Origin of the sequence: Methylobacterium organophilum (assembly GCF_022533465.1) — a bacterium.
Taxonomy (GTDB): Bacteria; Pseudomonadota; Alphaproteobacteria; order Rhizobiales; family Beijerinckiaceae; genus Methylobacterium; species Methylobacterium organophilum.
In genome coordinates this window covers 4713821-4769392 of record NZ_CP092848.1, presented here as the reverse complement: position 1 = coordinate 4769392, position 55572 = coordinate 4713821, and the positions used below count along the sequence as shown (strand labels likewise).

General features: G+C 70.7%; 54 protein-coding genes and 2 pseudogenes (2 of these 56 only partly in view). 27 read left to right on the top strand and 29 right to left on the bottom strand.

The annotated features are described in order from the left end of the window. The 5 genes from MMB17_RS22555 to MMB17_RS22535 all read right to left on the bottom strand — a co-directional run. Window positions 1–1015: the 5' portion of an ATP-binding protein gene (locus MMB17_RS22555; RefSeq protein WP_238313539.1), read on the bottom strand. It extends 521 nt beyond the left edge of the window; only the first 1015 of its 1536 coding nucleotides appear in the window; its start codon is at window positions 1013–1015; its stop codon lies off the left edge, out of view. A gap of 135 nt (window positions 1016–1150) precedes the next feature. Continuing rightward, on the bottom strand, window positions 1151–1516 hold the full coding sequence (locus tag MMB17_RS22550; RefSeq protein ID WP_238313541.1) for a VanZ family protein: 366 nt from the start codon (window positions 1514–1516) through the stop codon (window positions 1151–1153). A gap of 105 nt (window positions 1517–1621) precedes the next feature. Continuing rightward, window positions 1622–1960: a DUF3325 domain-containing protein gene (locus MMB17_RS22545; protein ID WP_238313543.1), complete on the bottom strand. Its 339-nt coding sequence runs from the start codon at window positions 1958–1960 to the stop codon at window positions 1622–1624. Between the two features lie 24 nt (window positions 1961–1984). After that, window positions 1985–3535: a PepSY-associated TM helix domain-containing protein gene (locus tag MMB17_RS22540; protein ID WP_241100343.1), complete on the bottom strand. Its 1551-nt coding sequence runs from the start codon at window positions 3533–3535 to the stop codon at window positions 1985–1987. 25 nt (window positions 3536–3560) lie between these two features. Continuing rightward, window positions 3561–3866, bottom strand: coding sequence for an iron transporter (locus MMB17_RS22535; RefSeq protein ID WP_241100342.1), 306 nt, complete (start codon window positions 3864–3866; stop codon window positions 3561–3563). Window positions 3867–4476: 610 nt separating this feature from the next. On the opposite strand from MMB17_RS22535, the gene MMB17_RS22530 reads away from it, so the two are divergent. Then, window positions 4477–4677: a hypothetical protein gene (locus MMB17_RS22530; protein WP_238313548.1), complete on the top strand. Its 201-nt coding sequence runs from the start codon at window positions 4477–4479 to the stop codon at window positions 4675–4677. 65 nt (window positions 4678–4742) lie between these two features. On the opposite strand, the gene MMB17_RS22525 is transcribed toward MMB17_RS22530, so the two are convergent. From MMB17_RS22525 to MMB17_RS22495, 8 genes are read right to left on the bottom strand one after another with little or no spacing between them, the layout of a single operon-like run. After that, window positions 4743–6524: a complex I subunit 5 family protein gene (locus MMB17_RS22525; protein ID WP_241100341.1), complete on the bottom strand. Its 1782-nt coding sequence runs from the start codon at window positions 6522–6524 to the stop codon at window positions 4743–4745. Next, window positions 6521–6931: a sodium:proton antiporter gene (locus tag MMB17_RS22520; protein ID WP_241100340.1), complete on the bottom strand. Its 411-nt coding sequence runs from the start codon at window positions 6929–6931 to the stop codon at window positions 6521–6523. Before MMB17_RS22520 ends, MMB17_RS22525 begins: the two co-directional genes overlap by 4 nt. A gap of 1 nt (window position 6932) precedes the next feature. Continuing rightward, entirely contained in the window at window positions 6933–7541 is a 609-nt protein-coding gene (locus MMB17_RS22515; protein ID WP_241100339.1) for an MnhB domain-containing protein, read from the bottom strand. A gap of 41 nt (window positions 7542–7582) precedes the next feature. Then, window positions 7583–7705: a hypothetical protein gene (locus MMB17_RS25305; protein ID WP_276518050.1), complete on the bottom strand. Its 123-nt coding sequence runs from the start codon at window positions 7703–7705 to the stop codon at window positions 7583–7585. Further along, window positions 7702–7962, bottom strand: coding sequence for a Na(+)/H(+) antiporter subunit B (locus tag MMB17_RS22510; protein WP_241100338.1), 261 nt, complete (start codon window positions 7960–7962; stop codon window positions 7702–7704). Before MMB17_RS22510 ends, MMB17_RS25305 begins: the two co-directional genes overlap by 4 nt. Next, window positions 7959–8255 carry a monovalent cation/H(+) antiporter subunit G gene (locus MMB17_RS22505; protein ID WP_241100337.1) on the bottom strand — a complete coding sequence of 99 codons (297 nt, stop codon included), beginning with the start codon at window positions 8253–8255 and terminating at the stop codon, window positions 7959–7961. The genes MMB17_RS22510 and MMB17_RS22505 overlap by 4 nt, the downstream gene beginning before the upstream one ends. Then, entirely contained in the window at window positions 8252–8509 is a 258-nt protein-coding gene (locus tag MMB17_RS22500) for a hypothetical protein (RefSeq protein WP_241100336.1), read from the bottom strand. The genes MMB17_RS22505 and MMB17_RS22500 overlap by 4 nt, the downstream gene beginning before the upstream one ends. Then, a complete protein-coding gene (locus MMB17_RS22495; protein ID WP_241100335.1) occupies window positions 8506–8982 on the bottom strand; it encodes a Na+/H+ antiporter subunit E in 477 nt (158 codons plus the stop codon). The genes MMB17_RS22500 and MMB17_RS22495 overlap by 4 nt, the downstream gene beginning before the upstream one ends. A gap of 268 nt (window positions 8983–9250) precedes the next feature. Here MMB17_RS22495 and MMB17_RS22490 point away from each other — a divergent pair, with 268 nt between their 5' ends. Next, window positions 9251–9520: a hypothetical protein gene (locus MMB17_RS22490; protein WP_238313563.1), complete on the top strand. Its 270-nt coding sequence runs from the start codon at window positions 9251–9253 to the stop codon at window positions 9518–9520. 52 nt (window positions 9521–9572) lie between these two features. Here the strand turns inward: MMB17_RS22490 and MMB17_RS22485 are convergent, their stop codons facing one another. Continuing rightward, entirely contained in the window at window positions 9573–9941 is a 369-nt protein-coding gene (locus MMB17_RS22485) for a hypothetical protein (protein ID WP_241100334.1), read from the bottom strand. 556 nt (window positions 9942–10497) lie between these two features. Between MMB17_RS22485 and MMB17_RS22480 the strand changes: the two genes are divergently transcribed. Beyond that, window positions 10498–12120, top strand: coding sequence for a porin (locus tag MMB17_RS22480; RefSeq protein WP_241100333.1), 1623 nt, complete (start codon window positions 10498–10500; stop codon window positions 12118–12120). Window positions 12121–12141: 21 nt separating this feature from the next. On the opposite strand, the gene MMB17_RS22475 is transcribed toward MMB17_RS22480, so the two are convergent. Beyond that, on the bottom strand, window positions 12142–14007 hold the full coding sequence (locus MMB17_RS22475) for an ABC-F family ATP-binding cassette domain-containing protein (RefSeq protein WP_241100332.1): 1866 nt from the start codon (window positions 14005–14007) through the stop codon (window positions 12142–12144). A gap of 229 nt (window positions 14008–14236) precedes the next feature. Here MMB17_RS22475 and MMB17_RS22470 point away from each other — a divergent pair, with 229 nt between their 5' ends. The 4 genes from MMB17_RS22470 (at window position 14237) to MMB17_RS22455 (ending at window position 17806) form a co-directional block, all read left to right on the top strand. Then, complete coding sequence (locus MMB17_RS22470; protein WP_238313571.1) at window positions 14237–14929, top strand: Crp/Fnr family transcriptional regulator; 693 nt, start codon at window positions 14237–14239, stop codon at window positions 14927–14929. 89 nt (window positions 14930–15018) lie between these two features. Next, window positions 15019–16104 (top strand): ABC transporter ATP-binding protein, encoded by a 1086-nt coding sequence (locus tag MMB17_RS22465; protein ID WP_241100331.1) that lies wholly within the window; start codon window positions 15019–15021, stop codon window positions 16102–16104. Further along, window positions 16101–17027, top strand: coding sequence for an ABC transporter permease subunit (locus MMB17_RS22460; RefSeq protein ID WP_241100330.1), 927 nt, complete (start codon window positions 16101–16103; stop codon window positions 17025–17027). The genes MMB17_RS22465 and MMB17_RS22460 overlap by 4 nt, the downstream gene beginning before the upstream one ends. Next, on the top strand, window positions 17024–17806 hold the full coding sequence (locus MMB17_RS22455; protein ID WP_241100329.1) for an ABC transporter permease subunit: 783 nt from the start codon (window positions 17024–17026) through the stop codon (window positions 17804–17806). Before MMB17_RS22460 ends, MMB17_RS22455 begins: the two co-directional genes overlap by 4 nt. 77 nt (window positions 17807–17883) lie before the next feature. Here the strand turns inward: MMB17_RS22455 and MMB17_RS22450 are convergent, their stop codons facing one another. Further along, a complete protein-coding gene (locus tag MMB17_RS22450; RefSeq protein WP_241100328.1) occupies window positions 17884–18228 on the bottom strand; it encodes a hypothetical protein in 345 nt (114 codons plus the stop codon). A gap of 516 nt (window positions 18229–18744) precedes the next feature. Between MMB17_RS22450 and MMB17_RS22445 the strand changes: the two genes are divergently transcribed. Further along, entirely contained in the window at window positions 18745–19116 is a 372-nt protein-coding gene (locus tag MMB17_RS22445) for a hypothetical protein (RefSeq protein ID WP_238313577.1), read from the top strand. A gap of 48 nt (window positions 19117–19164) precedes the next feature. Here MMB17_RS22445 and MMB17_RS22440 read toward each other — a convergent pair whose 3' ends face one another. The 4 genes from MMB17_RS22440 to MMB17_RS22425 all read right to left on the bottom strand — a co-directional run bounded on the left by MMB17_RS22440 (window position 19165) and on the right by MMB17_RS22425 (window position 23494). Further along, complete coding sequence (locus MMB17_RS22440) at window positions 19165–21408, bottom strand: xanthine dehydrogenase family protein molybdopterin-binding subunit (RefSeq protein WP_241100327.1); 2244 nt, start codon at window positions 21406–21408, stop codon at window positions 19165–19167. Continuing rightward, window positions 21401–22459 carry an FAD binding domain-containing protein gene (locus MMB17_RS22435; RefSeq protein WP_241100326.1) on the bottom strand — a complete coding sequence of 353 codons (1059 nt, stop codon included), beginning with the start codon at window positions 22457–22459 and terminating at the stop codon, window positions 21401–21403. Before MMB17_RS22435 ends, MMB17_RS22440 begins: the two co-directional genes overlap by 8 nt. Continuing rightward, window positions 22456–22941, bottom strand: coding sequence for a (2Fe-2S)-binding protein (locus MMB17_RS22430; RefSeq protein WP_241100325.1), 486 nt, complete (start codon window positions 22939–22941; stop codon window positions 22456–22458). The genes MMB17_RS22435 and MMB17_RS22430 overlap by 4 nt, the downstream gene beginning before the upstream one ends. Before the next feature lie 160 nt (window positions 22942–23101). Continuing rightward, complete coding sequence (locus MMB17_RS22425) at window positions 23102–23494, bottom strand: c-type cytochrome (protein WP_241100324.1); 393 nt, start codon at window positions 23492–23494, stop codon at window positions 23102–23104. Between the two features lie 451 nt (window positions 23495–23945). Here MMB17_RS22425 and MMB17_RS22420 point away from each other — a divergent pair, with 451 nt between their 5' ends. The 3 genes from MMB17_RS22420 (at window position 23946) to MMB17_RS22410 (ending at window position 29003) form a co-directional block, all read left to right on the top strand. Next, window positions 23946–25118, top strand: coding sequence for an efflux RND transporter periplasmic adaptor subunit (locus MMB17_RS22420; RefSeq protein WP_241100323.1), 1173 nt, complete (start codon window positions 23946–23948; stop codon window positions 25116–25118). 15 nt (window positions 25119–25133) lie between these two features. Further along, complete coding sequence (locus tag MMB17_RS22415; RefSeq protein ID WP_241100322.1) at window positions 25134–28256, top strand: efflux RND transporter permease subunit; 3123 nt, start codon at window positions 25134–25136, stop codon at window positions 28254–28256. A gap of 261 nt (window positions 28257–28517) precedes the next feature. After that, window positions 28518–29003: a Ros/MucR family transcriptional regulator gene (locus MMB17_RS22410; RefSeq protein ID WP_238313591.1), complete on the top strand. Its 486-nt coding sequence runs from the start codon at window positions 28518–28520 to the stop codon at window positions 29001–29003. Window positions 29004–29341: 338 nt separating this feature from the next. Here MMB17_RS22410 and MMB17_RS22405 read toward each other — a convergent pair whose 3' ends face one another. After that, window positions 29342–30691 (bottom strand): MFS transporter, encoded by a 1350-nt coding sequence (locus MMB17_RS22405; RefSeq protein WP_238313593.1) that lies wholly within the window; start codon window positions 30689–30691, stop codon window positions 29342–29344. Window positions 30692–31020: 329 nt separating this feature from the next. Between MMB17_RS22405 and cyoA the strand changes: the two genes are divergently transcribed. From cyoA to MMB17_RS22345, 12 genes are all read left to right on the top strand, one after another. Further along, entirely contained in the window at window positions 31021–32193 is a 1173-nt protein-coding gene (cyoA, locus tag MMB17_RS22400) for a ubiquinol oxidase subunit II (RefSeq protein WP_238313595.1), read from the top strand. Between the two features lie 51 nt (window positions 32194–32244). Then, the gene (cyoB, locus tag MMB17_RS22395) at window positions 32245–34236 is read left to right on the top strand and encodes a cytochrome o ubiquinol oxidase subunit I (protein ID WP_238313597.1); all 1992 of its coding nucleotides are present in this window, start codon (window positions 32245–32247) and stop codon (window positions 34234–34236) included. Between the two features lie 4 nt (window positions 34237–34240). Then, complete coding sequence (gene cyoC, locus MMB17_RS22390) at window positions 34241–34870, top strand: cytochrome o ubiquinol oxidase subunit III (protein ID WP_241100321.1); 630 nt, start codon at window positions 34241–34243, stop codon at window positions 34868–34870. After that, window positions 34867–35316, top strand: coding sequence for a cytochrome o ubiquinol oxidase subunit IV (gene cyoD / locus MMB17_RS22385; RefSeq protein WP_238313601.1), 450 nt, complete (start codon window positions 34867–34869; stop codon window positions 35314–35316). The genes cyoC and cyoD overlap by 4 nt, the downstream gene beginning before the upstream one ends. Before the next feature lie 14 nt (window positions 35317–35330). Continuing rightward, window positions 35331–36074, top strand: a complete 744-nt coding sequence (locus MMB17_RS22380; protein WP_276518049.1) for an SURF1 family protein — start codon at window positions 35331–35333, stop codon at window positions 36072–36074. 296 nt (window positions 36075–36370) lie between these two features. Continuing rightward, on the top strand, window positions 36371–37543 hold the full coding sequence (locus MMB17_RS22375) for a zinc-dependent alcohol dehydrogenase (protein ID WP_238313603.1): 1173 nt from the start codon (window positions 36371–36373) through the stop codon (window positions 37541–37543). 32 nt (window positions 37544–37575) lie between these two features. After that, window positions 37576–38154 (top strand): cyclase dehydrase, encoded by a 579-nt coding sequence (locus MMB17_RS22370; RefSeq protein ID WP_241100320.1) that lies wholly within the window; start codon window positions 37576–37578, stop codon window positions 38152–38154. Between the two features lie 116 nt (window positions 38155–38270). Further along, complete coding sequence (gene rlmN / locus MMB17_RS22365) at window positions 38271–39560, top strand: dual-specificity RNA methyltransferase RlmN (protein ID WP_241100319.1); 1290 nt, start codon at window positions 38271–38273, stop codon at window positions 39558–39560. Window positions 39561–39575: 15 nt separating this feature from the next. Next, on the top strand, window positions 39576–40073 hold the full coding sequence (locus MMB17_RS22360) for a hypothetical protein (protein ID WP_241100318.1): 498 nt from the start codon (window positions 39576–39578) through the stop codon (window positions 40071–40073). A 411-nt stretch (window positions 40074–40484) separates the two neighbouring features. Then, on the top strand, window positions 40485–41351 hold the full coding sequence (locus MMB17_RS22355; protein WP_238313612.1) for a transporter: 867 nt from the start codon (window positions 40485–40487) through the stop codon (window positions 41349–41351). A gap of 89 nt (window positions 41352–41440) precedes the next feature. After that, window positions 41441–43198, top strand: coding sequence for a gamma-glutamyltransferase (ggt, locus tag MMB17_RS22350; RefSeq protein ID WP_238313614.1), 1758 nt, complete (start codon window positions 41441–41443; stop codon window positions 43196–43198). A 112-nt stretch (window positions 43199–43310) separates the two neighbouring features. Then, window positions 43311–44231 (top strand): LysR family transcriptional regulator, encoded by a 921-nt coding sequence (locus MMB17_RS22345; RefSeq protein ID WP_238313616.1) that lies wholly within the window; start codon window positions 43311–43313, stop codon window positions 44229–44231. Window positions 44232–44241: 10 nt separating this feature from the next. Here the strand turns inward: MMB17_RS22345 and MMB17_RS22340 are convergent, their stop codons facing one another. The 4 genes and pseudogenes from MMB17_RS22340 to MMB17_RS22325 all read right to left on the bottom strand — a co-directional run. Further along, window positions 44242–44835 carry a flavin reductase gene (locus MMB17_RS22340; protein WP_241100317.1) on the bottom strand — a complete coding sequence of 198 codons (594 nt, stop codon included), beginning with the start codon at window positions 44833–44835 and terminating at the stop codon, window positions 44242–44244. Between the two features lie 23 nt (window positions 44836–44858). Next, window positions 44859–45629, bottom strand: coding sequence for a pyrimidine utilization protein D (gene rutD / locus MMB17_RS22335; protein ID WP_241100316.1), 771 nt, complete (start codon window positions 45627–45629; stop codon window positions 44859–44861). Next, on the bottom strand, window positions 45629–46021 hold the full coding sequence (rutC, locus tag MMB17_RS22330; RefSeq protein ID WP_241100315.1) for a pyrimidine utilization protein C: 393 nt from the start codon (window positions 46019–46021) through the stop codon (window positions 45629–45631). The genes rutD and rutC overlap by 1 nt, the downstream gene beginning before the upstream one ends. A 42-nt stretch (window positions 46022–46063) precedes the next feature. Beyond that, window positions 46064–46264: pseudogene (locus tag MMB17_RS22325) on the bottom strand (isochorismatase family protein); the annotation flags it as partial. A gap of 91 nt (window positions 46265–46355) precedes the next feature. Between MMB17_RS22325 and MMB17_RS22320 the strand changes: the two are divergent. After that, entirely contained in the window at window positions 46356–47384 is a 1029-nt protein-coding gene (locus tag MMB17_RS22320; protein ID WP_009867220.1) for an IS110-like element ISMmg2 family transposase, read from the top strand. Between the two features lie 258 nt (window positions 47385–47642). Here the strand turns inward: MMB17_RS22320 and MMB17_RS22315 are convergent. The 4 genes and pseudogenes from MMB17_RS22315 to MMB17_RS22300 all read right to left on the bottom strand — a co-directional run. After that, window positions 47643–48182, bottom strand: a pseudogene (locus MMB17_RS22315) (isochorismatase family protein); the annotation flags it as partial. Next, the gene (gene rutA / locus MMB17_RS22310; protein ID WP_238313659.1) at window positions 48182–49306 is read right to left on the bottom strand and encodes a pyrimidine utilization protein A; all 1125 of its coding nucleotides are present in this window, start codon (window positions 49304–49306) and stop codon (window positions 48182–48184) included. The gene rutA and the pseudogene MMB17_RS22315, both read right to left, overlap by 1 nt. A 482-nt stretch (window positions 49307–49788) precedes the next feature. Beyond that, complete coding sequence (rutR, locus tag MMB17_RS22305) at window positions 49789–50421, bottom strand: HTH-type transcriptional regulator RutR (protein WP_241100314.1); 633 nt, start codon at window positions 50419–50421, stop codon at window positions 49789–49791. Window positions 50422–50497: 76 nt separating this feature from the next. Further along, the gene (locus MMB17_RS22300) at window positions 50498–52135 is read right to left on the bottom strand and encodes an HAL/PAL/TAL family ammonia-lyase (RefSeq protein WP_238313628.1); all 1638 of its coding nucleotides are present in this window, start codon (window positions 52133–52135) and stop codon (window positions 50498–50500) included. A 141-nt stretch (window positions 52136–52276) separates the two neighbouring features. Between MMB17_RS22300 and MMB17_RS22295 the strand changes: the two genes are divergently transcribed. The 3 genes from MMB17_RS22295 to ureC form a co-directional block, all read left to right on the top strand. Beyond that, a complete protein-coding gene (locus tag MMB17_RS22295) occupies window positions 52277–53173 on the top strand; it encodes an urease accessory protein UreD (protein ID WP_238313630.1) in 897 nt (298 codons plus the stop codon). 107 nt (window positions 53174–53280) lie between these two features. Then, window positions 53281–53901, top strand: a complete 621-nt coding sequence (locus MMB17_RS22290) for an urease subunit gamma (RefSeq protein ID WP_238313632.1) — start codon at window positions 53281–53283, stop codon at window positions 53899–53901. A 1-nt stretch (window position 53902) separates the two neighbouring features. Further along, on the top strand, window positions 53903–55572 hold the 5' portion of the coding sequence (ureC, locus tag MMB17_RS22285) for an urease subunit alpha (protein ID WP_241100313.1). The gene runs 58 nt beyond the window's last position; the window shows 1670 of its 1728 coding nt (coding positions 1–1670); its start codon is at window positions 53903–53905; the stop codon falls past the right edge of the window.

The following is a 55572-nucleotide window of genomic DNA, read 5'->3' as shown; positions in this document are numbered from 1 at the left end:
CGTCGAGGCCGGCGCGCTCCGCCTCCGGGTCGCGGGGCGTCTCGGCCACCGGCTCCGGGCGATGGGCGGCGAGCTCGCGCAGGAGATCGGCGGTGCTGGTGCGGGGTGCCGGCGCCGGGCGCGGAGCCGGGCTCCAGGCGGGCGGGGCCGGCTCGTCGGGGGAGCGGGTGAGGATGAGGGCGCGCAGATCCGCCTCGGAGGCCTGCGGCAGGGGGATGAGCTTGGCCGGCGCCGAGCGGGCGGCGGTGGCGACCGGGCCGATGCGCAGCGCCAGCGGGCGGCGGGCGAGGGCCGGGCCGAGGGCCACGAACTCGCCCCGGGCGAGGTCGCGGAAGCGCTCGGCCCCGCGCCGGTCGAGGCCGAGCAGCTCGGCGGCGCGCTGCATGTCGATGTCGAGGAAGGTGCGGCCCATCAGGAAGTTGGTGGCTTCCGCCGCCACGTTCTTGGCGAGCTTGGCGAGGCGCTGCGTCGCCACGATGCCGGCGAGCCCCCGCTTGCGGCCGCGGCACATCAGGTTGGTCATCGCCCCGAGGGAGGCCTTGCGCGCCTCGTCGGAGACGTCGCCCGCCGCGGCGGGGGCGAAGATCTGCGCCTCGTCGACGATGACGAGGGCCGGGTACCAATGCGCCCGCTCCGCCTCGAACAGCCCGCCGAGGAAGGCGGCGGCGGCGCGCATCTGCGCCTCCATGTCGAGGGCCTCCAGGTTGAGCACCACCGAGACCCGATGCGCCCGCACCCGAGCGGCGATGGCCTGGAGCGCGGCCTCGCCGTGGGTGCCCTCGACCACGACATGGCCATGCGCCTCGGAGAGCGAGACGAAATCGCCCTCCGGGTCGACGATGACCTGCTGCACCGCCCCGGCGCTCTGCTCCAGCAGGCGGCGCAGGAGATGCGACTTGCCCGAACCCGAATTGCCCTGGACGAGGAGACGGGTCGCGAGAAGCTCTTCGAGGTCGAGCAGGGCGGGGCCGCCGCCCGGCCCCAGCGCAGTGCCCATCTCGATGGCGACGCTCATCCTGTCTCCGTTCGCCTCAGAATCCGAACGGGCCTTCTAGCACGCTCAGACCCGGCCCGCGGCGCGGACACCGCGCCGATCCACACGTCTTCTCGCGGGCGATGGGTCGCGGGCGGCAGGCGGAACCGGAGCGGGTCAGGCCCGCGGCGGCGCGTCCGGCCGCACGGTGCGCTGATAGAGCACGAAGAGCAGGCGGGCCGAGAGGCAGCCGAGGATCGCCGCCACCGCCTTCACGTCGAAATCGCTGAAACGCCCGTGGCGGGAATGGACGAGCAGCTGACCCGCCTCGAGGAGCCCGGCCAGCATCACGCAGGCCGCGAGCGCCCAGAGCCAGTGCCGGGGATAGGCCAGCGCCAGGGTAAAGCCGAGCAGGGCATAGGCCAGCGCGCGCTCGAGCATGGCGGATTCGAACAGCTCCGGGCGTAGGCCGATCGGCGAGAGCGTGGCGAAGGCCAGGGCCGCGATCAGGAACCAGGCGGCGAGGCGAACGAGGGCGAGCATGGGGAGTCCTCGCCCGGGACGGAGGGATCGGTCAAGGCACAGGCGCGTGCGGCCCATTGCTGACCACCGATGCCCTAAGATTTCGTCAGCCGCGGGCCGCCGCTCTCAGGCCAGGATCGCGACGATCAGCGCCAGGGGGAGGGCGGCGAGCGCCGCCGGGCGGATCAGCCGGGGACGATAGGAGGCGAGCGCCACCACCAGGAGCGCGGCGCCGGTGAGGGCGCCGAGCCATTGCACGGGTCCGAAATTCCAGCCCTCCCGCAGCACCGCCACGGCGAAGGAGGCGGCGATGCCGGCCCAGCCCGCGAGGCGCAGCACCCGCACCCGGCCCGGCGAGGGCCGGCCGGCCAGGGCCTCGGCATGGTGGCGGTTCATGCTGAGGCACAGAGCGGCGAGCGCCGCGAAGCTGAGGCCGAGATTGAGGAGCAGGACGGAGGGCGTCACGGGCACGTCACCGGTTCGAGGCCGTCAGGCCCGTTCGAGTTGGGCGAGGCCCGCCGCCGGCGTCGGCCGCGGGCGCGGGGTCGTGGCCCGGGCCGCGACGACCTTGCGGCTGGCGAAGGCGAGCAGCGCGCCAACGCCGAGGAGCGCCGCGTCGAACCCCAGGGACGGGCTGCCCGAGACGCCGAGCGTCAGCAGGTCGACCACGGGCAGGGCGGCGAACAGGGCGGCCCCGGCCGCGAACAGGGCACGCCAGGCCGCCCGCTGCGGCATCAGAAGGCCGAGCCCGGCGGCGAGGCACCAGGCCGCGAAGAAGGCGCGCACCTCCCCGTCGCCGCGCCCGGAAAGGTCGAGGGGCAGCAGGCGGTTCGCCAGAAGATAGGCGGCGATGCCGATCGGCAGGCCGGCGATCACGCCGAGATTGAGCGCGCCGACCAGGCGCAGACCGAAGAAAGGGCGCTCCCCGGGCCGGGGCGCCCGGGCGACGCACCAGAGCACGAGCCCCGTCGCCACCGTGGCCACGCCCATCAGGCCGCACAGGAAGAACAGCACCCGCAGGGCCGGCCCGGCGAAATGGGCTTCGTGCAGGCCGACCATCACCGCGTAGGTCTTCACCGCGGGCTTGGCCTCCGCGAACAGGGTCTCGATCACCGCACCGCTCGCGCCGTCGAAGACGACCTGCGGGTGCTGGTGGGCGAGGCCATGCGGCTCCTCGAACACGGCCGAGACCGTGGCCGAGGCATCGGCGGGGGCGCTGACGATCAGCATTTCCAGGGGCTGGCGGGTCATGCCCGCGGCCCGCTCGACCATGGGCCCCACCGGCGCGAGCGTCCCGGGCCGGTTCGCGTAGGGGCGCGGCGCCGCCATCTGCCCGGCCTCCGCATAGAAGCGCAGCTCGTCGCCCTTGTAGGCCGCCATCAGCCCGAAGGGCATGTAGATCGGCGCCAGGGTGACGAGGCCGGTATAGATCACGAGCAAGTGGTAGGGCAGGGCCAGCACGCCGGTGACGTTGTGCGCGTCGAGCCAACCGCGCTGGGCCGACTTGCCCCGCCGGAAGGTGAAGAAATCCGCGAAGAGGCGGCGATGCGTGACGATGCCCGAGAGCAGGGCCACCAGCATGACCAGCGCGCACAGGCCCACGAGATAGCGCCCGAGCAGGGGCGGCATGTGCAGCTCGTAGTGGAAGCGGTAGAGGAAGTCGCCGCCGAGCGTCTCGCGGACCTTGGGCTCGCCGCCGGTCGCGGGATCGATGCGGGCATGGCCGAACGGGGCGTCCGGCGCCGTCATCCAGTAGAGGTCGAGGACCGGATCCTCGGGCTTGGGGAAGTTCACGTACCAGGCGATGGCGGCGGGCGCCTTCTCCTTCAGATGGGCGAAGCCCGTCTCCGCGGCCCGGGCGAGCTCGGCCGGACTCGCCGGCACGGCCTGGTCCCGGGCCTCCGGCCGCATCCAGTCGGAGATCTCGGCCCGGTAATAGCTCGCCGTGCCGGTGACGAAGACGCAGAAGAACACCCAGCCGACGACGAGGCCGGCCCAGCTGTGCAGCCAGGCCATGGACTGGCGCAGACCGTTCCTCATCGCTCCCTCCCCATGACCGCCGTTCCTATCCCGCCTGACCGACGCCCGTGGAGAGGGCGAGCCAGAGGGCGGCGCCGAGCCCGAGGAGCGGCAGGCCGAGCCCGATGGTGGCCGCCTTCAGGGAGCGGGCGGAGAAGACGTAGAGAACGGCCAGCGCCATGACGGCAAAGCTCGCCAGGGTGGAGGCGGTCACGGCCTCGGCCCGGTCGAGGGGAAGGGTCAGGGAGAGCAGGGCCGTCAGCAGCGCAGCGAGCCCGTAGCCGCCGAGAGCCGCGAGCGCGATTCGCCCGGCGACGGCGGCACGATCGGCCAGGCTGAGGGACCGACTCACGCAACGCGCTCCTCAATTTCTGCGTGACGCCGCAGGGAGACCCGGCGCTCCGGGACGAGACCCGCAGCGCGACCGGTCCCGCGACGGGAACGGGGTTCGCGGATAGCAGCCCGGGCCAGCGCGAAGCAACGCGAATGTTATGGAACCGTTCTAATCAAGCGGTTGAGGCAGAAGGGGTTTTCCCGAGCCCGGGAAAGGATGCGCCCGTCCTCCTCCGGGACGAATGCGCATCGGCGGACCGGACGGGCCCGTTCGAGCCACCCGATCCGCCGAAGGCGACGTCGCCCTGCTGGGGGGCTGCAGGCGTGCCGCGCTCGCCGTTTTAGGTTGCAATTGATGCTGCTTTGTTTCGGAGCCGCGCCCGCGAGAGCCCGGAAGCGGGACAAAGCGGCCGCCGCCGCCGATTCACCGCCGTCCCATCCGATCGTCGAGTCGGAGCCCGCTCCCATGCCGCCCGGCAGACGCAGCTCGGGAACTGCGTCTTCTGTGCCATGGTTGACGATTCCTGTGCGCAAGCGACCCGGGATTCGCATCCGCATTCCCCATCTGGGGGATGAACCCCGATGCTACCTCATGTTGATCTTTGCTCGCTGTGGTGGGGAACACGTCCATGCGAAGCTCAACGACTCTTCCTGGCTGGGTCATGCGCCAGCTCAATCGTCGGGCCGGCCGGTACAATGACGACAAGATCGTCCGCTGGATCAGCCTGAATCCCGGACGTGACCGGGCGGACCTGCAGGGCGAGCTGCAGGAGGGCGGCTCCGACAACGTGGTGGATTTCAACAGCCGCCGTCTCCTCGCCGCCTCCTGAAGCGGCCACCCTCAAGAAACTTGACGTTGATTCAAGCCGTCCCGTCGGGGCGGCTTCTTCGTGTTTCAGGCCAGCATCAGCCGGGCGGCGATCAGGGCGAGGCCGAGGGCGAGCCAGGTCACGTAATCGCCGACGAGCCCGCTATGGGCCGCCTCCAGGATCCGGTTGGGCAGGGAGGCGGTGCGCCGCAACCCGCCGGTGAGCCCCGCCGGCAGATGGGCGCGGGACAGGTCGTAGCCCGCCACCACCAGGGCGAGCACCACGGAGAGCCAGGGCAGCCACGGCGCGGCCTCGGCCGCGGTGACGGTCGCGCCGCCCGCATGGGCGAAGGCGGGCACCGCATCCCGCGCCAGGCGCTCCACCGGCCCGGCGGGCACGGCGAGCGCGACGGCGAGCAGGAAAAGGCAGGGGCTCAGCATCAGCCACAGCGGCCGGTCGGCCTTCTCGCGCTCCGCCTCGCTCGGCGCCCGTTCCTCGTCGCCGGCCACCGCCCCCCAGCCGAGGAAGATCCGGCCGGCGGCACGCAGCACCGCGGCGCCGGTCAGGCCGCAGCCGACGAGGCTCGCGGCGAGGGCGACACCATGCCCGTCCCGGGCGAGCGCGCCCTGCAGCAGGTGGGTGCCGTGATCGAGCAGGCCGAGGGGGAGCCCCGCCAGCAGCAAGCCGCCCAGCGCCATCGCCGCGCCGGTGGGCCCGAGGCCGCGGCCGAGCCCGCGCAGGCCGATCTCGTCGATGCTGGCGCGGGTGGCGAGCAGGATGCCCGCGACCATGAACAGGGCGCCCTTCACCAGCCCGTGGCCGACGAGATAGACGAGGAAGCCGCCGAGCCCGGCCTGGGACAGGGCGCCGATGCCGAGCATCATGATGCCGGCATGGCTGATGGTGGAGAAGGCGAGCAGGCGCTTCAGGTGACGCTGCTTGAAGGCCATCACCCCGCCGAGCAGGGCGGTGACGCCACCGAGCCAGACCATGGCCTCGGAGACCGTACCGGCGATCCGGTCCGAGGCCGAGAACACGACCCAGACGAGCTTGGCGAGGCCGAACAGCCCCAGGGAGACCATCGCCCCCGAAAAGATCACCGAGACCGGGCTCGGGGCGACGGCATGGGCATCGGCCAGCCAGAACTGGAAGGGCACCATCGCTGCCTTGATCATCAGGGCGGTGGCGATCAGGCAGAAGGCCGCCGCGACCAGCGCGTCGCGGGGATGGGCGGCCACCGCCATGCGCAGCCCCTCGAAATCGAGGGTGCCGGCCCGGGCATAGATCAGACCGATGCCGCCGAGCATCAGGAAGCCGGCGAGGCTGTTGGTGACGGTGAAGTTGAGCGCCCCCGACAGGGCGGAGCTCTCCAGCCGGTAGGCGGTGAGCGCGAAGGCCGCCACCGACATCACCTCGAACCAGACGAACAGGTTGAACAGGTCGCGGGTGAAGCAGAAGCCCGTCATCGCCGCCAGGAACAGCAGCATCAGCACCTGGAAATGCCCGTGCACCTCGGCGAAGTAGCCCCAGGCGAAGACGAAGGCCGCCGCGTAGAGCAGGCCGATGAAGGCCGCGATCCAGGCGCTCGCCGCATCGACCTGGAAGCCGATGCCCACGGCCTGCCCCGCCCGGGGCGCCCAGCCGCCGAACCAGTAGACCAGCGGCCCCGCTTCCGCCGCCCGCAGGGCGATGAGCCCGGACAGGCCGCTGCAGAGGAGCGCCGTCAGGGTGGCGAGGATGTCGGGCAGAGGGCCCCGCATCCGGCCGGACAGGGCGAGGGTGAGGGCGCCGACGAGGAGCGGCAGGGCGACCGGCAGGGGCGGCAGCGCGGAGGAGGGCAGCCAGGCGAGGGAATCGGCCGGGCTCATGCGCGCCCGTCCTTCCCGTCCGCGGATCTCCCGGCGGGCGCGCCGGGACCCTGCGGATGCATCGGCCGCAGCGCCTCCGGGTCGAGGGTCCCGCGCCGCTTGTGGATCTGGATCGCCAGCACGAGGAGCAGCGCGCTCACCGTGGCGCCGACGACGATGTCGGTGAGCACCAGCGCCTGGACCACGGGATCGACGGCGGGGGTGCCGGGCGGGTGGTCGTAGAAGATCGGCGCCACCGCATCGAAGCGGTAGCCGACCGCGAGCAGCAGCACGTAGGTCGCCGACTGGCAGACGGAGAGGCAGCCGACGAGGTGGATGGCGTTGCGGCTCGTGGCGATGCCGTAGAGGCCGATGGCGAAGAGCCAGCCGGCCACCGCATAGGGCAGGGCACCGAGGAAGGCGCCCATGTCAGGCCTCCTCCGAGGAAGCGTCGTCGTCCTCCGGCGCCCGCGTCTCCTCCATGAATTCGAGGAAGAGCTGGGTGAAGCCGCCGAAGACGGCCAGCGCCACGGCAAGGTTGGCCACGAGGATCAGGCCGCCGGAGAACAGGTCCTTGAAGCTGCCCAGCGGCAGGGTGTTCTCGAGGAAGGCGGCGCCGAGCAGCATCGGCCCGAGGCCGCACAGGGTGAAGAGCAGGGCGCCCCCGCCCTCCAGGGCATCGAGCCACTCGGCGTGGATCGCCGCGCGCCAGCCGGCATAGCCCTCGCCGAGATAGAAGAGCAGGGTGCCCGAGGCGAGGATGACGCCGCCCTGGAAGCCGCCGCCGGGCGTCACCGTGGCATGGAGCACGACGTAGAGGCCGAACACCACGGTGGGCGGCCCGAACAGGCGGCAGAGCAGGGTCACGGCCTCCGCCCGCGGCACCACCGGCCGGCCGGGCAGGCGGATGGCGCGGTCGGTCGCCTTCTTGCCCCGGGAGCCGCGCAGCAGCAGCACGGTGCCGGCGATGGCCGCGAGCAGCATGAACTCCTCGCCGAGGGTGTCGAGGCCACGGATGTCGAAATTGATCGCGCTCACCAGGTTGGCGACGTGGCGCTCCTTCGGCCCGATCTCGTTGATCAGCGCGCCATAGGGCGGCAGTCGGTGCCGAAGCCCGGCATCGCCCCCAGAACCGCGACGAGCCCCGGCAGCAGCAGGAGGGCGGCGAGCCCGAGCAGGGCGAGGCGCAGCGGGCGGCTCACGCGTCGGGCTCGCCGCGTTTCGATTGCGCCGTGCGCACGGAGCTGAGCGCCACCAGGAAGAGGAGGGGGACGGCAAGCGTGCCCACGGCCAGCTCCGACAGGGCGACATCCGGCGCCTGCAGAGCGAGGAAGAGCAGGGTGAGCACGAAGCCGTTGATCATCAGGGCGAAGACTTGGCGGCGCGGCTCGCGCATCAGGACCACGCCGGTGCCCGATGCGGCGGCGGGGAGGAGCAGCAGGGCGAGGAGCAGGCTCACGCGTCCCGGCCCTCCCGGATGAGCAGGGCCCGGCCGGTGGCATGGGACAGGGCCGCCCCCGCCAGGACGAGGAGCAGCATCATCGCCAGCACCTTGAAGGAGCGCGGGGAGGGGCCGTCCGCACAGAAGGCGGCGAGGCTGATGCAGGCCCCGGCGACGGCGTTGGAGAACGAGACGGCGTGCAGGATGTCGAGGCCCGAGCGCAGGCGCAGGGCCGCCAGGGCGCCGAGCCACAGGCTCAGCACCGCGCCGGCGAGCGACAGGACCACGAGAAGATCGGCGAGGCCGCTCACAGCCAGCGCTCCAGGAACACGGCGGTGAGCAAAGAGGCGGGCAGGCTGAGCACGACCAGGGTGAGGGCGAGGTCGATCGAGGAGGGCTGGTCGATCGCGAAGGTGAGGAGGATCAGAACCACCACCGTCATGGTGGAGGCGAGCTGGGCCGCCGCGAAGCGCCGGGCGATGTTGCCGCGACAGGCCGCGAGCCCCGACACGGCGAGGGCCGGGACCAGGGCGCAGGCGGAAACGAGGAAGGGCGTCGCGCTCATCGCGCCGCGGCCCCCGGGGGCAGGACATGGACGAGGATGCGGCCGCGCTCGGCCTCGAGGCGCAGCACGAAGGCGTCCGGCGTGATCGAGGTGGCGAGCACCGAGACCGCGCGGCGGCCGGCCTCCTCCGCCGAATCCCCCCTCAAGGGACAGCCGATGATCTCGCCCTCGGTGGCCGCCCGCACCGTGCCGATCGGGCCGCCCCGCCACACGCCGCGGGCGAGGCGCAGGCCGACGCGCAGGCTCTCCTTCGGCAACCGGGCGAGGGAGCCGGCGAGCGGCCGCAGGGCATCGGGGCGGACCTTCAGCGCGTCCTGCCCACAGAGGGCGAGCCAGCGCAGGGAGATCGTGCCGAGGGCGCCACAGATCGCGGCGGCGAGGGCCTCGGTGGCACTGAAGCTGCCGACGAGGCCGAGATAGAGCAGGCTCAGCCCGAGCCAGGCGAGGGCGCCCGAGAGAAGGGTGCGGCCCATCGGCCAGGCTCCGCCGTTCCGTCGATCGAGCAAGCGCAACGGAAGGTCGCGGCCAAGGGTTCCGCGCTCTCAAGGTTCCGCGCTCTCAGGGTTCCGGCGCGAGGACCGCCTCCGCATGCGTGGGCGGATCTCATGAGATCGTCCGCGGAAAGGTTTCGGAAGCGGGGTCTTCCCCCGGCAACCCCCTTGGCAGCGCCGACCGGCAGGTTCATGCTGCCACAAAAAAGACACCGTCGAAAAACGTGCGTCGTCGACCGGAGTTTACGCCATGCTCATCGCCAATCGCCTCGTCAAATCCGCCTGGATCGCCGTCGAAGTCGGGCGGGAGCGCTGCGAGCGGGTGCTGGTGGTCGAGGCCTATATCGCGGTCAGCCCGCTGGAGAAGGATTTCGACGCGGAGCGCTACGAGAAGGTCGTGGAGGACGTGCGCCGCGTGCTCGCCGAGAACCCGGCAATCGACCGCGCCTCGATCCTGAGCATGCACCGCGACAACAACTGCACCGCCCTGTTCCGGACCAAGCAGGCGAGCGCCGCCTGATTCCGCGCCGCCTCTTCCCCGCCCCTCACGACCGCGCGGTCGCGGGGCGTCCTCACTCCTGAGGGGCTTCGGCCGGATCGAAGTCCTGGCCGTGATAGGGCTCGTCGACGACCCGCGCCGCCCTGGGCGTGATGCCGGCGCGGCGCTGGTGCCGCGGCTCCCCAGAACTTCCGCAGCCCTGGCAGACGGAGCCCGCCGCACGCCGGCCGCGCTCCGCGATCACGCGATCGAGATCCGCCTGACGCTCGGCGTAGTTCTGCTGCTCCCGCAGGGCCTGTTCCGTCGCCCGCCCGATCATGGCCGCGGTAGCCGCCGCCGACGACGCGGCGCCGGGAAGCGCCCCGGTCGCCTCCTGCGCCGACGCCACCGGCGCGGCGCCGAGCAGGGCGACCAGTCCCAGCCCCCTCAACAAGCCCCGCATGGTTGTCTCCTGCACTGGCATCGCAACCCAGCATAGACGCTCTCGCCCGGTCTGTCCGGTGCGCGGCATCGGAGCAAAGGGGGGAGCCTTCGCCCCTTGTCGGAAACGGTCCGGGCTGGCAAGGGCCCCTAAGACTTCATCGGATAATGACAATTGTATGACAGTGTGTTTTTCTCGAATTGTTGCGGATTAAAATCGAATATCTGATATTTAGCCTGCTAAGTCACTGTATTGCTCGATAAATCTACAAGAAAACACTCAAAATAACTTTCAACGACATCCCGCCAATGCTATCGGCACCGCATGTTCATGCATCGGCGGGTGGGATCTGCTGCGCGGTGGAGGGGCCCGAACTTGCGTTCGGCCATCGTGCGGCGATCCGGATCGCCTGCATCGCCTCGGGCGGTGCGGATGCGGGACAGCGGCCGGTGAGGTCGCGACCGGACAGGCGCGGAACGGGCTCCGTGCGCTCTCAAGCAATGACGGCGCGCTCCGGCCCGGCCTGACGCGGCGCACGCGGTCGGCCGGCCCAGCGAACCCTTGGGGACCTGAAACGATGAAACTGCGTGTCTTGGCGGCCAAGCTGGGATTGACCGCGTTCGCCTTCATGCCGGATGCGGCCGAAGCCCAGACGGTGGCGGAGCTGCAACGCCAGATCGACGAGCTCCGGGCGATCATCAAGCAGCAATCGGCGGAGCGGGACCGGAAGGGCGGCAACGGCCACCGGGGCGGCCATCCTGTCGGCCGCCACGATGCGGGCACGCATCCCGCGGCGAGCCGGCCGGTCGAATCCGCCGTGATCCGGTCCTCGACCAATGGCGCCCCGACGGCCTCGATCACCGGGCGTTCGGATGCGGGCACCTATCCGGCGGCGGGCCGCCCGGTGCAATCGGCCGTGGCCTTGCCGGCCGCGGGCGGCCTGCCGCCGCACACCCTGGTGATCGACGATCCCGGCACCTGGTGGGACGCGCTGGTGCCGCCGATGCCGCAGATCCTCGCCGACGACCCCGCGCACGCGTCGCGGCCCAAGACCTGGTTCGAGCGGATCTCGATCCGCGGCTACACGCAGTTGCGCGTCAACGAGTTCCTCTCCGGCGACGACACCGCGCCCAACGGCTTCTCGCGGCTGCGCTCCGTCCATGACGGCGGCATCACCGACCAGGGCACCTTCACCTTCCGCCGGGTGCGCCTGATCATCCAGGGCAACATCCACGAGCGGGTCTTCCTCTACATCCAGCCGGATTTCGCGGTGAGCGTGAACAACCAGGCCGGCTCGGAGCAGCGCCTGCATTTCGGGCAGCTGCGCGACGCCTTCGCCGACGTGTTCCTGGACGACGAGCACCGGACCAAGCTGCGCTTCGGCCAGCAGAAGGTGCCCTATGGCTGGGAGAACCTGCAATCCTCGCAGAACCGCCTGACGCTGGACCGCAGCGACGCGATCAACAGCGGCATCCCGGGCGAGCGCGACATCGGCATTACCGCCTATTACACGCCCTGGCACGTGCAGCGGATCTGGGACCGCCTCGCCAAGGACGGGCAGAAGCTGTTCGGCAATTACGGCGCCTTCGGCATCGGCGTCTATAACGGCCAGACCATCAACCGCGTCGAGCGCAACAACGACGTGATGGTGGCCGGCATGGCGACCTGGCCGATCGAGCTCGACCGGCTCGGCGAGGCCTTCCGGGGGCAGGTGCTCGAACTCGGCGCCTCGGCCTATCGCAACGCGTTCCAGCCCGAGATCCGCAGCGGCGGCGTGAGCCCGGTCGCCTTCCGGGACGAGCGCGTGGGCGTGCACGCGATCCTCTATCCCCAGCCCTTCGGCCTCCAGGCGGAGTGGAACTGGGGCCGCGGCCCGGAATACGACCCCGTCACCCGGGCCATCGAGACCAAGCCCCTGGAGGGCGGCTACGTCCAGGCCATGTACCGGGTCGACCATTCCCTGGTCGGTCCCTTCATGCCCTATGCCCGCTGGCAGACCTATCGCGGCGGCTGGAAGGTGGGCACCAACGCCCCCCGGCTCGAGACCGACGAGATCGAATTCGGCATCGAGTTCCAGCCGATCAAGGCGGTCGAGGTCACCCTGGCCTATGCCCACATGAATCACCGCGAAGCCGACGAACGCCGCCTCGGCCGCGCCGAGGGCGACCTGTTCCGGGCCCAGCTCCAGATCAACTACTGAGGCGATGCCCGGCCGGCCCGGTCAGGCCGCCTCGATCTCCGTGCTCACCTCCAGCCACTCCTCCTCGGCGCGGGCGAGGGCGTCGGCGGCCTCCGCGCGCATGCGGGCGAGGTCGCCGGCCTTGGCGGCGTCCTTGAGGAAGGCGGTCCCGTCGGCGAGCGCGGCGTCGATCTTGGCCATGGCGTCGGAGAGCTTGGCCATCCGCGCCTCGATCGCTTCGAGGCGCTTCTTGAGGGGCGCCAGAGCCGCCCGGCGCTCCACGGCGGAGCGGCGGGCCTCCGCCTTCTGGCCGCCGGTCGATTCGGCGGCGCCCGCCTCCGCCCGCTCCGGGCCGGCGAGCACTAGGCGGCGGTAATCGTCCATGTCGCCGTCGAAGGCCTTCACCGAGCCGTTGCGCACGAGCCAGAGCCGGTCGGCGCAGGCCTCGATCAGGAAGCGGTCGTGGGAGACCAGGATGACGGCGCCCTCGTAGTCGTTGATCGCCTCGACCAGCGCCTGCCGGCTCTCGATGTCGAGGTGGTTGGTCGGCTCGTCGAGGATGAGCAGGTGCGGGCCGGAAAAGGCGGCGAGACCCATCAGCAGCCGCGCCTTCTCGCCACCCGAGAGCTGGGAGACCGGCGTGTCGGCCTTGGCGGCGGGGAAGCCCAGGCGGGCGGCGGCGGAGCGCACCTTCGCCTCCGGCGCATCGGGCATGAGGTCGCGGACATGGGCGACGGCGCTCTCGGCCGGGCGCAGCTCGTCGAGCTGGTGCTGGGCGAAATAGGCGACCTCCATCTTGGAGGAGCGCTTCAACTCGCCCGAGAGGGGGGCGAGGCGCCCGCCGATCAGCTTGCAGAAGGTCGACTTGCCGTTGCCGTTGGCGCCGAGCAGCGCCACCCGGTCGTCGGGGGCCAGCGAGAGGTTGAGGCCCGAGAGCACGACGCGCTCGCCGTAGCCGGCCTGGACGCGCTCCATGGCGACGATGGGCGGCGAGAGCGGCTTTTCCGGGCTCGGCAGGTGGATCACCGGCACGTCGTCCTCGAGGAGGGCCGCGATCGGCTCCATCTTGGCGAGGCGCTTCATGCGCGACTGGGCCTGGCGCGCCTTGGTCGCCTTGGCCTTGAAGCGGTCGATGAAGCTCTGGAGATGGGCGCGCTCGGCGTCCTGCTTGGCCTTGGCCTTGGCCTGCAGCACCCGCTTCTCGGAGAGCTGGCGGGCGAAGGAGCTGTAGCCGCCCCGGTAGATCGTGAGCTTGCCCCGGTCGAGATGCAGGATGTGGTCGACGGAGGTGTCGAGCAGGTCCCGGTCGTGGCTGATGATGATCGCCGTGCGCGGATACTTCTCGAGATAGTCGTAGAGCCAGAGCGTGCCCTCGATGTCGAGGTAGTTGGTCGGCTCGTCGAGCAGCAGCAGGTCGGGCTCGGAGAACAGCACCGCGGCGAGCGCCACGCGCATGCGCCAGCCTCCGGAGAAGGCCGAGCAGGGCCGTCCTTGAGCCTCCGCGTCGAAGCCGAGGCCGTGCAGGATCGCCGCCGCCCGCGCCGGGGCCGAATGGGCGCCGATATCGACGAGCCGGGTCTCGATCTCGGCCCGGCGGAAGCCCTCCGCGGTCTCGGCCTCCGCGAGCAGCCGCGTGCGCTCGGTATCGGCGGCGAGCACGACCGCGTGCAGCGTCTCGGGGCCGGCCGGCGCCTCCTGGGCCACCGCGCCGATGCGCATGCCCTTCGGGATCGAGACCGCGCCGGCATCCGTCGGCAGGTCGCCGAGGATCGCCCGGAACAGGGTGGTCTTGCCCGCCCCGTTGCGGCCGACCAGCCCGACCCGCGCCCGATCGGGGATCGCGAAGGTCGCGGAATCGAGGATCACCCGCTCGCCGATGCGGTAGGAGAGGTCGTTGACGCGCAGCATGGGGCCTATTGCCGGGTGACGGCGCGGGAAGGCAAGGGGGCGCAGCGCGCCCGCCATCCACGCCAAACGCCGCCCCGCCACCGCACCGCGACTTGACCCGCCCGGACGAGGCGCTAACGATCCGCCCAAGCTTCGTGTCTCTCGCCCGACGCATGCATCGCCATCGGCGCCGGAATGGGCACCGTTCCCGGGGGCGTTTCGTGAGCGACGCCTGAAGGGGGTTTAGAGCGTGGCGACAGGCCGGTTGGCGACCATCCCGTTTTTCCGGGAACCCGGGGTCGATCTCTCCACCTACGAGACCCGCTGCCACTGGCGGCGCTTCGACGAGAACGAGGTTCTCGTCGATTACGACGACGTCTCGACCGACGTGTACTTCCTGGCGGCGGGCGAGGTGCGCATCCTCAACCGCTCGCAATCGGGCAAGGAGGTGATCCTCGGCGAGATGCGCGGCGGCGCCTTCTTCGGCGAGCTCGCCGCCTTGGACGGGATCGGCCGCTCGGCCAACGTCACGGCGCTCACCCGCGGCGAGGTCTGCGTGGTGCCGGCCAACGTCTTCCGCCAGATCGTGTTCGCCTCCGAGGCGATCGCCGACCGGCTGTTCCGGCTGCTCGCCAAGCGCGTGCGCGAATTGAACACGCGGCTCATGGAGCACGCGCTCCTCGACCTGCGCCACCGGCTCTACGCGGAACTGCTGCGCCTGTCGGTGCCCCGGGCGGGGCATGACGGGGAGCGGGTGGTGACGCCGCCGCCCTATCACCACGTGCTCGCCGCCCGCATCGGCTGCCGCCGGGAGCAGGTGACCCGGGAATTCACGGTGATGGCAGGCGAGGGCCTGATCGACCGCACCCGCGGCGCCCTGGTGCTGCGCCGGCCCGACCTGCTCGAAGCCCGCGTCGCCGAGGCCCTGCGCGAGGACGGCTGAGGCCGGCTTCACCTCCGCGCGGCACGGCTTTAGCGTCTCCGCCGCGCCCCACCCGAAAACCCCGCTGGGCGCCTGATCCCGGACGCATCTTGCTCGCTCCCGCACCGACCGCCTCCGCCTCGCTCCTGCATCTCGACGGCGTCACCAAGCGCTTCGGCGGCCATGTGGCGGTCGATGCCGTCTCCCTCGACCTCGCGGGCGGCGAGTTCTTCTGCCTGCTGGGGCCCTCGGGCTGCGGCAAGAGCACCCTGCTGCGCCTGATCGCCGGGTTCGAGACCGCGAGCGAGGGCGCGATCCGCCTCGACGGGATCAACATCACCGGCTTGCCGCCGCACCGGCGGCCGGTGAACATGATGTTCCAGTCCTACGCGCTGTTTCCGCATCTGAGCGTGGCCGGGAACATCGCCTACGGCCTGAAGGGGCGCGGCCGCGCGGCCATCGCGGCGCGGGTCGCGGAACTGCTGCGCCTCGTGCGCCTCGAAGGCTTCGCCGAGCGCCGGCCGGACAGCCTGTCCGGCGGCCAGCGCCAGCGGGTGGCGCTCGCCCGGGCGCTGGCGCGCGAACCGAAGCTGCTCCTGCTCGACGAGCCCCTCGGCGCCCTCGACCGGGGCCTGCGGGAGGAGACGCAGGCCGAGCTGCGCGCCCTGCAGAAGCGGCTCGGCACCGGCTTCGTGGTGGTCACCCACGATCCGGCGGAGGCGCTCGCCCTGTCCGACCGGATCGGGGTGATGGACCGGGGCCGGCTCGTGCAGGTCGGGCCGCCGCGGGACCTCTACGAGCGGCCGGCGACCCGCTTCGTGGCCGGGCTCCTCGGCGACGTGAACCTGATCGAGGGCCGGCTCGGCCCCGCGGAGAACGGCCGGCGCGTGGTCGATACCGCCCTCGGGCGCCTGCTCTGCGGGCCGAGCGGGGAGGGGGCGCAGGGGGAGGCCGTGGTCGTGGCGATCCGGCCGGAGCGGATCCGCATCGGCGCGGCGCTGGGCGACGAGACCGCGCTCACCGGCATTCTGGAGGAGGCGACCTATCTCGGCGACCGCCTGCGCCGTACGATCCGCATGGAAGACGGCAGCACCCTGCGCGTCGTGGCAAGCCTGCCCGGCCCCGCGGCGGAGGCGCCGGGGACGCGGATCGACCTGAGTCTCCCCGCCGACGCCCTGGTGCTGCTCCCGGCATGAGCGCGCCGGGACCGAAGGGCTTCGGCGACCGGGCCCTGCGCGGGCTGGTGCGCGGCCTGCCCGCCCTGTGGCTCGCCCTGTTCTTCCTCGTGCCCTTCGCGGTCACCCTGAAGATCAGCTTTTCCTCGCCGGCCACCGCGCAGCCGCCCTACCTGCCGGTGATCGACTGGCAGGGCGGCCTCGAGGGCTGGCGCGAGTTCCTGGAAGCCCTGGACTTCCAGAACTACGAGATGCTGGCCTCGGACACGCTCTATCGCGATGCCGCCCTCTCGTCGCTCGGCTACGCGCTCGCCGCGACGGCGCTCCTCGTCCTGATCGGCACGCCCATGGCCCATGCCATGGCCCGGGCCGAGCGGCGCTTCCAGCCGCTGCTCGCCGCCCTGGTGATCGTGCCGTTCTGGACGAGTTTCCTGATCCGGGTCTATGCCTGGATCGCGATCCTGAAGCCCGAGGGTCTGCTCAACGCGGCCCTGCTGCGCCTGCACCTGATCGGCGAGCCCCTGCAGATCCTCGACACGCCGTTTGCCGTGCTGATCGGGCTCACCTACGCCTACCTGCCCTTCATGGTGCTGCCGCTCTACGCGGTGATGAGCCGGCTCGACCCCGCCCTGCCGGAGGCGGCGGCCGATCTCGGGGCGGGTCGGGCGCGCATCTTCTTCACGGTGACGCTGCCGCTCGCCGCCCCCGGCCTCGCCGCCGGGGCATTGCTCTGCTTCATCCCCATGGTCGGCGAGTTCATCATCCCCGACCTCCTCGGCGGCTCGGACACGCTGATGCTCGGCCGCGTCCTGTGGAGCGAGTTCTTCTCCAACCGCGACTGGCCGCTGGCCTCCGCCGTGGCGGTGCTGCTCCTCGTCCTCGTCGTCGGTCCGGTGGTGCTGTTCCGCGAGGCGGAGCAGCGGCGCGAGGAGGCGGCGCGATGAGCGCGCTCAATCGCTGGTCGCTCGGGCTCGGGCTGGCCTTCCTCTACGCGCCGATCCTGGTGCTGGTGGCCTATTCCTTCAACGCCTCGAAACTCGTCACCGTCTGGGGCGGCTTCTCGACCCACTGGTACGGCGTGCTCCTGGCCGACGGCCCGCTCATCGCCGCCGCCCTCGTCTCCCTGAAGGTGGCGCTGCTCTCGGCCGGCCTCGCCAGCGTGCTCGGCACGCTCGCCGCGCTGGCCCTCGACCGGCACGGGCGCTTCCGCGGGCGCGGCGCCTTCACCGGCATGCTCTACGCGCCGATGGTGATGCCGGAGGTGATGACCGGGCTGTCGCTGCTGCTGCTCTTCGTCGGGATCGGCCTCGATCGGGGGCTGACGACCATCGTGATCGCGCATGCGACCTTCGCCACGGGCTTCGTCGCGGTGGTCGTGGGCGCGCGCCTCAAGGGCCTCGACCGCTCCCTGGAGGAGGCGGCGGCGGATCTCGGGGCGCCGCCCTGGCGGGTCTTCTTCAGCGTGACGCTGCCGCTGATCGCGCCGTCGCTGGCGGCCGGGTTCCTGCTCGCCTTCACCCTGTCGCTGGACGACCTCGTGATCGCGAGCTTCGTCTCGGGACCGGGAGCAACCACCCTGCCGATGCGGCTCTACAGCCAGGTCCGGCTCGGGGTGAATCCGGAGATCAACGCCGCCTCGACCCTGCTGGTGGCGGCGGTGACCGCGATCGTGCTGGCCGCCTCCTGGCTCAGCGCCCGCAGCGGCGGCACGCAGGCCGGCTGAAGCAGCCCGCCCGAGAGGTGCCTCTGACGAGAGCGGAGTTGGGGCGGGGCGTCGCCGCAGCGACGCCCCGGAGATCCTCACGCCTGCGCGACCTCCTGCCACTCGGCGACGCGGGCGAGGCCCTTCTCGGTAATCTGCCAGACGGCGAAGGTGCCGCCGATATGCGGGCCGGCCTGGGTGCCGACGAAGCGCAGCTTGCCGGCGCGCTCCAGCACCCGCAGGCGGGCATGGTCGCGGGGCCAGCCGCGCTCGGGGGTCTGCTTGATGGAGATACGGCCTTCGACACCGAAGGCGGCCTTGGACAGAAGACGGCGGGCATGCGGATGCATGGCAGCTCCATGGTTGGAGAAGCGGGCGGTCTTGTTCGGGTCGCGCCGCCGCGGACGGCAGCACGGAGAAGGCAGGGCAGCGACGTCGCGCATCGGATCCAGTCCGATGCCCGAGAACCTCGCAAGGCATCGGCGGTTTCCGGATCGTGGATCCCACCATCCGGGCCGATGCTTTCGGCCGCAGCGCGCACCCCTTCGCGCATCCCTGGGACGCGTCGCGGCGTGTGCATGATCGAGCGATCGGTCTCGATGGCGCTCCCACCGTCGCCGGCGGAAACACGATGCAGCGGCTTCACATCCCCGCCGGACCCTCCCGGTCCGCGGCGCGAGGCGGTCGGCCGTTGCGGGCCGGTCTCCGAGGGGAAGGCCCGGTCGTGGGCGTCCCGTCGAATCGATGGCCGAGCGCACCGGGGTGCGTCCGGAATCTTAGCCGTTCAGAGTCGTGAAGCAACCCTCGGGCGAACGATTGGCCGACACGATCCGGTGTGCGCCGCCGCAACCGTTCCGCGGCACCACGCAGCCCCGGATTGTTGCGCGGTTGCGCTTTCGCCCGGCCGGCCGCCCTGCCATGGAGCGGAAATCGAAGCTGAGCAGGAGACGAGGACGGGCATGACGGCGCGAATGACGGAGTTGCCCGCGCTCTTGGCCAAGGTGGTCGAGCATGTCCGAACCGCCAACGAGAAAGCGGAAATCGCCCAGGGCCGCATCCTCGAGATGGCCCGCCTGCTCGATGCCCTGGCCGAGGAGAACGCGCAGCTGCGAGCCGATCTCGACGCCCAGGAGGCGGCGGCGGCCCAAGCCGCGACCGAGATCCGCCGGGTCTCGGAGGCGCTGGAGGCCGAGCGGCAGATGCGCGCCCTGATGGAAACCCGCGCCCGCCGGGCGGAGCAGCGCTGCCCGGACCATGGCGGCCATGCGGGCGGCACCAGCCCCCTCTCCGGCCCGGACAGCCTCCGTCCCCCGTCTTCCGCCCTGCACTGAGCGGGGCGGGCGGAGCCGACGCCGGTCAGATGCCGGCCCCGCGCCGCCTCACCCCAGCAGCCGGTCCAGGGTGATCGGGAATTCCCGCACCCGCACGCCCGTGGCGTGATGGATCGCGTTGGCGATGGCGCCCGCCGTGCCGGTGATGCCGATCTCGCCCACGCCCTTGATGCCGAGCGGATTCACGTGCGGATCCTGCTCCTCGACGAGGATCGCCTCGATCGAGGGCAGATCGGCATTCACCGGCACGTGATACTCGCCGAGATTGGCGTTCATGACCCGGCCCGTGCGCGGGTCGAGCACCGCATGCTCGTGCAGGGCGAAGGACACGCCCCAGATCATGCCGCCGTAATACTGGCTGGTGACGAGGCGCGGATTGATCACCCGGCCCGCCGCGAAGGCGCCGACGAGGCGGGTCACCCGCACCTGGCCGAGATCGGGATCGACCGCGACCTCGGCGAAGACCGCGCCGTGAGCATGCATGGCATAGGCGTCCCGCGAAGCCGGATCGGCCACGCCCTTGCCGGAGGCCTTCACCGAGACGCGGCCGGCCCGCTGCAGGATCTCGGCGAAGGATTCGCTGCGGCTCTCGTCGTCCCGGCGGTGGAGCCGGCCGCCCCGGGCGACCGTGCCGGCATTGCCCGCCCCGAAGAGCGGCGAGCGCTCGTCGCTGGTGGCGAGCTGCGCGAGCTCGGCCAGCACCGCCTGGGTGGCCGCATGGATCGCCGTGCCCGCGGTGGCGGTGTGGGCCGAGCCGCCGGCGATGCCGGCATTGGGCAGGTCCGACGAGCCGCTGCGGAAATCGAGCCGGTCGAGATCGAGGCCGAGCCCGTGCGCGGCGATCTGCGCCAGCGCCGTCCAGGCGCCCTGGCCCATGTCGTGCGCGCCGAGCGACACCACACCGGTGCCATCGGCCCGGATCTCCGCCTCGGCCTCCCCCTGCATCATCAGGGCCGGGAACAGGGCAGTGCCGACGCCCCAGCCGAGCAGGCGCCCCTCCGGATCCCGGAGGGACCGCGGCGCCCGCGGCCGCCGCTCCCAGCCGAAGCGGGCCGCGCCCTGCGCGTAGCATTCCCGCAGAGCCTTCGAGGAGAAGGGCTTGCCGGAGATCGGTTCGGCCTCCGCGTAGTTCTTCAGGCGGAATTCCAGCGGGTCGAGGCCGCAGGCCTCCGCCATCTCGTCGATGGCGCTCTCCAGCGCGATGCTGCCCGTGGCCTCGCCCGGCGCCCGCATGAAGATCGGCGTGCCGGTATCGACCCGCACCCCCGCATGCGAGGTCGAGAGCGCGGGCGCCGCATAGAGATAGCGGGAGACAGCGCTGGCCGGCTCGTAGAAATCGTCGAAGCGGCTGGTGGCGGTCAGGGTGTGGTGGTCCAGCGCGGTGAGCGCCCCGGCCGCATCCGTGCCCAGGCGCAGGGTCTGGCGGGTCTCGGCCCGGTGGCCCACGGGGCCGAACATCTGCTCGCGCCGCAGCACCAGCTTCACCGGCCGGCCGGTGAGCTTCGCCGCCATGATGCCGAGCACCTGCGGCCCGCTCATGGTGCCCTTGGAGCCGAAGCCGCCGCCGAGGAAGGGCGAGCGGATCAGGATGTTCTTCGGATCGAGGCCGAACAGGCCGGCGAGCCGCAGCTGGCCCATGGCGAGGCCCTGGCTCGGCGTGTCGACGACGAGCCGGTCGCCCTGCCACTGCGCCACGATGGCATGGGGCTCCAGGGCGTTGTGATACTGGGCCGGGGTCTCGTAGACCGCCTCGATCCTGCGATCCGCCACGGCCAAGCCGGCCTCCACGTCGCCGCGGGCCACGGTCGCCTTGTCGCCGGCGCCGACGGCAGGGGGCGCGAAGGGCGCGTCCGCATCGAGCCCGAGGGCGGGCGCCTCCGCCTCGTAGCGGGGGCTGAGCAGCTCGGCTCCCTCGGTCGCCGCCTCCAGCGTCTCCGCGATCACCACGGCGATCGGCTGGTGGGCGTAGCGGACCCGGTCGTTCTGCAGGAGGTCGAGCCGGAACATGAAGGGATTCTCCTTCGCGTCCGGGTCGAGGGCGAGCGTCGGGGCGTTGGCGGGCGTCATCACCGCGACGACGCCGGGATGGGCCTGCGCTGCCGCCACGTCGAGATGGGCGACGCGGCCCCGGGCGATGCGGCTCACGGCGATCACCGCATGCAGCAGCCCCTCGGGGCGGTTGTCGGCGGCGTAGGTGGCCGCGCCCGTGACCTTGAGGCGGCCGTCGCGCCGGGTCAGCGGCTGGCCGAGGCTCGACCCGTGCCGGGCCTGCTCGTAGGCGATGTCAGGCATGGAGGCTGTGTCCCGGATGGGGGGCGAAGGGGGAGCCGGGCAGGGCGGGCATCCGCTCCGGCGTGCCGGCGGCGGCGAGCGCGAAGGCGCGCCGGATCAGCCGCCGGGCGAGTTCGATCTTGAAGGCGTTGTCGCCGGAGGGCTTCGCCTCCGCCAGGGCGGCGTCGGCCGCACCACGGAAGGCCGCCTCGGTGGGCTCGGCCCCGGCGAGCAGGCTCTCCGCCGCGCGGGCGCGCCAGGGCTTGAGGGCGACGCCGCCCAGCGCCAGCCGCGCCTGCCCGATCCGCCCCCCGTCAAGGGTGAGCGCCGCAGCGGCGGAGACCACGGCGAAGGCGTAGGAGGTGCGCTCGCGGACCTTGAGGTAGCGGCTGTGGCCGGAAAAGGCCGAAGCCTCCGCCGGGAGGCGGACCGCCACGATCAGCTCGCCCGGCGCCAGCACGCTCTCCCGCTCCGGCGCGTCGCCGGGCAGGCGGTGGAAGGCGTCGAGCGCCACCTCCCGGCGGCCGTCCTTGCCCTCGATCTCCACCACCGCGTCGAGGGCGACGAGGGGCACGCAGAAATCGGAGGGATGGGTGGCGATGCAGTGCTCGCTCCAGCCGAGCACGGCGTGCATCCGGTTGGCCCCGCCCCGCGCCTCGCAGCCGGCGCCGGGCGCGCGTTTGTTGCAGGCGCTGGCCGGGTCGTAGAAATAGGCGCAGCGGGTGCGCTGCATCAGGTTGCCGGCGGTGGTGGCCGCGTTGCGCAGCTGCGCCGAGGCGCCGGAGAGCAGGGCTTCGGCCACCGCCGGATAGGCTCGGGCGAAGTCCGGGTCGTGGGCGAGATCGGCGTTGCGCACCAGCGCGCCGATCCGCAAGGCCCCGTCCGGCAGCCGCTCGATCCGGTCGAGGCCGGGCAGGCGGGTCACGTCGACGAGGCGGCTCGGGCGGCTGATCCCCCCTTTCATCAGGTCGAGGAGATTGGTGCCGGCGGCGAGATAGGCGGCGCCGGGCTCGGAGGCGGCGGCGACCGCCTCGGCGAGGCTGCCCGCGCGGACGTAGTCGAAGCGGTTCACGCGGCCTCTCCCTTCATACGCGCCTGCGCGTCGAGGACAGCCTCGGTGATGCCGATATAGGCGCCGCAGCGGCAGAGATTGCCGCTCATCGCCTCCCGCACCCGCTCGGGATCGTCCCCGGCCTGGGCCTCCCGGATCAGCCCGACGGCGCTCATGATCTGGCCGGGGGTGCAGAAGCCGCACTGGAAGCCGTCATGGTCGATGAAAGCGGCCTGGACCGGGTGGAGCGCGTCGCCCTGCGCCAGCCCCTCGATGGTCGTGACCGCCGCCCCGTCGAGGCTGACGGCGAGGGCCAGGCAGGAATTCACCCGACGGCCGTCGACAAGCACCGTGCAGGCGCCGCACTGGCCGCGGTCGCAGCCCTTCTTGGTGCCGGTGAGGCCGAGGCGCTCCCGCAGGAGGTCGAGAAGCGTGACCCGGGGATCGTCCAGCGCGATCGCGCGCGGCTCCCCGTTCACGGTCAGCGTGAGGGACATGCTCATGGCCGAGCCCATGCGGTTTCCGGTATGGAACCGTTTTAAGTAGCCCAGGCTTGACCGGCGACCAGTGCGGTGCGGCATCCACAACCGGATCGCGCGCAGGCCGGAGCCTTTCCCGAAGCGGTCGGCCTCGGGAGAGGCCGCGGCGCTCTCGGTCCCGCACCTATTTCGGGAACGGGGCGCTGGCGGAATCGGCCGAGAGCGGCTTGTCGCCGGCCGTCACGCCGTTCTTCGACAGGATATGGGCGACGATCGGATCGAGCTGGTCGTCCGGCAGAGAACCGGGAGCGTTCTGCGGCATGTTCTCGTGAATGTAGGTGCGCAGGTCCGCCACCGGCTTTCCGGCCCATTTCTCCTTGAAGGCGTCCCCGACCAGGGCGGGCCCCTGCGCGCCGGACAGGTTCGGCCGGTGGCACTGGGCGCAATGGTTGTTGAACTTGGTGTGGCCGTCCTCGGCCTGCTGCTGGGTGAAGGGGCCGGTATCGGCGAGCGCGGCGCCCGCAGGCAGGGCGATGGCGAAGGTGAGGGCGGCAAACAGTCTCGTTGCGCGCATCATGGCGTGGTGTTCCTCCAAAGTCGGGTCGGCCCTGATGATCGTCCGGGGCGGAGCCGAACCGCCGGGCCGGACATTGGTGCGCCCGTGGCGTTCGAGCGCAGCGACGCAACTCCCGAGACACCGGAAAGGATGCAACCGCACATTGAATCGCTGAAGTTCTTCCTCGCAGAGACTGTCGATCTGCCGAGCGAAAACTGTATTCATCGATCAATTTTGCAGCGCAAAACGATCTCATTGGCGACAATTCGATTGTGCCTAAAAAAGTCTTCCCGGTCACAGTTTCCGAGATCGTCGCCGGGTCCCCGCATCACGAGACCCGCGCGTCGCCGGAAAGCGCAGGCGATCCCCAGAGTTTGGGCAAATCTGGTATCAAAAAACGGGATAATTCGGTAATGAACAGCGGAGGCGCCGCGCCGGACAGGATGCGCGCTCCGGGCCGGATGGGGTGGAAATGGCGGTGCGTGTCCAGTGGGTCGCGGGGCTGATGGCCGGTGGCGCAGCTCTTATTCTGTTGGCCGCCCCCTCGGTCCTGCCCTCCGCGTGGGTCGCGCCGCTGGTGCCGCTACGCCATGCAACCCTGGGGATGGTGGACCAGGCCTTCGACCGGATCAAGGACGCCCTGCCGGCCCCGCGCGGCGCCAAGGCCGAGCGCCCCCCCGTCACCCCCGCCAGCGCGGGCGCCCCCGCGGTGAAGCCGGCGCAGCGCACCGCCATCGAGGGCGGCCGCGTCGTCGTGAGCCTGAACGCGGAGGAGCAGGCGCGCGCCGGGATCGAGACGGAGACGCGCAGGCCGCAAGCCCACCGCATCGAGATCCAGGCCTATGGCAGCGTGCTCGACCTCGCCCGGGTGACGGAACTCACCAATGCCTACGCCAGCGCGAAGGCCCAGCTCCAGACGGCGGAGGCCAGGGCGGAGGTGTCGCAGGCCGCGATCCTGCGGGCCAAGAGCCTCGGCCCCTACGCCACCCAGGTACAGGTCGAGACGGCGGAGGGCACCTACCGCACCGACCAGGCGGCGCTCGCCGCCGCCCAGTCGCAATTGCGCACCCTCGCCGCGACCGCGCAGCAGGAATGGGGGCCGGTGATCGGCAAGGCCATCGTCGAGCGCGCGCCCCTGATCACGCGGCTGATCGAGCGCACCGACTTCCTGGTGCAGGTGACGCTTCCCCCCGGCGAGAGCCTGAAGGGGCGCCCGGACGTGGCCTTCGCCGAGGTGCCGCCCCAGAGCGAGCGGGTCGCCCTGCGCTACGTCTCCCCGGCCACCCGCACCGACCAGCGCATCCAGGGCGTGAGCCTGTTCTACATCGTCTCCGGCGACAGCGGCCTCCTGCCCGGGATGAGCACGCTCGCCTTCATCACCATCGACCGCGCCGCCACCGGCATCCTGGTGCCGGAAGAGGCGGTGGTGCACTGGCAGGGCGGCGCCTGGTTCTATCGCAGCCTGGGGGAGGGCGGCTTCGCCCGGCATCCCCTGCGCCCGGACGCGCAGGCCTCGGCCGATTCCTTCATCGTCGAGGATCTCGACGGCGAGACCGGGATCGTCCTGAAGGGCGCGCAGACGCTGCTCTCGGAGGAGCTGAAGGCCTCGCTCCAGGTCGCCGGCGGCGCGGACGACGACGACTGACCGGACGAGACGCCCGTGACACCCCCGCTCTCCGGCCCGCAGGCCGCCCTCGTCCGCTTCGCCGTGCGCTTCCGCGGCGTGATCCTGGCCCTGGGCCTCGCGCTGATCGCCTACGGCGTGCTCGCCCTCGGCGAGGCCAAGTACGACGTCTTCCCGGAATTCGCGCCGCCCAGCGTGACGATCCAGACCGAGGCGCCGGGGCTCAACCCGGAGCAGGTCGAGGTCATCGTCACCCAGACGGTGGAGGTCGCGATCAACGGCCTGCCGGGGCTGACGGCCCTGCGCTCCTCCTCGATCCAGGGCCTGTCGGTGATCAACGCGACCTTCGGGGCGGGCAGCGACATCTACCGGGTGCGCCAGCTCGTCAACGAGCGCCTCGCCGCCGTCGCCGGCCGGCTGCCCCAGGGGGTGATGCCGCCCTCCATGACGGCGCTGACCTCCTCCACCGGCACCGTGCTCCTGGTCGGGCTGACCTCCGACACGCGCTCGGCCCTCGACCTGCGCACCCTGGCCGATTGGCGCCTGCGCCTGCGTCTGCTCGCCGTGCCCGGCATCGCCGAGGTGCTGGTCTATGGCGGCGACCTGCGCTCGATCCAGATCCAGGTGCGCCCGGCCGACCTCATGCGCTTCGGCATCGGCCTCAACGACGTGCTCGCGGCGGCGCGCAAGGCCACCGGCGTGCGCGGGGCGGGCTTCGTCGACACGCCCAACCAGCGCATCACCCTGCAGACCGAGGGACAGTCGCTGACGCCGGAGGCGGTGGCGCGCACGGTCCTCCTCAACGAGGGCGGGGCGAGCGTGCTGCTCGGCGATGTCGCCAACGTCGTGGACGCCCCCGAGCCGCCGATCAGCGCCGCCCTGGTCGACGGCAAGCCCGGCGTGCTCCTCATGGTCGGGGCGCAGATCCGGGCCAACACCGTGGACGTCACCGCGCGCGTCGAGGCGGCCCTGGCCGAACTCAAGCCGGGGCTGGAGCGGGAAGGCGTCCAGATGCGCACGGACCTGTTCCGGCCGGCGAACTTCATCGCGCTCGCCAACGGCAACGTGCTGCAGGCCCTCGCCATCGGCGGCGGCCTCGTCGTGGTGGTGCTGTTCCTGTTCCTGTTTGACTGGCGCACCAGCGTGATCAGCGCGGTGGCGATCCCGCTCTCGCTGCTCGCGGCGGTGAGCGTGCTGCAGGCGCTGGGCGAGAGCCTCAACACCATGACGCTGGGCGGCCTCGCCATCGCCATCGGCGAGGTGGTGGACGACGCGGTGATCGGCGTCGAGAACGTGGTGCGGCGCCTGCGCGAGAACCGGCGGGACGCCGCGCGCCGGCCCGAATCCGCCGTCATCGTCGACGCGATCCTGGAGGTGCGCAGCTCGGTCGCCTACGCCACCTTCGCCGTGCTGCTCGTCTTCCTGCCGGTGCTGGCGCTGACCGGAGTCGCCGGCCGCCTGTTCGGCCCCCTGGCTCTCGCCTACATCCTCGCGGTGCTCGCCTCCCTGGTGGTGGCGCTGACCGTGACCCCAGCCCTGTCCGCGCTGCTCCTTACCGGCCGGGAGCTGGCACCGCGCGACCCACCGGTGATGCGCACCGCCCGCGCGGGCTATGCCTGGCTGCTGCGGCGGATCAACCGCCATCCCCGGCTCGTCACCCTGGCCGGCCTGCTGCTGACCCTCGCCGGGGGCGCGGTGCTGCCCGTCTTCGGGGGCGCCTTCCTGCCCGACCTGAAGGAGGGCCACCTGATCCTTCACATGGCGGCGCTGCCGGGCACCTCGCTCGAGGAATCCGTACGCATCGGCGGGCGGATCACCACGGCGCTCAAGGAGATCCCCGGCGTGCGCGCCGTCGCCCAGCAGGTCGGCCGGGCCGAGGCCGGCTACGATGTCGGCGGCACGCATTACAGCGAGATCCATATCGACCTCACCCCCGGCCTCGACGGGGAAGGCCAGGAGCGGGCGGAGGCCGGGATCCGCGCCGTGATGGCGCGCACCCCCGGCGCGCATTTCTCCCTCAAGACCTTCCTGACCGAGCGGATCGAGGAGACCGTCTCCGGCTTCACCGCGCCGGTCGTCATCAATGTCTACGGCTCCGACCTCGACCGGATCGAGGCCGCCGCCCGCGACGTCGCCCGGGAGCTCGGGGAAGTGCGGGGCGCCGCCGACATCCAGCAGCAATCCCCCGCCGGCCTGCCGCAGATCAATGTGAGCCTGCGCCCCAACGACCTGCGCCACTGGGGCCTCGACGCCGTCGAGGTGCTGGAGAGCGTGCGCACCGCCTATCAGGGCGACGTGGTGGGCCAGGCCTACCAGGGCAACGCCGTGTTCAACGTGATCGTCATCCTCGACCGGGGCACCCGCGCGCGCCTCTCGGGCATCGGCGAACTGCCCCTGAAGGTGCGCGGCGGCCTCTATGTCCGCCTCGCCCAGGTGGCCGACGTCTACGAGACCTCGGGCCGCTATTCCGTGCAGCATTCGGGCGCCCAGCGCGTCCAGGCCATCACCGCCAACGTGGTCGGGCGGGACGTCGCCTCCTTCGTGGAGGCCGCCAAACGCAAGATCGCCCGGGAGGTGAAGCTGCCGCCGGGCGTCTATGTCGGCTTCGCCGGGGCGGCGGAGGCGCAGGCCCGGGCGCAGCGCGATCTCCTCGCCTATTCGGCTCTGGCCGGCCTCGGCATCGTCGTCCTGCTCGCCGTGGTGACCGGCTCCACGCGCAACCTGCTGCTGGTCCTCGTCAACCTGCCCTTCGCCTTCGTCGGCGGCGTGGTGGCGGTGGCGCTCACCGGGGCGGTGATCTCGCTGGGCTCCATCGTCGGGTTCGTGACCCTGTTCGGCATCTCGCTGCGCAACACCATCATGATGATCGCCCATTACGAGCATCTCGTCGGGGTGGAGGGCCGGCGCTGGGGGCCGGAGGCCGCGGTGGAGGGCGCCTGCGACCGCCTCGTGCCGATCCTGATGACCTCGCTGGTCACCGGCCTCGGCCTGCTGCCCCTGGCGCTCGGGGCCGGCGAGCCGGGCCGCGAGATCGAGGGGCCGATGGCGATCGTGATCCTCGGCGGCCTCGTCACCTCGACCCTGCTCAACCTGCTGATCCTGCCGGCCCTGGCGCTCCGCCACGGCCGTTTCGCCCCCGCGGAGAGCCCGGCGGCCTGAGACTCGGCCCCCGGAGAGCCCGCCGGAGCCGCCCCGCAATCGGTCCGCGGAGAAAACACGCAACGGAAGATCTGGAATTGTTCCTGCCGAAGTCGCTGTGGATGCGACCAAACCGAACGATTTCATCAGGTTGAGACGCGCTCCCAGCTGTCACGCCACGTAAAGCCGGTGGGATCGCATGACTTTTTCAAGATTGGTGCTTGCGTCCTTGCGTCGACCGTATAATCGTGCCGCGCGGGGGCATACGAACGGATCAATGGGATGACGGAAGAGAACCAAGAATTTACCAAAGACTTCGTTGCTCTGGCCGGCGACATCGTGTCTGCCTACGTCTCGAACAATTCGATGCCGGCGGCCGAGCTCCCGGCCCTGATCCTCAACATCCATTCCGCATTGCTCGGCCTTGCCGGCCCCGCGGCGCCCGCCCCGGTGGCTGCCGAAGCCGTCGAGAAGCCGAGCCCGGCGCAGATCCGGAAGTCCGTGACGCCGGACGCCATCATCAGCTTCATCGACGGCAAGCCCTACAAGACGCTCAAGCGTCACCTGGGCACCCACGGCCTGGATCCCTATTCCTACCGCCAGAAGTTCGGCCTTCCCTCCGACTACCCCATGGTCGCACCGAACTATGCCGCGCAGCGCTCCGCGCTGGCGAAGTCGATCGGCCTCGGCCGACCGGGCGGCCGGCTGCCGGAGGAAGAGCCTGTGGTGGTGGAGCCTGCGCCGAAGGGGCGTCGGAAGTCCTCTTGAGGACCGGTCTCGCGGAGCGCATCGCCGTTATGCGCCCGCGTTCGATTCGCTGAAGAAGGCGGCCTGGCTGCCCCGGCGAAGTGACACGGCGGCAGATCCCGTCCCGGAGGCGCCGCAATCACGCCCCTCTCGCGGGCGTCCCGGCGGGACAAGGCCGTTTTCGTCTTAGCAACGCAACATCCCGACCGGCTCAGGCCCGTCGGGTCGATCGAGCCGCGGGCGCCATCTTCCATCCTCTTCTCCGGCCGAGCGCCCGGAGAAGAATCGCCTTCCGTCTCAATGTCCGGCGGCAGAATTGGCGGCCATCCGCGAATGGATGACCGCCGGGGGCGCTCGCCTCAGGCGCGCGCCTGGCCCTCGTCGCGGCTCAGGCTGCGGTTGATGCCCAGAGCCAGCAGCGTCGCGACGCCGCCCGAGAGCAGGTAGACGCCGACCCAGGCGAGGCCGTAACGGCTCGACAGGGTGAGCGCGACGAGCGGCGCGAAGCCGGCGCCGAACAGCCAGGCGAGGTCCGAGGTCAGGGCGGAGCCGGTGTAGCGGTAGCGGCTGCCGAAGTTCGAGGAGACCGCGCCCGCCGTCTGCCCGTAGGACAGGCCGAGCAGGCCGAACCCGACCACGACGTAGATGGTCTGGGCGGCGGCGCTGTCCCCGAACAGGATCGGCGCGAGGATGCTGCCCAGGGCGAACACGGTGATCAGCGCGGCCGAGATCGCCAGCATGGTGCGGCGGCCGATCTGGTCGGCGATCAGGCCCGAGGAGACCATGGCGCCCGCGCCGATGATCGCGCCGGCGAACTGCACCATCAGGAACTCGCCCGCCGAGCGCTGCGTGAACAGCGTGATCCAGCTGATCGGGAAGATGGTGACCAGGTGGAACAGGGCGAAGCTCGCGAGCGGCACCAGGGCGCCGATGGCGAGGTTGCGGCCATGGCTGCGGATCAGGGCGAAGACCGGGACCGGGGTGAGCTCGTTCTGGTTGAGGAGCTCGGTGAACTCGTCGGTCACGACGAGGCGCAGGCGGGCGAACAGGGCCACCACGTTGATCGCGAAGGCGACGTAGAAGGGGTAGCGCCAGCCCCAGTCCACGAAGTCCGCATCGTCCAGGTTGACGATGAAGAAGGAGAACAGGGCGCTCGCGAGCATGAAGCCGAGGGGCGCGCCGAGCTGGGGCAGCATCGCGTACCAGCCCCGGCGGTTGTCCGGCGCGTTCAGGGCGAGCAGCGAGGCGAGGCCGTCCCAGGCGCCGCCGAGCGCCAGGCCCTGGCCGAATCGGAAAGCCGCGAGCAGCCAGACCGCGACCATGCCGATGGTCTCGTAGCGCGGCAGGAAACTGATCGCGGCGGTGCAGCTGCCGAGCAGGAACAGCGCGATGGTCAGCTTGACGCTGCGGCCGTGGCGCCGGTCGATCTCCATGAAGATGGTGGAGCCGATCGGCCGGGCGACGAAGGCCAGCGCGAACAGGGCGAAGGAATAGAGCGTGCCCGTGAGCGGATCCACGAAGGGGAAGAACACCCGCGGGAACACCAGCACCGAGGCGATGCCGAACACGAAGAAGTCGAAGAACTCCGAGGTGCGCCCGATGATCACGCCCATGGCGATCTCGCTCGGAGCGACCTTGTGGTCGGTACTCACCAGATGGGCGTCGCGTTCGAGCGCCGTGGAGGAGGGCAGGGCGTAGTCAGAGCTCATCGGAATGCGGCTCGCATGATCGTGGCCCCCCGGCTACAGGTCCGGGACCGGAAAAGGTTATGGCGCGTCCGCGTTCTGCGTCAAAGCGTAGCCGCGTGCGGCCTGCCGACCCATGTCGTGAACGTCGCACCACGGCACCTGGCTCCGTCGCTGCAATGCGCCAAAACGGCTTGTAGCCATCGCAAGCCGGTTTGCTATGCTCTGAACGCCCGGCTGATCGAAGCTGACCGCAATTGTCATTATTCCATGTTGCGGCGCAGGAGACAGCCGCCGTCCGGCGGCCTTCTTGGTCCGGGCGCCGTGCCCCGCGTTCACGCCCAGACGAACGGATGACCCTCAGAACCCTGCGCACCCTGGCGCTGCTCCCCCTGTTCGGCCTGCTCTCGGGCTGCAACATGGTCCTGATGCAGCCCTCCGGGGACATCGCCGCGCGCCAGCGCGACCTGCTCATCGCCTCGACGGGGCTGATGCTGCTGATCATCGTCCCGGTGATCGCCTTCACCCTGTTCTTTGCCTGGCGCTACCGCTCCTCGAACACCGAGGCCGCCTACGATCCGGACTGGCACCACTCGACGCAGCTCGAGGTGCTGATCTGGTCGGCGCCCCTCGTCATCATCATCGCGCTCGGCGCGCTGACCTGGATCAGCACGCACACGCTCGACCCCTATCGGCCGCTCTCGCGGATCGAGGCCGGCAAGCCCGTGCCCGCCGGGGTGAAGCCGCTCACCGTCGAGGTCGTCGCCCTCGATTGGAAATGGCTGTTCTTCTATCCGGACCAGGGCATCGCCACGGTCAACGAGCTCGCCGCCCCGGTCGACGTGCCGATCACCTTCAAGATCACCTCGGCCTCGATCATGAACTCGTTCTTCATCCCGGCGCTGGCGGGCCAGGTCTACGCCATGGCCGGCATGGAGACGAAGCTGCACGCCGTGATCAACAAGGCCGGCGTCTACGAGGGCTTCTCGGCCAATTACAGCGGCTCCGGCTTCTCGCGGATGAACTTCAAGTTCCACGGCCTCGACAAGGCCGGCTTCGACGCCTGGGTCGCCAAGGTGAAGTCCGACGGCTCGGAGCTGAGCCGCGACGCCTATCTGAAGCTCGAGCGTCCGAGCGAGCAGGAGCCCGTGCGCTACTACAAGTCGGTGGACGAGGGGCTCTACAGCGCCGTCCTCAACATGTGCGCCGTGCCGGGCAAGATGTGCATGAACGAGATGATGCACATCGACATGGCCGGCGGCGCCGGCAAGGAGAGCCACGAGAACCGCGAGCGGCTCGAATACGACAACCGCCACGCCATCGAGGGCCACGAGGCCGAGGCGGCCACGGTGCCGGCCTCGGGCCGCCCGGCCCGCGCCCACGACGTCCAGCCCGAGGGCATGAAGCCCGACCACGTGGCCCCCAAGAGCAACGAGGGCGGGGCGCCCCCGGCCGAACCTCGCCACGATCATTCCGCGCCGGGCACGACGCACGACGACCCGGCCCCCAACCAGACGAACCAGTGAGCGCGGCGCTGTCCTAGCCGCCACGCCGCACCTTCGAACGAGTCGATCGCGATGGATCTCCAGAAGCTCCTGTTCGGGCGCCTGACGCTCGAGGCCATCCCATTCCACGAACCGATCCTGATCGTGACCTTCCTCGGGGTCGCGGTGGGCGGCCTCGCGGTCCTGGGCGCCGTCACCTATTTCCGCCTGTGGGGCACCCTCTGGCGCGACTGGTTCACCTCGGTGGACCACAAGAAGATCGGCATCATGTACATCGTGCTGGCGCTGGTGATGCTCCTGCGGGGCTTCGCCGACGCGATCATGATGCGCGCGCAGCAGGCGATGGCCTTCGGCCCGAACGAGGGCTACCTGCCGCCCCACCACTACGACCAGATCTTCACCGCCCACGGCGTGATCATGATCTTCTTCATGGCCATGCCCTTCGTGACGGGCCTGATGAACTACGTCGTGCCGCTGCAGATCGGCGCCCGCGACGTCGCCTTCCCCTTCCTGAACAACTTCTCGTTCTGGATGACGGTGAGCGGCGCGGTCACGGTGATGATCTCGCTGTTCGTGGGCGAGTTCGCCCGCACCGGCTGGCTTGCCTATCCACCCCTCTCCGGCCCGGCCGCGAGCCCGGGCGTCGGCGTCGACTACTACATCTGGGCCCTCCAGATCGCGGGTATCGGCACGCTGCTCTCGGGCATCAACCTGATCGCGACCATCGTGAAGATGCGCGCCCCCGGCATGACCATGATGAAGATGCCGGTCTTCGTGTGGACCTCGCTCTGCACGAACGTGCTGATCGTCGCCGCCTTCCCGATCCTGACCGCCGTTCTCGCGCTGCTGTCGCTCGACCGCTACGTCGGCACGCACTTCTTCTCGAACGACCTCGGCGGCAATCCGATGATGTACATCAACCTCATCTGGATCTGGGGTCACCCGGAGGTCTACATCCTCATCCTGCCGGCCTTCGGCATCTTCTCGGAGATCGTGTCGACCTATTCGGGCAAGCGCCTGTTCGGCTACGCCTCGATGGTCTACGCCACGGTCGTCATCACGATCCTGTCCTACCTGGTCTGGCTGCACCACTTCTTCACGATGGGCTCGGGCGCGTCCGTGAACTCGTTCTTCGGGATCACGACGATGATCATCTCGATCCCGACGGGCGCCAAGATCTTCAACTGGCTGTTCACGATGTACCGCGGGCGCATCCGCTTCGAGGTGCCGATGCTGTGGACGATCGGCTTCATGGTGACCTTCGTGGTCGGCGGCATGACCGGCGTCATGCTCGCGGTGCCGCCCGCCGACTTCGTGCTGCACAATTCGCTGTTCCTGATCGCGCACTTCCACAACGTGATCATCGGCGGCGTGGTGTTCGGCGTGCTCGCCGGCGTCACCTACTGGTTCCCGAAGGCCTTCGGCTTCAAGCTCGACCCGTTCTGGGGGAAGATGTCCTTCTGGTTCTGGCTCACCGGCTACTGGTTCGCCTTCACGCCGCTCTACGTGCTCGGCCTGATGGGCGTGACCCGCCGCCTGAACCACTTCGACGATCCCTCGCTCCAGATCTGGTTCGTGATCGCGGCCTTCGGCGCCTTCCTGATCCTGCTCGGCATCCTCTCGTTCCTGATCCAGCTCGTGGTCAGCTTCGTGAAGCGCGAGGAGCTGCGCGACCTGACCGGCGATCCCTGGAACGGCCGCACCCTGGAATGGTCGACCTCGTCGCCGCCGCCGGACTACAACTTCGCCTTCACGCCCGTGATCCACGATCACGACGCGTGGTGGGACATGAAGCGCCGCGGCTATGCGCGTCCGCTCAAGGGCTTCAGGCCGATCCACATGCCGAAGAACACCGGCACCGGCGTGATCCTGGGCGCGATCAGCGTGGTCTTCTCCTTCGCGATGATCTGGTACATCTGGTGGCTCGCCGCCCTGTCCTTCGCCGCGATGATCGCCGTGTCGATCCTCCACACCTTCAACTACAACCGCGACTTCTACATCCCGGCCGACGCGGTCGTCCGGGCCGAGAACGAGCGCACCGCACTCCTCTCGGGACGGGCCTGAGACCATGGCGAGCCACGCTGACACCATGACCGCCTCCGCCGAGGGGCCGGTCTTCCACCTGGAAGAGGATCATCATCCCGAGAACGGGACGATGCTCGGCTTCTGGCTCTACCTGATGAGCGACTGCCTCATCTTCGCGGTGCTGTTCGCCGTCTACGCCGTCTACGGCCGCAGCTACGCGGCGGGTCCCTCCCCGAAGGACCTGTTCGACCTGCCGCTGGTGGCGGTGAACACCTCGATGCTGCTCCTCTCCTCCATCACCTATGGCTTTGCCATGCTGGAGATGGAGAAGGACCGGCAGAAGCCGATGCAGGTCTGGCTCGCGATCACGGGCCTGTTCGGCCTCGCCTTCGTCGGGCTCGAGCTGTTCGAGTTCGCGCACTTGATCCACGAGGGCGCCGGGCCGCAGCGCAGCGCCTTCCTGTCCTCCTTCTTCACCCTGGTCAGCACCCACGGCCTGCACGTGAGCCTCGGCATCGTCTGGCTCGTGACGCTGATGATCCAGGTCACCCAGCGCGGCCTGATCCCCGAGAACAAGCGCCGTCTGATGTGCCTGTCGATGTTCTGGCACTTCCTCGACGTGATCTGGATCGGCGTGTTCACCTTCGTCTACCTGATGGGAGTGCTTCAATGAGCGCGAGCGCCGGCCACCACGCCGACGGCCACGCCCATCACCATGAGGGCGCCGCCCACGGCTCCTTCTCGGGCTACATGACCGGCTTCATCCTGTCGGTCATCCTCACCGCGATCCCGTTCTGGCTGGTGATGGCCGACGTGCTGGGCGACAACCGCCTCACCGGCCTCGTCATCATGGCCTTCGCCGTGGTGCAGGTGGTGGTTCACATGATCTACTTCCTGCACATGAACACCAAGTCCGAGGGCGGTTGGACCGTGCTCGCGCTGATCTTCACGATCACGCTGGTGGTCATCACGCTGACGGGCTCGCTGTGGGTGATGTACCACCTCAACAGCAACATGATGCCCCATGCCGGGCACGACATGATGCCCAAGCCCGGCATCCAGACGCAGATGCCCGCGGGTCAGCCGGCCCCCGCGCCGCAGCACCATCACGCGCATTGACGCGGGGCGGCGGCGTGGACGCTCCCGGATCCGGGACGGCCCGCCGCCGCTCGACCTCGACCCTCGTCCTGATCGGCCTCTCGGCCGGCCTCGTCTTCCTCGGATTCCTGGCGCTGGGCACCTGGCAGGTGCAGCGCCTCGGCTGGAAGCGGGACCTGATCGCCCGGGTCGAGGCCCGGGTGCATGCGCCCCCGGGCGCCCCGCCTGCCCGGTCCGACTGGCCCCGCCTCGGCGCGGCCGCGGACGAGTACCGGCACATACTCCTCGAAGGCCGCTTCCTCCCGCAGGCCGATACCCTGGTCCAGGCCGTGACCGAACGCGGCGGCGGCTCCTGGGTGATGACGCCCCTGCGCCTCGCCGATGGCGCCCTTGTCCTGGTCAACCGCGGCTTCGTGCCCCTCGACGCCAAGGATCCCGCCGCCTGGGCGCCTCCGGAAGGCGCCGTGACGGTCACCGGCCTGCTGCGCCTGCCCGAGCCGGGCGGCGCCTTCCTGCGGGCCAACGACCCGGCCGCCGGCCGCTGGTATTCCCGCGACGTCGCGGCCATCGCCACCGCCCGGGGCCTCCCGGAGGTCGCGCCCTATTTCGTGGATGCCGATGCGCGCGGCGACGAGGGCCTGCCGGTCGGCGGCCTGACCGTGATCGCCTTCCCGAACAACCACCTCGTCTACGCGATCACCTGGTACGCCCTCGCCCTGATGGTGGCGGCCGGCTTCGCCTACCTCCTGCGCTACGAGCGCCGGCTCCGGGCGGCCTGAAGGCCCTTCTCTCCGTTTCAAGCGCAGCCGGGGGCCACGCCTTCGACACGGCTCGGGAGCCCCGAAGGTCGATCCTCGCCTGCGGTACAAGCTCTGCAGCAAAGCGTCCGGATCAGGCGACAGAAACCCTGGCTTCCGCAAATTGTTCCGAAGATTTATTACTTTTTATCAGAAACTATGCAGATAAAATCTTGCAATTATTTTTGCATATGTTGATGCGAAGCATCGGTTTCCTTCGATGATCTAAGGCAGCTGGCTCATTCCGGCTTCCTGCATCCATTCGGCGGAGCGTTCTCATGAGAGCCCTGGTCTGGCACGGCACACAGGACATCCGCTGCGACACGGTGCCCGATCCGGAAATCAAGGAGGATCGCGACGCCATCATCAAGGTGACCGCCTGCGCGATCTGCGGCTCCGACCTGCACCTCTACGATCACGTCATGCCCGGCATGGAGAAGGGCGACGTGATGGGCCACGAATTCATGGGGGAGGTGGTCGAGACCGGACGGGGCGTGAACGGCGCCTTGAAGAAGGGCGAGCGCGTGGTGATCCCGTTCACGATCATCTGCGGCGAGTGCGACCAGTGCAAGCGCGGCTTCTTCTCGGTCTGCGAGCGCTCGAACCGCAACAAGCACATCGCGGCCAAGGTCTTCGGGCACACCACGGCCGGCCTGTTCGGCTACACCCACCTCACCGGCGGCTATGCGGGCGGGCAGGCCGAGTACGTGCGCGTGCCCTTCGCCGACCGGACGCACATCAAGGTGCCGCAGAACCTGTCGGACGAGCAGGTGCTCTTCCTCGGCGACATCCTGCCCACCGGCTGGCAGGCCGCGGTGCAGGCGGACATCCAGCCCACCGACACCGTCGCGATCTGGGGCGCCGGGCCGGTCGGTCAGATGACGGTGCGCTCCGCCATCCTGCTCGGCGCGCGCCAGGTGGTCTGCATCGACAGCGTGCCCGAGCGCCTCGCGATGGCGCAGGCCGCCGGGGCGATCACCATCGACCACACCCGGGAGAGCACGGTCGAGCGCCTCAACGAACTGACCGGCGGCAAGGGGCCGGAGAAGTGCATCGACGCCGTGGGCATGGAGGCGCATTCGCCCCGCGCCCTCGAACAGGCCTATGACCGCGTCAAGCAGGCGATGATGCTGGAGAGCGACCGCGCCACGGTGCTGCGGGAGATGATCTATGTCTGCCGCCCGGCCGGCATCCTCTCGATCCCCGGCGTCTATGGCGGCCTCGTCGACAAGCTGCCGATGGGCGCGCTGATGAACAAGGGGCTCACGATCCGCACCGGCCAGACCCACGTGAACCGCTGGACCGACGACCTCGTGAAGCGGATCGACGAGGGACAGATCGACCCCTCCTTCGTGATCACCCACCGGGTCGGCCTGGAGGAGGGCCCGGAGATGTACAAGACGTTCCGCGACAAGAAGGACGGCTGCATCAAGGTCGTGTTGCGCCCGTGACGATGCCCCCCAGCAAGGCGAGGAACGCGACGATGGCCGAGACGCGCGATCGGAACGGGCACGACCGCCTCCGCGGCGGTCCGGGGCCGCGCAGGCCGGATCCGGCGACGCGGGAGCTCGCCCGCGGCCTGGGCTGGTTCTCGCTCGGCCTCGGCCTGACCGAGATCGCCTGCGGCGACCGGCTCGCCCGCTGGCTCGGCATGCCGGCAGCGGCCCCGGTGCTGCGCGCCTACGGCGTCCGCGAGATCCTGCAGGGCGTCGGCATCCTGAGCGCGCAGGATCCGGCCCCCTGGCTCTGGGGGCGTGTGGCGGGCGACGCCCTCGACATCGCCACGGTGCTGCCGGCGCTGACCGAGCGGAACCCGCGCAGCGACAACGCGCGGATCGCCCTGGCCGCCCTCGCGGGCGTCACCGCCCTGGACATCGCCTGCGCGCGCAGGCTGTCCGAGGCGCCCCGGCAGCCGCCGGAGCGGCTGCACCGGGACTACCGCACGCGCTCGGGCTTCCCCCGGCCGGCCGGGACGATGCGGGGCGCCGCGCACGAAGCCGCCAACCCCCTCGAGATCGTCGGCCCGCAGGCGATGCGGCCGTGGGGGCGGGCGGCCGGTTGAGGGCGAGGCGGCGGGGCGCACCCGCCGCATGCGTGCCGCCTGTCCGCCAAGGGTCGTCTTCGCGGACGGGATCGGCTATCCTTGAAAGCATTCCAGCTTTCCAAGGTTTCTGTCTGATGGCGACGGCGTCCCACGACACCGCCCGGCGCGAGCCCTTTGCCCCTTCCGCGATCGAGAAGACGCCGGATTTCGAGCCGGCTCCGGTGCTGCGGCCGGCCGGGCGCACCTCCCTCGTCGGCCTGTCCCGCGAGGCCCTGAAGGCGCAGCTCATCGAGGCCGGCGTGGCCGAGCGCGAGGCGCGCATGCGCGTGAGCCAGATCTGGCATTGGCTCTACGTGCGCGGCGCCCGCGACTTCTCCGAGATGACCAATGTCGGCAAGGCGCTGAAGGCGCAGCTCGCCGAGCGCTTCACCCTGGATCGGCCGGAGATCATCACCGAGCAGGTCTCCCGCGACGGCACCCGCAAGTGGCTGCTGCGCATGGCGCCGACCGGCGCCCACGATCACAACCGCGGCGCCGAGATCGAGTGCGTCTACATTCCGGGGCCGGATCGCGGCACGCTCTGCGTGTCGAGCCAGGTCGGCTGCACGCTCACCTGCTCGTTCTGCCACACCGGCACGCAGCGCCTCGTGCGCAACCTCTCCTGCGCGGAGATCGTGTCCCAGCTCGTCGTCGCCCGCGACCAGCTCGGCGATTTCGCCGGCCAGATGCCGAGCAAGGATGCCGGCGGCACCGGCGAGGTCGGCCGGCTCGTCACCAACATCGTGTTCATGGGCATGGGCGAGCCGCTCTACAACCTGGACAACGTGATCGAGGCGGTCTCGGTGATGTCGGACCAGGAGGGGCTCGGCCTGTCCCGCCGCCGCATCACGGTCTCGACCTCCGGCGTGGTGCCGCAGATCGAGCGCCTCGGCCTGGAGGCGAACGCCATGCTCGCGATCTCGCTGCACGCCGTGCGCGACGAGCTGCGCGACGAACTGGTGCCGTTGAACCGGAAATACCCGATCGCCCAGCTGCTCGAGGCCTGCCGCGCCTATCCGGGCCTCAGCAACGCCCGCCGCATCACCTTCGAATACGTCATGCTCAAGGGCGTGAACGATTCGGACGGCGATGCCCGCGCCCTGGTGCGCCTGCTCAAGGGCATCCCGGCCAAGATCAACCTGATCCCGTTCAATCCCTGGCCCGGCTCGAAATACGAGTGCTCGGACTGGGACCGGATCGAGCGCTTCTCCGAGATCGTGTTCAACGCCGGCTACGCCTCGCCGGTGCGCACGCCGCGGGGCCGCGACATCCTAGCCGCCTGCGGCCAGCTCAAGAGCGAGACCGAGAAGCTGCGCGCCCGCGCCCGGATGATGATGGAGGAGGGCATGGGCGCCGAGGCGATCTATGCCGGCGCCGAGGACTGAGCGGCCGCCGCCGCGATGTATCTCGTCGGCCGCCTGCTGATCGGCGCCTTCGCCCTCCTGCTGGCGATCCCCTGCGGTGCCGCGGTGCTCGCCACGGGCGTCCTGCTCGACCCCGCGACGAGCGAGGCGCTGAGCCGCCTGGGCCTCGTCGGATTCTTCGGGGGCCTCAGCGACCTCGCCGAGGGCATCCCGCCGGAGGTCGCCTTCATGGCCCTGCTCGCCTTCGCGCAGGCGCTGTTCGTCCTCCTCGTCCTGCCGCCGACCCTCACCGCCATCCTCGGCGAGGCCTTCGGCCTGCGGGCCCTGGCCTGGTATGGCGGCGCGAGCGGCCTCTTCACCGCCCTCCTGCCCTGGCTCGCCCGGGGCGGCATCCGCCCGCCCTCCGGCCCGGCGGCCCTTGCCGCGGAAGGCCGCATCGCGGCCATCCTGCTCCTGGCGGGCGCGGCCTCGGGCCTCGTCTACTGGCTGGTGGCCGGGCGGGGAGCCGGGCGCAGGGCCACCCCCGCCCCCTGAGCCGCAGGTGCGTGCCGCGTCCCTCGCGACCACGGCACGAGCGACCACCCGATCCGGGCGGTCGTGAGAAGCCGCAGCCCGCCGCGCAGCCCATTCCTTCTCTGATTTCGGCACGATGCGCCCGGCCGGCGCGCCCGCGACAAAAAATTCCCCGCGGCACCAGGAATAAATCGCCACGTCATCCGTAATAGAAGGGATGGATCAATATCACGGTCTACGGCAGATCGACTTGCCCACTCAATCGATCGACAGACCACACACAATCCATTGTTGCGTTTTCGTAACATTCATCCCTGATATTTGATTTGCATGCATTATCAGCGCGCATCGCGCTCACGAATTCGCGATGATGGGGGCATCGCGGCATAGGGAATAAAATCCCCGCCGCCTGGTGCTCAGGAGTTCGCAATAATGCTGGGTCGGTTCAAACGCGCAGCGGTCGCGGTGAGCGCGCTTCTGCTCGGTTTCGGTGCGGAACAAGCGCAGGCGGCTTCGGCGGCCCAGCCGGGTCAGACCATCGGTCTTCCCACGGGTGCCCAGCTGCCGATCGGTCTCATCCTGCTCGACACGTCGAGCTTCGGCATCCGCAACACGCAGCCCAACCAGACCGAGAACAACATCAACCTGCCGGGCATCGTGTGGGTGCCGGGCGTGCACCTCTTCGGCGGCCGGCTCCACCTGATCTTCATCCAGCCGGCCGTGGTCACCAAGCCCGCCTCCGGCGCCCGCACGATGAGCGGCATCGGCGTCCCCCTCGTCGCCGCGCAGCTCGCCTGGAAGCTCACGCCGAACTTCAGCGTCTCCTATCTGCTCGGCGGCTACCTGCCGATCGACACGCAGTTCGTCATCAACCAGGGCTCGCTGCAGCAGCGCTTCGCCGCCAGCTATCTCGGCGACGGGCTCAACCTCACCGCCAACCTGCTCTACGGCACCTATTTCGATCCGACCAACGCCCAGGGCGTGACCTATCCGGACTTCCTCAACCTCGACCTGACCGCGGTGAAGAGCTTCGGCAAATGGCAGCTCGGGCCGGTCGCCTTCGGCTCGGTCGACCTGCCGGTCAACCGGCCCGGCTATCGGCGCCAGGCTCAGATCGCCGTCGGCGGCCTCGTCGGCTACAATTTCGGCGACTGGTTCCTGCAGGGCTACGTGACGCGGGACATCGTCGAGCAGAATTACGGCGGCTACGACACCCGCGGCTGGCTGCGCGGCGTCTTCTTCCTCTACAAGCAGCAGGATGCCGCATCCCCGATGACCGGCCTGCTGGTCAAGCGCTGACGCCCCGCGTCAAGGCGGGCCGCGGCGACGCGGGCCCGCCTTCCGGCAGGGGTGGGGATGGAATCGCCGCCGCGCGCTATATGCGGCGCATGGCGACCTTCCTGCGTTCCCTGGGCACGTCCCTCCTGTTTCTCGGCGCCCTCGCCGGCACGGCCCGCGCCCAGGCGGATCCGACGCCGGGCTGGTCGGGCACCGCGCCGATCCAGGCCGAGGAGGCGCGCGAACTGCCGGTGCTCGCCGCCCACGGCATGGTCTCCTCCCAGGAGGCGCGCGCCACGAAGGTCGGCGTCGAGATCCTGCGGCGGGGCGGCAACGCCGTGGATGCGGCGGTGGCGGTCGGCTTCGCCCTGGCCGTGACGCTGCCGCGGGCGGGCAATCTCGGCGGCGGCGGCTTCATGATGGTCCATCTGAAGGACCGCAACGAGACCGTGGCGATCGACTACCGCGAGACCGCCCCCGCGGCCGCGACCGAGACCATGTTCCTCGACGCCAAGGGCGAGCCCGACCGGGCCGCCTCGACCCGCACCGGCAAGGCGGTGGGGGTGCCCGGCACCGTGCGCGGGCTCGCCGAGGCGCATCGCCGCTACGGCTCGGGCAAGTTCAGCCTCGCCGACCTGATCGCGCCGGCGGAAAGGCTCGCACGCGAGGGGATCCCGGTGGAGTCGGGCCTCGCCGATTCCCTGCCCCGCGCCTCCGGGCTGCTGGGGCAATGGCCTTCGAGCCGGGCGATCTTCTTCGAGGGCGACCACGTGCTGCCGCGCGGCGCCACCCTGGTGCAGCGGGATCTCGGGCAGACCCTGGACCGGATCGCCAAAGAGGGGCCGGACGCCTTCTATACCGGACCGATCGCGGAGCGGATCGCGGCGGCCGTGCGGGAGGCCGGGGGCCTGATGACGGCCCAGGACCTCGCCGCCTACCGGCCCGAGATCCGCACACCCGTGCGCGGCACCTATCGCGGCTACGAGATCGTCTCGATGCCGCCGCCGAGCTCGGGGGGCGTCCACCTGATCGAGATCCTGAACATCCTCGAGGGCTACGACCTCGCCGCCATGGGGGCGGGCAGCGCCGCCGCGCTCCACACCCTGGCCGAGGCGATGAAGCCGGCCTATGCCGACCGCGCCGCCTGGCTCGGCGACCCCGACCGCACCAGGGTGCCGGTCGCCGGCCTGACCACGAAGGCCTATGCGGCGGAGCTGCGCGCGAAGATCGATCCGGAGCGGGCCCGGCCGGCCGAGGCGGTGAAGGCCGGCAACCCGCTGCCCTACGAGAGCGACCAGACCACGCATTTCTCGGTGGTCGATGCCGAGGGCAACGCGGTCTCGAACACCTACACCCTCAATTTCTCCTACGGGATCGGGCTCGTGGCCGAGGGCACCGGCGTGCTCCTCAACAACGAGATGGACGATTTTTCCGCCAAGCCCGGCGCGAAGAACGCCTACGGCCTCGTCGGCGGCGCGGCCAATGCCGTGGCGCCGCGGGCCCGGCCGCTCTCCTCGATGACCCCGACCTTCGTCTTCCGCGACGGCCGGCTCTTCCTGGTGACGGGCAGCCCCGGCGGCAGCCGCATCATCACCACGACCCTCCAGGTGATCGTGAACGTGATCGATTTCCGCATGAACCTCGCCCAGGCCGTGGCGGCCCCGCGCCTCCACCACCAATGGCAGCCGGACGTGCTGATGCTGGAGGAGGGCGTCTCGCCCGACACCATCGCCCTGCTGCGCCAGCGTGGGCATACGGTGAAGGTCGGCGCCCCCTCCGGCTCGGCCAATTCCGTGATGATGCAGGACGGCCTGCTCGCCGGCGCCGCCGACCCGCGCCAGCGCGGGACCCTGGCCGAGGGAGAGTGAAGGGCTCAGGCGTAAAAGGCCCAACCGCAGGTGGTCGGCCGTCAAACCGGCGCCGGGCTTGCTTGTCGACCGGGGAGGGGGGAACACACCTCCGACCGCCGAGGACGCCGACATGCAGGGACCCGGAACGCCGACGCTCGACCAGCTCACCGTCTTTCTGACCGTGGTCGAGGCGGGCAGCTTCGCCGCCGCCGGGCGCAAGCTCAACCGCGCCACCTCGGTGATCAGCTACGCGATCGCCAATCTGGAGCTGCAGCTCGGGCTGCCGCTCTTCGACCGGGAATCGACCCGCCGGCCGCAGCTCACGGAGGCCGGCCGCGCGGTGCTCGCCGAGGCGCGCACCGTCTCCCACAGTATCGGGGCACTGCGGGCCAAGGTGCGGGGCCTGCTCGGCGGCCTCGAATCCGAGGTGAGCTTCGTGGTGGAGGTGATGCTGCCCACCGCCCGGCTCGTGGACGCGCTCCAGGCCTTCCGGGAGACCTTCCCCACCGTCGACCTGCGCCTGCACGTCGAATCCCTCGGGGCGGTGACGCAATACGTCAACGAGGGCCGGGCGGTGATCGGCATCACCGGGCCGATCGAGACCGGGATCGACACGATGGAGCGCATCGCGGTCGGCTCGGTGGAGATGGTGCCGGTGGCCGCCCCCCTGCATCCCCTGGCCCAGGCCTCGGCCAACCTGCCCGGGGCGGTGCGCGACCACGTGCAGCTCGTGCTCTCGGACCGCTCGCCGCTCACGGCGGGCCGCGACTTCGCGGTGCTCGCGACCCATACCTGGCGGCTCGCGGATCTCTCCGCCAAGCACGCCCTGCTGCTCGCCGGGATCGGCTGGGGCAGCCTGCCGCTGCCGATGATCGAGGCCGACCTCGCCGCGGGCCGGCTGAAGCGCCTCGCCATCCCCGAGGCGGTGCAGCGGCGCCTCGCCTTCAGCGCGATCTACCGCACCGACACCCCGCCGGGGCCGGCGGCGAGCTGGCTGATCCGCCGCTTCGTGGAGCAGGCCGAGGAAACGGAGACGCGGGCGGCCTCCTGACGCGAGCCGCTCAGACGAGGCGCAGGGCGGGCCGGGCCGGCCGGCCGCTCTCCCGCGCCTCGGCGGCGGGCGCCTCGCTGGCGGGCTTCGGGCCGACCGCGTGGTAGCGGCGATGGGCGTAGACCAGCCCCTCGGTCTCGGTGGGCTCGGCCAGGGCCACGACCTCGCAGAACAGCACGTCGTGGGTGCCGACCGGCTCCCGCTTCACGATGCGGCAATCGAAGGCGATGAGCGCGCCTTCGAGCACCGGCGCCCCGGTCGCGAGGGCGCTCCAGCGGCCGGCGGCGAAGCGCTCGTCCATGGGCGTGCGCCCGCCGAAGGCACCGGCCACCCCCTGCTGCTCGGCCGCGAGCGTGTTGACGCAGAGCGCGTCGTTGCGGGCGACGGCCGGATAGGCGGAGGAGGCGCGGTTCACGCAGACGAGGAGGGTCGGGGGCGCGTCGCTGACGCTGCACACCGCGGAGGCGGTGAAGCCCGCCCGCCCGCCGGGGCCGTCCGTGGTGACGAGATGCACGGCGCTGGCGAGCCGCGCCATGGCCTCGCGATAGGCCCCCGCCGCGATGCCCGGCCGCGCGTCCTGCGCCATCGGATTGGTGTCGGTCATGGGCGGGCCTTTCGCGGGCGGGGTCAGGTCCGGTCGAGGAACCCGAGCAGCGTGCGGTTGAATGCCTCCGGCTGCGTCACGCTGTGGGCGTGGCCACCCTCGGGGGCAAGGTCGAGATGGGCCTTCGGAAGGCAAGCCGCGAGCCGTTCCGAGGCGGTGTAGGGCACGAGCACGTCGTCGCGGGCGGCCATCACCAGGGTCTCATGGCCGATCCGCCCGAGATCGGGTCGCGCATCGAAGCGTTCCAGGGCCGCGATCCGGGCGAACACGTTGGCCGCCCCCGGGAAATGGGCGAGGGCATGGGCCTCGTCCGCCGCCACCCGCTCGGCATGGGCCGAGAGCCAGGGCGCCGGATAGAGGAAGATCGCCTGCGCCCTCACATAGGCCTCCGGCCCGACCGCCGCGAGCAGCGCCTTGCGGGCGGCGAAGCAGCGGCGCGTCGCCGGATCCATCGCGTCCCAGCCGTTGATCACCACGATGCGGCCGACCCGCTCCGGATGGTCGAGGGCGAGCTTCAGGGCGATCAGGCCGCCGAGCGCATGGCCGACGATGTCCGCCTGCGGGATCGCGTGGGCGTCGAGCACGGCGAGGGCGTCCCGCGCCATGGCCGCGATGTCGTGGCCGGGCTCCAGGGCGCCGGGGGAGCGCCCTGTGCCGCGGTGGTCGTAGGTGAGGACCCGGAAACGCGCCGCCAGAGCCGGGATCTGCGGAGCGAAATAGCCCGCCGAGCCCCCCAGCCCCGGGGAGAGCAGGACGGCGCGCCCGCCCTCGCCCTGGATCGCGTGGTGGAGCATCAGGCCGCCTTGCCGAGATGCGCGACGGAGGCGATTTCGACCAGGGCGTCGGGCTTCACCAGCCCGCACTGGATGCAGTAGCGGGCCGGCTTCTCGCCGGGGAAGTACTCGGCATAGACGGCGTTGATCGCGCCGTAATCGGCCCAGTCCTTCAGGAAGATGTGGTTGAAGGTGACGTCGTCCATGCTGCCGCCCGCGGCCTCGACCACGCCCTTGATCGTCTCCAGCACGTGCCGGGTCTGGGCGCTCGCATCGCCCACATGAACGACATTGGCCTCGGCATCGAGGGGCAGCGTGCCCGAGACGTAGAGCACGCCGTCGGCCAGCGTGCCGGGCACGTAGGGCGCGAGCGGCTTGCCGGTGCCGGGCGGGATCACGACGGTCTTGGGCATGGGCGGGACACCTCGGGCAGAATGAACGGGGAGGAAACGGGACTATTCGGCGGCGAGGGCGGCGGCGGGCTTCAGGGCCGCCTGGAAGCTTCCCACGTCGGAGACCCAGCCGAAGAAGGTCTCGATGTTGAGGAGCGCGCCCTCCTGCAGGCTCGGCGGGCCGGCCTGATGGGTCGCGTCGGCGAGGACGATTCCGAAATATTCGAGGAAGAAGCCGTCGCGCAGGGTCGATTCCACGCAGATGGGGTGGATGGCTCCCGCTCCGACTGACGGCATCTGAGTGCCAGGATGTGGTTGCTGTCGAAGCAGCCACGCAGATGCAGGAGCCATCCCCATGGAGATCATCACCGTCGGCATCGATCTAGCCAAGAGCATCTTCCAGGTTCACGCCGTCGACGCAGCTGGGCACGTCGTCGTTCGCAAGGCTCTGAGGCGGGCGCAGGTCGTGCCGTTCTTCGCCAAGCTGCCGCGCTGCCTGGTCGGCATGGAGGCGTGCGGCACAGCGCACCATTGGGCCCGGGAACTCATGAGGCTCGGCCATGACGTGCGGCTGATGCCGCCAGCTTACGTGAAGCCGTACGTCAAGCGCGGCAAAACCGATGCGAATGATGCCGCTGCCATCTGCGAGGCGGTGACACGCCCGAGCATGCGCTTCGTGCCGGTGAAGTCGACCGAGCAGCAGGCGGCGCTGGCCCTGCACCGGACGCGCGACCTGCTGGTCAAGCAACGCACGCAGCTGGTGAACATGATCCGCGGTCTGCTCGCCGAGTTCGGGATCGAGATGGCGCGGGGCCTGCGCCATGCGCTCGAACTGGCAGCTCGGCTCTCAGCCGGAGACGCGGCCGAGGTGCCGCCCCTGGCCCAGCGCGTAGTGAATGGGCTGGCCGATCAGATCGGCGCCGTGCAGATCCAGCTCACCCGGCTGGAGAAGGAGTTGCTGGCCTGGCATCGGGACTGCGACCTGTCACAGCGCCTGGCGACGATCCCGGGTGTCGGCATCGTCTCGGCGACCGCGCTGGCCGCCTCGGTGAGCGAGCCCGAGCGCTTCCGCTCCGGTCGGCAGTTCGCGGCCTCGTTGGGTCTGACACCGCTGCAGAACTGCAGCGGCGGCAAGGAGCGCCTGGGTCGGATCTCGCGCATGGGCGACCGTTACCTGCGCCGCCTGCTCGTGGTCGGCATGACCTCTCTGATCCGGCGCGCGAAGGCGACGCCGACTTCGGTCGACCCGCGGCTGCCGGCGCTGCTGCAGCGCAAGCCGGTGCGCGTGGTGACTGTTGCGGCGGCCAATCGCACGGCGCGGGTCGCCTGGGCGATCATGACCCGCGGTGGCACCTACCGCGCACCAGCGGCCATGGCCGCCTGACAGCACGGCGAGGAGACTTTGCCAGGTTGCGAGGACGATGAGAGTTGATGGCGAACCGGTCAGACCGGGAGCCGGGACACCCCGCCGAATGTCCAGGGCGTCATAGCCCGCTAAGCAGAGTGGGACCCAGCTCGCGGATACCATCAGGGCCAGCAGTCAACATGCACGACTGCATCAACAGGCCGGACACAAGACTGCACCCGACCAACGCGCCAGAAGCTCGATTCGCCACTTGCAATGCGGGAGCCATCCACACAAGACATTCGTGGCGATGCCGGTGAAGACCAGGGTGCGGATGCCGCGGGCGCGCAGGGTGCTGTCGAGATTGGTGTTGTAGAAGCCGCTGTAGCGCGGCTTCGGCATCAGGATGTCGCCGGGCTGCGGCTTCAGCGCGTCGACCAAGGCGTAGTCCCAGCCGCCCTTGGCCAGCAGGGTGCCGGAGAGTTCCGGCCGCTTGCGCATGGTCTTGAGGGCGTTGGACTTGTGCCAGTTCGGCGAGCCGGGGCCGCCCGCCTCGACATAGGCCGGGTCCCAGCCGTTCTGGAACCAGACGATGGTGATGCCCGCCGCCCGCGCAGCCGCCACGGCCTGGGCGATCTTCTCGATCACCGGCCCCGTGGCCGAGACGTCGAAGCCGGCGAGGTCGAGATAGCCGCCCTTGGTGGCGTAGGCGTTCTGCATGTCGACCACGATCAGCGCGGTCGCGGCCGGGTCGAAGGCGATCGGCTCGGGCCGGGCCTTCAGGGTGGTGCCGCCGAAGCGGCCGGCGGGGTCGCGGTAGCCGGCGGGCGCGTCCATCACGCCACCTCCGCCAGGGCCGCGGGGGCGGACGCCGCGAGGGGGGCGACCTCCGCCGTGATGTGCCGGCGCGTCTTCATGAGCGGCTGGATCCGGGTGCCGAAGGCGTCGAGCCCCTTCAGGAAGTCGTCGAAGGTGAGCAACACGCCGCCGGTGCCGGGCACCTCGGCCACCTCGTCGAGCATGCGGGCGATGCTGGCATAGGAGCCGACCAGCGTGCCCATGTTGATGTTCACCGCGGAGGTCGGATCGGCCATCTGGCGGATATTGGTGTCGCCGCCGGATTTGGTGTCGACCGCGCCCTGCAGCCCGAGCCAGGCGATCGCCTCCTCGTCGGCGCCGGCCTTGTAATGCTCCCACTTGGCCTGGGCCGCCTCGTCGGTCTCGTCGGCGATGAGCATGAACAGGACGTAGGAGGAGACCTCCCGCCCGGTCGCGGCCTTGGCCTCCTCCAGCCGGGCCACGGTGGGGGCGAAGGCGGTCGGCGTGTTCACGCCCTTGCCGAAGCAGAAATTGTAGTCCGCGTATTTCGCGGTGAAGGCCATGCCCGCCGCGCTCTGGCCGGCGCAGATCACCTTCATCGGCACCTGCGGCTGCGGGCTCAGCCGGCAATCGTCCATCTGGAAATAGGTGCCCTTCAGGTCGCTGCGGCCGGTCTCCCAGAGCTCGCGCAGGATCTGGGCGTATTCCGACAGGTAGTCGTAGCGCTTGGCGAAGAACTCGTCCCCGGGCCAGACGCCCATCTGCGAGTATTCCGGCTTCTGCCAGCCGGTGATCAGGTTGACGCCGAAGCGGCCGTTCGAGATCGAGTCGATGGTCGCGGCCATGCGGGCCGTGATGGCCGGCGGGATGCAGAGCGTCGGCGCGGTGGCGTAGAGCTTGATCCGGCTGGTGACGGCGGCGAGCCCGGCCATCAGCGTGAAGGAATCGAGGTTGTGGTCCCAGAACTCGGTCTTGCCGCCGAAGCCGCGCAGCTTGATCATCGAGAGGGCGAAGTCGAGCCCGTAGCCTTCGGCCTTGAGCGTGACCTGCTTGTTCAGCTCGAAGGTCGGCATGTATTGCGGGGCGTTTTCCGAAATCAGCCAGCCGTTGTTGCCGATCGGGATGAAGACGCCGACGTTCAGGGACTTGGTCATGGCACCCTCGCTGCACCGGCCGCGCTGCCGAAACGGCATCGAGACCTGACGAGTTTCGAGGCCGCGCCGCTTCGGGATGGGCCGAAGACTTGCGGCGACGTCCAACGGTAGCAATTCGGACCAAATGGTCAAACTTCAAACGGCCGATTTTGACCGTTTGCACAAACTCTCCGCGCGATGCCTGCGCTTCGTGCGGGGTTTGCTTGTTCCAAGTGCGGAAATCGGGCGGGGCGGGCAGGGGAGGGGGCGAATCGGGCCGGTTAGCCGCGCGTCTTTCCTCCACCTTTGGGGGAGGTGGCCGCGAAGCGGACGGAGGGGGCCGGCACCGCAGCGGCCAGCATCAAGCGCGGCACCCACTCCCCCGCGCTGCGCGCGGTCCCCCTCGCCCAGGGGGCAAGGAAAGGCGCTCCATCCGGCACAGGTGAGATCCGCGCGTCCGGTCGCCGCTTACGGGGAGAGGGCGTCTCGGCTCACGTCAGCCCCAGCCCGGCGAGCACCATGCGCTGGGTCTGGACCACCGTGGCCTCGAAGAAATCCGGGTCGTCGAGGGTGCGGCCGGTCACGGCCTCCACCTGCGCGGCGAAGTCGGCATAGTGCTGGGTGATCGCCCAGATCGCGAAGACGAGGTGGTAGGGGTCGTGGGCGGCGATGCGCTTCTGCGCGATCCAGCCGCGCAGCACCGCGGCCTTGGCCTCCACCAGGGCCCGCAACGGCCCGGCGAGCTCCGCCCGCAGCAGGGAGGCGCCCTGCACGACCTCCAGGCAGAACAGCCGCGAGGCCTGGGGCGCGTCCCGGGAGAGGGTGATCTTGGTGCGGATGTAGCTCTTCAGGGCCTCCGCCGGCTCGCTGTCGGCATCGAGCGCCTGGAGCGGGTCGAGCCAGACGGTCAGCACCCGGCGCAGCACCGCGACGTAGAGCTCTTCCTTGGACGGGAAATAGTAGAGCAGGTTGGTCTTGGAGAGGCCGGCCCGCTCGGCGATCTGGTCCAGGCTCGCCCCGTGCAGGCCGACGGTGGAGAACACCTCGAGCCCGGCATCGAGGATCGCCTCCCGCCGGGCCTCCCCGTCCTTCCGCCTGCGCCGCGTCCCTGCTGCTGCGGCCACGCCGCCCTCCCCCTGCGCGCCGGCTTCGGCCGGCGTCAGGGGGTCCTAGCTCATTTTCCTCGAGCGGGGCGAGCGCCTATTCGAGGCCGCCCACCGCGCTCTCCACCGCCGCGAGGATCGCCCCCGAGCGCAGGAGCGCGAGGGCGTCGACCATCTCGGTGTGGTACCAGCGGTCGCCCGACAGGGAGGGCGCGATCACCGCGCGCACCGCGTCGAGGGCGGCCTGCGTGCCCGTGCCGATCGGGTGCTCCCCCGCCAGCTCGCCGACCAGGGTGAGGGCCTGGGCCGCCATCAGGATCTCGCCGGCGACGATGGCCTGGGCGTTCTGCACCACCGTGCGGGCCTTGCGCGCGCACCAGGTCGAGTTCGAGACATGGTCCTCGGCGTTGGACTTGCCGGGGATCGAATCGACCGAGCCCGGCATCGACAGCGTGCGGTTCTCCATGACCAGGGCCGACATCGAGCATTGCACCGTGGCGTAGCCGGTGTTGAGCCCCTTCTTGCCGGCGAGCAGGTTGCGCGGCAGGCCGTAGCTCATGGTCGGGTCGATCAGGCGGGCGAGGCGGCGCTCGGAGATGGAGCCGAGATCCGTCGTGGCGATGGCGAGCAGGTCCATGGCCTGAGCCACGTAGGCGCCGTGGAAATGGCCGCCGGAGATGCAGGTGTAGCCCCCGGTGCCGTCGGCGAAGATCAGCGGGTTGTCGGTGGCCGAATTGATCTCCGTGCCGATGATCCCGTCGATGTAGCGGAGCGCTTCGCGCACCGGTCCGTGCACCTGGGGCGCGCAGCGCAGGGAATAGACATCCTGAACGCGCGGAGGCGGCACCTGGCCGGGCTGGCGGCTCTCCTCCGGATAGACCGTGAGCCGGGCGGCCTCCGAGCAGCGCTGCGAGTCGCCGATGAGCTTGAGCACGTTGCGGGCGCTCGCCGCCTGGCCCTGGTGGGGCCTCGCCGCATGCACCCGCGGGTCGAAGGCGGCCTTCTCCGCGCGCAGGCATTCGAGCGTGAGCGCCAGGGCGATGTCGGCATGCTTGAGCAGGCTCTTGGCGTCCTCCAGGGCGAGCACGCCGACCGCCAGGGACACGGTGGAGCCGTTGATGAGGGCGGAGGCATCCTTGGCCTCCAGCGCGAAATCCGGCGGCAGGCCGGCCTTCTCCAGAGCCTGCCGGGCCGGCATGCGCGCACCCTTGTAGAAGGCCTCGGCCTCCGTGAAGCCGCAGACGGCGCCGGCGAGATGGGCAAGCGGCGCGAGGTCGCCCGAGGCGCCGACCGAGCCCTTCTGCGGGATCACCGGCACGATGCCGGCATTGAGGCAGGCGAGCAGCCGCTCGACCACGGCCACGCGGGGGCCGGAATAGTTCGAGGCGAAGGCGTTGGCGCGCAGCAGCATGGTGGCGCGCACCACGTCCGTGTCGAAGGGCTCGCCGACGCCGGTGGCGTGGGCATAGACGGTGAGGCGCTGATAGGCCTCCATCTCCGCCATGTGCACCCGCTGGTCCTTGAACAGGCCGACGCCGGTGTTGAAGGCGTACATCAGCGGCGCGTCGTCGTTCATGAAGTTCGCGTCGATATAGGCCCGGGCCGCCTCGAGCTCCCGGCGCGCGCCCGCATCCAGCGCGGCCTCGGCATAGGCGCCCGCGGCGTCGGGACGGGCCACGGCGAGGACGCCCGTCGCGTCCAGGGTGCGCCCGTCGATGGTGGTGGTGCTCGTCACGGCTTGCTCCGGCTTTTCTTCGAGGTCCGTCGGGACCCGGCGGGCCTTTCCCGCCCGGCCGGCCCGCCCGGCCTCCGGGAGGCCGGGAGCAGGAAGCGGGCCGCTTGGGCCGGCTGCATACGCCAGGCGGCTCCGGTTCGCATGCGTCTTGCGCTCCGGCGGGGACTGCCCAAAGAAGGGCCGTTTCCCGTCCGCGAGGCGTCCATCTCCCCGTCAGATCCCTCCCGCGCGGCTCCGGCGCGCCAGCGCTCGCAGGGGCAGGTCGGCCTGAGCGTCGGCCTCGCCGGCGGGGCGAGCCGCATCCGCGACCTCGCCGAGAGCGGGCCCTCGCGCCTGCGCTTCCCGAAGGTCGCGGGCGGGGCGCCGGAGGCCGTCCTCGTCAACACGGCCGGCGGCATCGCCTGCGGCGACCGCTTCACCGTCTCGGCCGAGGTGGGGGAGGGGGCAGCGCTCGTCTTCACCACCACGGCGGCGGAGAAGATCTACCGCTCGGACGGCCCGGTGAGCCGGATCGAGAACCATCTGCGCGTGGGGGCGGGGGGCCGGATCGACTGGCTGCCGCAGGAGACCATCCTCTACGACCAGGCGCGGCTCGCCCGCCGCTTCGAGGCCGATCTCGGGGCGGGCGCCGCGCTGCTGGCCTGCGAGATCCTGGTGCTGGGGCGCGCCGCCCGGGGCGAGACCGTCGCGCAGGGCCTCGTCGAGGACCAGTGGCGGATCCGGCGGCAGGGGCGCCTCGCCTATGCGGATTCCCTGCGCCTGGAGGGCGAGCTGCACGCGCTGATGCGCCGGCCGGCGATCGGCGGCGGCGCCCGGGCGCTCGCCACGCTGATCGATCTCGCGCCCGGCGCCGAGGCCCGCCTCGACGAGGCGCGGGCCCTCCTCGACGATCCGGCGGTGGAGGCGGGGGCGAGCGCCTGGAACGGGCATCTCGCCCTGCGCCTGCTCGCCGCCGACGCCGATGCCCTGCGCCGGCTCTGCGCCCGCTTCCTCACCGCCTGGCGCGGGGCGCCGCTGCCGCGGGTCTGGCAGAGCTGAGCCCCGCCCCTCCGCACGATCCTCGCGCGAACATCGCTTGATCTTGGGCCGCGCATGATCCTTGCTGGCGCCGACCCCGATCCGCGCCCCACCGGAACGAGACGCCCGTGCTCCTGACCCCCCGCGAGAAAGACAAGCTCCTCATCGCCATGGCCGCGCAGGTGGCCCGCAACCGGCTCGGCCGGGGCGTGAAGCTCAACCACCCGGAGGCGGTGGCGCTGATCACCGACTTCGTGGTCGAGGGCGCCCGCGACGGCCGCTCCGTGGCCGAGCTGATGCAGGCCGGCGCCACCGTGCTCGACGCCTCCCAGGTGATGGAGGGGGTGGCCGAGATGATCCACGACATCCAGGTCGAGGCGACCTTCCCCGACGGCACCAAGCTCGTCACCGTCCATCACCCGATCCGGGGCGCGGCCTCCGCGGACGTGCCCGGCACGGTGACGACGCAGCCCGGCGAGATCGTGTTCAACGCGGATGCCGAGCGCACGGTGATCGCGGTGGCCAATACCGGCGACCGGCCGATCCAGGTCGGCTCGCACTACCATTTCTACGAGGTCAATCCGGGCCTCGTGTTCGAGCGTGCACAGGCCCGCGGCAAGCGCCTCGACATCGCGCCCGGCACCGCCGTGCGCTTCGAGCCCGGCGCGACCCGGGAGGTGACCCTGGTGCCGCTCTCGGGCGGGCGCACGGTCTACGGCTTCCGCGGCGACGTGATGGGGCGCCTCTGAGATGTCCAACACCCCCAAGCCCGCCAGCCTGCCCCGGGCGGCCTATGCCGACATGTTCGGCCCCACCACCGGCGACCGGATCCGCCTCGCCGATACCTGCCTGGAGATCGAGATCGAGCGCGACCTCACCACCTACGGCGAGGAGGTGAAGTTCGGCGGCGGCAAGGTCATCCGCGACGGCATGGGCCAGAGCCAGGCCACCAACGCGCAAGGGGCGGTCGACACCGTCATCACCAACGCGGTGGTGCTCGACCATTGGGGCATCGTGAAATGCGATGTCGGCCTCGTCCGCGGCCGCATCGCGAAGCTCGGCAAGGCCGGCAACCCGGACGTGCAGCCGAATGTCGACATCGTGGTCGGCCCGGGCACGGAGGTGATCGCCGGCGAGGGCAAGATCCTCACCGCCGGGGGCTTCGACAGCCACATCCACTTCATCTGCCCGCAGCAGATCGAGGAGGCGCTCTGCTCCGGCGTCACCACCATGCTCGGCGGCGGCACCGGCCCGGCCCACGGCACCTTCGCCACCACCTGCACCCCCGGCCCCTGGCACATCGCCCGGATGATCGAGGCGGCCGACGCCTTCCCGATGAACCTCGCCTTCGCCGGCAAGGGCAACGCCTCGGTGCCGGGCGCGCTGGAGGAGATGATCCGGGCGGGGGCCTGCGCGCTCAAGCTTCACGAGGATTGGGGCACGACGCCGGCCGCGATCGATGCCTGCCTGTCGGTGGCGGATGCGCACGACATCCAGGTCATGATCCACACCGACACGCTCAACGAATCGGGCTTCGTCGAGGACACGATCGCCGCCTTCAAGGGCCGCACCATCCACGCCTTCCACACGGAAGGGGCGGGGGGCGGGCACGCGCCGGACATCATCAAGGTGGCGGGCCTGCCCAACGTGCTGCCCTCCTCGACCAACCCGACCCGGCCCTTCACCAAGAACACCATCGACGAGCATCTCGACATGCTGATGGTGTGCCACCACCTCGACCCGTCGATCCCGGAAGACCTCGCCTTCGCCGAGAGCCGCATCCGCAAGGAGACGATCGCCGCCGAGGACATCCTGCACGACATCGGCGCGCTCTCGATGATGTCCTCGGACAGCCAGGCCATGGGCCGGGTCGGCGAGGTCATCATCCGCACCTGGCAGACCGCCGACAAGATGAAGCGCCAGCGGGGGAGCCTGCCCGGCGACGCCTCGGGCAACGACAACCTGCGGGCCCGCCGCTACGTCGCCAAGTACACGATCAACCCGGCCATCGCGCACGGGGTCTCCAGGCACATCGGCTCGGTGGAGCCGGGCAAGCTCGCCGACCTCGTGCTGTGGAGCCCGGCCTTCTTCGGGGTGAAGCCGGACCTCGTGCTCAAGGGCGGCGCCATCGCCACGGCGCCGATGGGCGATCCCAACGCCTCGATCCCGACGCCCCAGCCGGTGCATTACCGCCCGATGTTCGGCAGCTTCGGCCGGGTCCCCTTCGCCACGGCGCTCACCTTCGTGTCGAAGGCGGCGATCGAGGACGGCCTGCGCGAGCGCCTGGGCGTATCCAAGGAGTTCGTCGCGGTGGAGAACGTCCGCGGCGGCATCTCGAAGAAGAGCCTCATCCTCAACGACGCCACCCCGGTGATCGAGGTCGATCCCGAGACCTACGACGTCCGCGCCGACGGAGAGCT

Excerpts from the sequence above, each read along its gene's own strand:
- MMB17_RS22550 (WP_238313541.1), bottom strand. The coding sequence starts at position 1,516 with ATGCTCGCCCTCGTTCGCCTCGCCGCCTGGTTCCTGATCGCGGCCCTG.
- MMB17_RS22540 (WP_241100343.1), bottom strand. The coding sequence starts at position 3,535 with ATGAGGAACGGTCTGCGCCAGTCCATGGCCTGGCTGCACAGCTGGGCC.
- MMB17_RS22530 (WP_238313548.1), top strand. The coding sequence starts at position 4,477 with ATGCGAAGCTCAACGACTCTTCCTGGCTGGGTCATGCGCCAGCTCAAT.
- MMB17_RS22525 (WP_241100341.1), bottom strand. The coding sequence starts at position 6,524 with ATGAGCCCGGCCGATTCCCTCGCCTGGCTGCCCTCCTCCGCGCTGCCG.
- MMB17_RS22520 (WP_241100340.1), bottom strand. The coding sequence starts at position 6,931 with ATGGGCGCCTTCCTCGGTGCCCTGCCCTATGCGGTGGCCGGCTGGCTC.
- MMB17_RS22500 (WP_241100336.1), bottom strand. The coding sequence starts at position 8,509 with ATGAGCGCGACGCCCTTCCTCGTTTCCGCCTGCGCCCTGGTCCCGGCC.
- MMB17_RS22495 (WP_241100335.1), bottom strand. The coding sequence starts at position 8,982 with ATGGGCCGCACCCTTCTCTCGGGCGCCCTCGCCTGGCTCGGGCTGAGC.
- MMB17_RS22490 (WP_238313563.1), top strand. The coding sequence starts at position 9,251 with ATGCTCATCGCCAATCGCCTCGTCAAATCCGCCTGGATCGCCGTCGAA.
- MMB17_RS22485 (WP_241100334.1), bottom strand. The coding sequence starts at position 9,941 with ATGCGGGGCTTGTTGAGGGGGCTGGGACTGGTCGCCCTGCTCGGCGCC.
- MMB17_RS22480 (WP_241100333.1), top strand. The coding sequence starts at position 10,498 with ATGAAACTGCGTGTCTTGGCGGCCAAGCTGGGATTGACCGCGTTCGCC.
- MMB17_RS22475 (WP_241100332.1), bottom strand. The coding sequence starts at position 14,007 with ATGCTGCGCGTCAACGACCTCTCCTACCGCATCGGCGAGCGGGTGATC.
- MMB17_RS22460 (WP_241100330.1), top strand. The coding sequence starts at position 16,101 with ATGAGCGCGCCGGGACCGAAGGGCTTCGGCGACCGGGCCCTGCGCGGG.
- MMB17_RS22455 (WP_241100329.1), top strand. The coding sequence starts at position 17,024 with ATGAGCGCGCTCAATCGCTGGTCGCTCGGGCTCGGGCTGGCCTTCCTC.
- MMB17_RS22450 (WP_241100328.1), bottom strand. The coding sequence starts at position 18,228 with ATGCGCGACGTCGCTGCCCTGCCTTCTCCGTGCTGCCGTCCGCGGCGG.
- MMB17_RS22445 (WP_238313577.1), top strand. The coding sequence starts at position 18,745 with ATGACGGCGCGAATGACGGAGTTGCCCGCGCTCTTGGCCAAGGTGGTC.
- MMB17_RS22440 (WP_241100327.1), bottom strand. The coding sequence starts at position 21,408 with ATGCCTGACATCGCCTACGAGCAGGCCCGGCACGGGTCGAGCCTCGGC.
- MMB17_RS22430 (WP_241100325.1), bottom strand. The coding sequence starts at position 22,941 with ATGAGCATGTCCCTCACGCTGACCGTGAACGGGGAGCCGCGCGCGATC.
- MMB17_RS22425 (WP_241100324.1), bottom strand. The coding sequence starts at position 23,494 with ATGATGCGCGCAACGAGACTGTTTGCCGCCCTCACCTTCGCCATCGCC.
- MMB17_RS22420 (WP_241100323.1), top strand. The coding sequence starts at position 23,946 with ATGGCGGTGCGTGTCCAGTGGGTCGCGGGGCTGATGGCCGGTGGCGCA.
- MMB17_RS22410 (WP_238313591.1), top strand. The coding sequence starts at position 28,518 with ATGACGGAAGAGAACCAAGAATTTACCAAAGACTTCGTTGCTCTGGCC.
- MMB17_RS22405 (WP_238313593.1), bottom strand. The coding sequence starts at position 30,691 with ATGAGCTCTGACTACGCCCTGCCCTCCTCCACGGCGCTCGAACGCGAC.
- cyoA (WP_238313595.1), top strand. The coding sequence starts at position 31,021 with ATGACCCTCAGAACCCTGCGCACCCTGGCGCTGCTCCCCCTGTTCGGC.
- cyoB (WP_238313597.1), top strand. The coding sequence starts at position 32,245 with ATGGATCTCCAGAAGCTCCTGTTCGGGCGCCTGACGCTCGAGGCCATC.
- cyoC (WP_241100321.1), top strand. The coding sequence starts at position 34,241 with ATGGCGAGCCACGCTGACACCATGACCGCCTCCGCCGAGGGGCCGGTC.
- cyoD (WP_238313601.1), top strand. The coding sequence starts at position 34,867 with ATGAGCGCGAGCGCCGGCCACCACGCCGACGGCCACGCCCATCACCAT.
- MMB17_RS22375 (WP_238313603.1), top strand. The coding sequence starts at position 36,371 with ATGAGAGCCCTGGTCTGGCACGGCACACAGGACATCCGCTGCGACACG.
- MMB17_RS22370 (WP_241100320.1), top strand. The coding sequence starts at position 37,576 with ATGGCCGAGACGCGCGATCGGAACGGGCACGACCGCCTCCGCGGCGGT.
- rlmN (WP_241100319.1), top strand. The coding sequence starts at position 38,271 with ATGGCGACGGCGTCCCACGACACCGCCCGGCGCGAGCCCTTTGCCCCT.
- MMB17_RS22360 (WP_241100318.1), top strand. The coding sequence starts at position 39,576 with ATGTATCTCGTCGGCCGCCTGCTGATCGGCGCCTTCGCCCTCCTGCTG.
- MMB17_RS22355 (WP_238313612.1), top strand. The coding sequence starts at position 40,485 with ATGCTGGGTCGGTTCAAACGCGCAGCGGTCGCGGTGAGCGCGCTTCTG.
- ggt (WP_238313614.1), top strand. The coding sequence starts at position 41,441 with ATGGCGACCTTCCTGCGTTCCCTGGGCACGTCCCTCCTGTTTCTCGGC.
- MMB17_RS22345 (WP_238313616.1), top strand. The coding sequence starts at position 43,311 with ATGCAGGGACCCGGAACGCCGACGCTCGACCAGCTCACCGTCTTTCTG.
- MMB17_RS22340 (WP_241100317.1), bottom strand. The coding sequence starts at position 44,835 with ATGACCGACACCAATCCGATGGCGCAGGACGCGCGGCCGGGCATCGCG.
- rutD (WP_241100316.1), bottom strand. The coding sequence starts at position 45,629 with ATGCTCCACCACGCGATCCAGGGCGAGGGCGGGCGCGCCGTCCTGCTC.
- rutC (WP_241100315.1), bottom strand. The coding sequence starts at position 46,021 with ATGCCCAAGACCGTCGTGATCCCGCCCGGCACCGGCAAGCCGCTCGCG.
- MMB17_RS22320 (WP_009867220.1), top strand. The coding sequence starts at position 46,356 with ATGGAGATCATCACCGTCGGCATCGATCTAGCCAAGAGCATCTTCCAG.
- MMB17_RS22295 (WP_238313630.1), top strand. The coding sequence starts at position 52,277 with ATGCGTCTTGCGCTCCGGCGGGGACTGCCCAAAGAAGGGCCGTTTCCC.